Genomic DNA, 57671 nt, shown 5'->3' on the forward strand with positions numbered 1-57671 from the left:
AGGTCAAGGCCGGCGGCATGGGCGCGTACACCATCCACGGCGCGGGTGACATCACCGGCGACGGCACGTTCGACCTGCTGCTGCGTCAGAAGGCGGGCGACGGCAAGTTGATGCTTCGGCCCGGCAAGGCGCCCGCCGCCGGCACCGGTACCGATCTCGCGCGCCTCGGCGACTCCGGCGACGACACGGCGTACGGCGCCGGGGGCTGGCAGGCGTCCGCCATCGCCTGGATCACCGCGATCCCGGACGTCAACGCCGACGGCATCCCCGACCTGTGGGTCGGCGCCACCGACGGAAACCGCTACCTGTACCCGGGGGGCCGCACCGTGCACGGCCCTCGCAGCAACCTCGACGGTGACGCGTGGGACTACTGCGCGACGTTCCCGGGCGCGGCCGGCGGTACGCAGAAGCTGTGCGGACCGATCCTCGACAAGTACCTCGCGCTCGGCGGTCCCGGATGGGCACTGCCGTCCACGAGCACCACCGCCACCCCGGTCAAGCCCGGCAAGTACGTGCACTTCCGGTGGCCGGGCGGGAGCATCGACACAGCCTCGATCTACTGGAGCCCGGAGACCGGTGCCCACGAGATTCACGGCGGTATCCGGGGCGAATGGGAGGCGCGGAACTGGGAGAACAGTTACCTCGGGTTCCCGACGTCGGACGAGTACGACGTCTCGAACGGTCGGCGAAGCGATCTTCAGGGCGGCTACATCCGCTGGAACAAGGCCAACGGCTTCAGTACGGCCTACACCTACGGCGGTGAGACCCCGACGACGCACAACACGCTCGGAGGCGACTTCAACGGCGACGGCAAGGCCGACATCGCCACGATCGTCGACTACGTCAACTGCGCCGCGGGCCTGTGGACCCACGTGGGCAACGCGTCCGGCGGCTTCGAGGCCCCCTTCGAGTCGTGGACGAACCCCACGGGCTGGTGGTGCGTCGACTCCGCGAAATACGCGACGGGCGACTTCAACGCAGACGGCCGCGACGACATCGGCGCGCTGTACCGGTACGGCGACGGGCGAGTCGCGCTGCACACCAAGCTCGGGCGCCCGGACGGCGGGTTCGTCGACGGGCCGATGAGCTGGGAACAGGCGTCCGGTTTCGACTGGGATCGCACCACGTTGCTGGCCGGCGACGCGAACGGCGACCATCGCGACGAACTCCTCGCCGTGTACGGCTACGCCGACGGACGCATCGCCTACCTCACCTTCCCGTCGCGGGTCGACGGCGGATTCGACGCCCCGGTCAAGGGCTTCGAAATCGTCAACCCCGGCTGGTGGTGGTACGAGAGCGCGCGTTACACGGCGGGCGACTTCAACGGCGACGGGCGCACCGACATCGGCGCCGTCTACATGTACGACAACGGCGACGTGTCCGCCATGACCGCGCTCGCCAACCCGAACGGTACGTTCGCCGCCCCCACCGCGGGGTGGGGGGCTGCCGGCGCCGGCTGGAATCGGTCGGCCGTGCAGCTCACCGCGGGCGACGTCAACGGCGACGGGCGCGCCGAGATGGCAATGATGTACGGGCACCCCGTCGACAGGATGAGTCTCTACACCTTCACCACCGCACCGAACGGCCTGTTCGGCGCCCCGGTGATGAGCACCGACACGGGACCGAACAACTGGAACACCAACAACTCGGCCGCCTTGATGGGTGACGTCAACGGGGACGGGCGCGCGGACATGTACACCATCTACAACTACCGCTCGACCCGTTGGACGGCCTTCACCTTCCTCGGCCAACCGACCGCCGGGTTCGACAGCGGATCCGTCGGCTGGTCCGTGCCTTGGGGGAAGTGGTAACCGCGACGGCCGACCCATTTCCGTGCCCCCGGCCCGCTTCGCGCGGCCGGGGGCACGGCCCTGTCGACGTCGAGGTACACGGGCACGGCGACGACGAGGGCGAAGACGGGCACGAGGCTCCGGAACACGACGGCGACCGCGGCGAGGATCGCTAGCCGCGATAAAGGTCCCGCGCCGTTCTGGATTCGGCGGCCCAGTGGTGCGCGTTCCAGGTCTCGGCGATCTCGGCGGCCCGGTCGAAGTGCTCGGTCGCCTCCTGCTCGCGGCCCAGGAAGCGGGCGAGTTCACCCAACGTGTGGGCGGGCGGACGGATCGCCAGGGACACTCCCGCGCAGCCCGGCGCGGCGTCGTGCAGGGGCGACAGGGTCGGGTAGAGCGCGGCGGCCTCGTCGTGTTCGGCCAGCGCGACCACCGCCGCCGCCCGGAAGGTGGACATCAGGGTGTCGAAGAAGTCCGCGCGGATCGGCTCGACGGACGCGCGCATCGCCCGGGCCTGTTCGATCCGGCCGTCGGCGGCCACCACGAGGGCGCACAGGTCGGCCAGGAACGGGCCGAAGCCGGCCAGGATCTCCGGTGCCTGCGGGGCCAGTTCGGCAAGTCGGCCCTGGCTGAGCCGAATCGTGGCCAGGGCCAGCCAACGCAACCCGAGCGCGTGCAGCGAACCCTGCGCGATCATCGACTCGGTGGCCCGGACGTAGCGTTCCTCGGCCTCCTCGAGGCGGCCCTCGACGTGTGCGAGGGCGGCGAGCGCGCACGCGCCGACGCCGATCGCCTCCGGCATGCGGTACGCGTCGGCGATCGCCACGCTCTCGTCCACCAACCGACGGGTGGTCTTCGGGTCGTTCAGGTCGGCGGCGGCGGTGGCCAGGCTGAATCGGGCGTACCAGCGGTGCGCCGGTAGGTCGAACGTGTCCGCGAGGCCCATCAGTTCGCCGGCCGACGCGGCTCGTGCCGGCGCGTCCGCGCGACCGGCCAGGTTGCCGATCAGGGTGGCCAGCGTAAGCGTGCGCAGATCGGGATCGCCCAGGTCGGCGGCCAGCGCGACGGCCTCCTTGGCCAGCACGCGCGGGTCCGGATCGATCCGCTCGCCGACCAGTTCCCCGGCGTAGCCGTTCAGCAGCCGGCACCGGGTCTCCGGGGCGAGGTCGGTCCGCGCGATCAGCCGGCGCAGCGCCGCCACCACGCCGAGGTCCAGCACCCCGTACGGCCGGCTCTGCCACGGCGTGGGCACCGTCCAGGCGGTGAACGCGGCGATCGTCAGGTCGTCGCGGTGCGCCGACTCGGCGGCGTCGAACGCCCGTTGCCGGGTCTGCCGGGCCGCCGCCACGTCGCCCGCGCGCACCTGCGCGCGCAGCAGCCGGCCGAACAGGTCGGCGCGCTGCGCGTCCCGGTCGCCCGGGGTGTCCGCCGGGATCCGGTCCAGGCACTCCAGCGCGCGGGTGAGCAGGGCGACCGCGGTGTCGTGGGCGAAGCGGCGCTCGGCCAACTCGGCCGCGGCGATGCCCGTCTCGACAGCCCGGGCGGCGGTGGCCGCCGTGGCGGCGCTGCCGTAGTGGTGGGCCAGCGCCGAGACGTCGCGGGTACCCAGGCGTTCCAGCGCGGCGGCGATCCGGGTGTGCATCCGGGTCCGGCGCAGCCCGCTCAGGTCCGCGGCCATCGTGTCCCGCACGAGCGCGTGCACGAACCGGATCCGGCCGGGGGCCGGTTCGGTGAGCAGGCCGGCGATCAGGCCGGCGTCCAGCGCGTCCACGACGCCGCCCTCGTCGACCTCGGCCGACTCCACCAGCACGTCCACGTCGACCTCGCGGCCCGCGACCGAGGCCAGGCGCAGGACGGCGACGGCGGGTTCGGGCAGCCGGGCCAGCCGGCGGCGCAGCACGTCGCGCACGCCCTCGGGCACGTCGGAGAGCGCGACCAGGGCGCCCTCGCTGTCCAGCAGGCGGGCGCTCTCCCGGACGTAGAACGGGTTGCCGCCGGTGCGTTCGGCCAGCGCGGTGATCGTCGCGGCGTCGACGGGGGTCTGTGACACGGCGTCCACGACCCGGGCCACGGCGGCCTCCGGCAGGCCGGCCAGCGCCAGGCGCACGGGTGAGCGGCGGGCCAGGCCGGCCAGCGTCTCGGTGAGGCGTCCGTCCACCTCGTCCGGGCGGTACGCGGCCACCACGAACAGCGGCGCGCCCGCGGCGTCGCCGTCGGCGCCGGCGGCGAGCAGGGCCAGGGTCTCGGCGTCGGCCCGATGCACGTCGTCCAGCAGGATCGCCAACGGTTGCCGTCGGGCGGCGGCGGCCAGCCAGGACCAGACCGCGCGGTGCAACCGGAACCGGCCCGCCGAGGTGTCCTGCCCGGGGCCGTCGCCCTCGTCGTCGCCGAGCAGCGGGGCGAGCGCGGCGGCGGCCTCGGGCGGCGGCGGGACGATCGCGGCGATCGCGCGCAGCGCCTCCACCCACGCCCACGCGGGCGGCGCGCCGTCCACCTCGGGACAGCGCCCGGTGGCCACGAGCAGTCCGGCCTGTTCGAGTCCGGCGCCGAGCCGACCCAGCAGCGCGGACTTCCCGAGCCCGGCCTCGCCGGTGACCAGCGCGACGCGCAGGCCGGCCGACGCGACTTGATCGGCCTCGCCCAGGAGCGCGGCGAGTTCGCCGTCCCGGCCGACGAAGAGTTCACCGGTGACGCCGGAATGGGGGTCGACGCCGGGTCGCGGGTTCATGGCGGCGGCGATCGCGTCGGATGGCCGGCCTGCGGTCGGTGCGGCCGGATGGTCACCGGACGCGTCCTCGGCGCTGTGGGCGCTGTCGGCGCCGGTGACGGTGCGGTCGGCGCGGGCGCCCCGAGCGGGGTCCTCGACCTGGCTCCCGCTCCGGCCGCCCGCGGGATCGGCCGCACCGATCGCGGCGGGCCCGGCCTCGGGGCCGCTCGGGGCCCGGCCGACGCCCGGGCCCTCGACCGCCGCCTCCGCCCGCCCCGTCGCCGCGCGCAGGACGTGCATTCGTCGGCCCAGGATCGCCGCCTCGACCTCGGTGAGCGCGGGGCCCGGGTCCAGGCCGACGTCGGCCGCCAGTACCGCGCGGGCCCGGCGCAGGGTGGCCAGCGCGTCGGCCTGGCGGTTGCCCGCCCACAGCGCGAGGGCGTGCAGCCGCCAGGCCTCCTCGCGCAGCGGGGCGTCCCGGGTGAGTCGCTCGGCGTCCGCCGCCGCGGCTGCCGCGGCGCCCGATCGCAGCCCGGCGGCGATGTGCAACTCCCTTGCGTTCAGGTGCAGTTCGCTCAGTCGCGCGGCCTCGGCCAGGGCCCACGGCTCATCCGAGGCGGCGGCGAACGCCGGTCCGCGCCACAGCGCCAACGCCGTCTCGACCACGGTCCGGGCCTCGACCGGTGCGGCGTCGAGTCGCTCGCGTGCGGCCCGGAGCAGGCGTTCGAAGCGCCACGCGTCCACCGCGTCGTCCGGGAGCCGCAGCGCGTATCCGGGCGCCGCGCTGACCAGGACCGTGGCCGGCGCCCGCCGGGCCCGGCCCGGTTCGAGCAGGCGACGCAGGTTGGACACGTACGCCTGGAGCGAGGTGACGGCCTGCGCGGGCGGTTCGCCGCGCCACAAGTCCTCGATCATCCGGTCGATCGACACGACCCGTCCACGCGCGGCCACCAGGAGCGCGAGTACGGCACGCTGGCGCGGACCCCCCAGCGGGACGGTCACATCGTCCACGTCGGCCTCGAACGGGCCGAGCACGCGCAGGTACACCATTTCTCCCCCATCCCGGTCCCTCGGCACGTTCGGCAGCGGGCCGGGCGTCGAACAACCCCGCCGGACGGCTCCATGTTCCTTCCAGGATTCCTCCAAGACGGCCGGACCAGGCTATGGGCATGCCCAACGGCAACCGCGCCGAGGGCCCATCGAAGGGATCCACCATGACCGCCTCGCCCGTCGCCCCCGCGTCCGCCGGCTTCGACACCCGGGACATGGTGATCGTCCACCGCGGGCTGCGCCGCGAATCGCGCCTGCTGGTCGAGTTGGTCGGCGCCGTCGAGCCGGGCGACACCGCCCGGGCCAAGGTGCTCGCCGACCACTTCGACCTCTACCGGCTGGGCCTGCACGGCCACCACACCGGCGAGGACGAACTGCTGTGGCCGCCGCTGCTGGCCCGGGTCGACCTCGAGGCCGAGCTGGTCCTGCGGATGGAGGCCCAGCACGAGCGGGTGGCCGGCTCGCTGACCGCCGCCGAGGAACTGGTCCGGGCGTGGGCGGCGAACCCCGGCGTCACCGAGCGGGACGCCCTGGTCGCGGCGCTCGCCGAGCACCGCGCGGCGTTGATCGAGCACCTCGACGAGGAGGAGTCCGAACTGCTCCCGCTCGCCCAGCGGCTGCTCACCGCAAGCGAGTGGCACGCGATGGGCGAGCACTTCGTCGAGACCACGCCCAAGCCGCAGATCCTGCTCCTGCTCGGCGTGGTGCTGGAGGACGCCGAGCCCGCGGAGCGGGCGACCATGCTCGGCGGGCTCCCGCTGCCGGCTCGGCTGATCTGGCACCTGGTCGGCCGCCGCATGTACGCGCGCACCGTCCGTCGGGTCCGCGGCTGAATCGGTGCGCGCCGCCGATACACCCGGACGGCGTGCCCGTCCCGGCCGCCGGGCCTTGCTGCCCGGGCCGCCCGGCGCGCGGCCCGCGTGCGGCCTCCGGCGCACGGTGTCCGACGCGCGACGATCGGCGGCTCGCGGGACCCGGCCTCGGGCGCGCGATCGCGGCCGATTGGGTTGGATGGGTCCCATGACCACCGCTCTCGCCCTTCACCCCGCCCTGACCCACCCCGAGTTGCTCGCCGACCCGGTGGCCGGCGCCCTGGCCGATTGGCCCGCCGAGTCCGCCGGGTTGGTCGAGGTCGCCGCGATCGACCCCGAACTGGCCGACACCGCCACGTTCTGCGCCCGCTACGACGTGGCCCCGGCCGACAGCGCGAACTGCGTGGTGATCGCGGCCAAGCGCGGCGGCACGGTCACCTACGCCGCGTGCCTGATCACCGCCACCACGCGAGCCGACGTGAACGGCCTGGTCCGTCGGCACCTGGACGCGCGCAAGGCGTCGTTCGCGCCCGTGGAGGCCGTACTGGCCGCGACCGGCATGGAGTACGGCGGGATCACCCCGATCGGCCTGCCCGCGGACTGGCCGATCCTGATCGACGCCGCCGTCGCCGCGCATCCGCGCGTCGTGGTCGGCTCCGGGATCCGCGGCTCCAAGCTGTGGGTGCCGGGCCGGCTGCTGGCCGACCTGCCGGGCGCGCAGGTCCTTCCCGACCTCGGTGTGCCCCTGGCCTGAGCGCCGGGTCGCCTGCCCGCACCGGGTCGGCGGGCAGGCGACCCCGACGTCAGCAGTGGTGCGTGAACAGGCTCAGTCCGACCCCCTCCGGCACCGGCACCGGCACCGGCACCGTGTCGACCCTCGGGTAGACCGTTCGGCCCGCCTTGATCGTCTCCTCGATGACGATATCCAGGAGCGCCTCCCCCGGCACCGTCACCGGATTCGCGCTCAGGATCACCAGGTCGGCCAGCTTGCCCACTTCGATGCTGCCCTTCTCCGCCTCCTCGCCGTACTGGTAGGCCGCGTTGATCGTGATCGACTTCACCGCGTCCGCCCCGGACACGCACTGATGCTTGCCCAGGGTGATGCCGGATCGGGTCTTCCTGGTGACCTGACCGGACAGGATCGCGAGCGAACTCGGCCGGGCCACGGGTGCGTCGTGATGCGACGTGTAGACCATGCCCCGGGCCAGGGCCCATTGCGCGGGCGAGATGTCGACCGCGCGCGACTCGCCCAGCACGGTCTCGACGTACCAGTCGCCCCAGTAGAACGTGTGCATCGAGAAGAACGACGGGATGATGCCCAAGCGGCGGAACTCCCCGATCTGGTCCTCGCCCGCCGTCTGACAGTGGATGCCCGTCGTACGCCGATCGGCCGGCTCGGACTCCTCGGTCGCGATCCGCACACAGCGGATGAACTGGGCGATCGCCTCGTCGCCGTTCACATGCGCGATCACCTGCCAGCCGTGCGCGAAGCCGGCCCGGACCTGCTCCAGGGCGACCTCCTCCTCCAGCGTCGGGTAACCGCAGTAGTCGTCGCCCTCGTCCGCGGGCGGAGTCTTGTACGGCTCGCGCAACCAGGCCGTCCTGCCCTGCGGCGAGCCGTCCAGGTTGAGCTTGATCCCGGCGGCCCGGAGGCCGTTCACATACTCCCCGCTCGCGTCGACCAGGTGCGGGGTCTTGATCGCGTCGGCCGCCTTCACGTAGACGACGACGTCCAGGGGCAGCGGCTCGGCCGCCGCCAGTGCGCGCAGGTCCCCCAGTACGGCCAGCTCGGCGGCACCTTCCTGCACCGTGGTGAAGCCGTAACTCGCCGCCGCCTTCAGGCCCTTGTCCAGGAACAGGGCCCGGTCACGCTCGTCGATGCCCATGATCGCGCGACCGGAGGCGGGAGTGAACGCGGTCTCCTCCAAGACCCCGTTCGGCTCGCCGAAGGGCAGCACCGACTCGTCGCCGCGCCGAATCACCCCGCCCTTCGGGTTCTCGGTGGCGGCGCTGTAGTTCAACACCTCGAGCCCCTTGCTGTTCACCGCGCCCAGGTGGAAGGACTGGTGGATGGCCAGCACCGGACGCTCGATGGAGACCCTGTCCAGGTCCTCCCGGGTGGGGTGCGACTCGCCGTCGAGCAACGCGTCGTCGTAACCGAACCCGACGATCCACGCGGAGCGCCGGCCGACCTCGCTGTCGCCGAACTCGCGCAGCTTGCGCACGATCGTCTCGATGTCACCGACATCGCCGTCCGGTTCGCCGAGCAGGTCGGCGACGGTCTCCTGGAGGCCGGTGCCGACCACGTGGCCGTGCGGATCGATGAATCCGGGGAGCAGCGCCCGGCCGTCCAGGTCACGCACTTCCGTCGTCGTGCCCCGCCATCGCGCGAGTGCCTCGTCGAGACCACCGACGAAGACGATGCGGCCGTCCTTGACGGCGACCGCCTCCGGCCGCGCACCGTCCTCCGCCACGACCCTCTTGGGACCGGGCCCGTCCGCCACCGTCTCGATTTCGCCGCCGTGGAAGATCACATCGGCCTCGCCGGAACCCGTCCCGGCACCCTCACGTCCTTCGGACATCACCACTCACCCTCACCTTCATCCCTCGCCGCCTCGTGTCGCTACGAAGTCTGTCGGCGACACACCGTAACAACGAAGAAGAATTCCGGACATCCTTCCCTCACCACGCACACCGAACAGCCCACGCCGCGGGCGCGAGGGTGGCGGGCGAAGGGGTGGCGCGGGTCGAGGGGCAATCGGGCCGTGGAGCGAGGGTGGGGACGCGGGGCGTCGGAGTGGGGTGCGTCAGTGGGTTGGGGTGGGGCCTCGGTTGGCTTGGAGGAGTTGGGCCAGGCCCTGGCGGGTTGTCGCCAGGACCACTCGGTCGGTGGGGCGTAGCAGGTATCCCGGGTGGAGCTCCCACTGGAGGTCGCGCTGTGGGGCCGCGTCCCGGCCGAGGTCGGCGCGGCGTTCCGCCGGATCGGCCACGTCCAGCGCGAGCACCCGCCACAGTCCGGCCCGAAACGCTTCCGCGACCGTCTGCCCCTGCAACTCCGGATGGCCGGCCACGTCGATCGCCGCGAACAGCAACACCTCGCGCTCCACCGGGATCGCGCCCAGGATCTGCCGCCCCATCACGGCCCCCGCGAAGGCCGGCGCGGACAACGAGGAGACGCTGCGGCTGCGGGTCAGCGCGTTCGGGTAGGACTCGCGCAGCGTGCGGTTCACCATCTTGGCGAAGTCGTCGTCGAACAGCCGCATCGCCACCCGCAGTTCGGGATCGACCTCGCGGGCGTACAGGGCCGCCTCGAGGTTGATCGCGTCGTTGCTGGTCAGCGCGAGCAGCACCCGGCTGGTGCCGATGTGCGCGGCCTCCAGCACGCCTTCGCGGGTGACGTCGCCGATCACCACCGGCACCCGACGCGCGTGCGCGGTCGCGATGCCCAGCGCCTGCGGGTCGCGCTCCACGCACACCACCGGGATGCCCAGGTCGCACAGCCGATCCAGCACACGCGTACCGATCTTGCCCAGGCCCAGCAGCACCACATGGTTGGCGATCGCGCGCGGCGGCGGGCGCTGGGTGGTCGCGGTGCGGAACGTGCCCAGGCTCTCCAGCACCACCGCGAACAGCACCGGCATCAGGGCCATCCCGGCGAGCCCGGACAACACCTGCAAAACCTGCCGACCGGTGCCCTCGCCGATCGCCGGATCGCCCATCCCGAACACGTCCAGGATCGAGCGGTAGGCGGCGCGCAGCGGCGGATCCCCGGTGACCCACCAGGTCAGGCCCGCGAACACGAAGAGCAGTGTGACCAGGCCGAAGATCGCGTACCGCAGCCGGGGCGGGAACAGCGTGGCCACCGGCAGTCCCTGGGGCAGCCGGGGCCGGTTGACCGGTGCGCCGCCCTCCTCCAGGGTGATCGTCTCCAGCACGGTCCGCCCCCGCGTCCGTCCCGCCGCGGCCACCGTGCCGTCGTCCGGCAGCAACTCCGGGCTGCCGCCCACCCCGTCGGAGGCGAGCGCGAGCGTGTACAGGTACGGCGCGGGGTCACGCTCGTCGGCGGGCCGCTCGGCCGCCCGCAACAGCAGCCCGTCCGCCTGAACGACCTTGCCCGCGCCGGAGATCGCCGCCGCGACCAGGGCCGGGGTGGCGGTGTCCGCGTCGGAGAGCACGGTCGTGGTCACGTCCCGGGCCGAGAGGTCCCCGATCCGGGCCACGACCGCGCGGTCGAGCAGTTCCTCCAGGTGTCGGCCGAGCTTGCGGTTGTACAGCCGCACCACGAGTCGGATGTTCGGGTTGATCCGCCGGGCCCGTAACGCCGCGTGGATGTTGGCCCGGTCGTCCCGGTAGACCAGGGCGAGCGCCATCGCGCCCGGCACGCCCGCCGAGCGCAACGCGTCGTCGTCGGGCTCGGCCGCCTCCACCACCGACACCGACAACCCCCCGCCGCGCGCGAGGTCGTCGATCTGCGGGCCGTGGTTGCGGTGCACCGAGGGCAGCAGCACGGTCACGTGCTCGCCGTAGACGTGCGCGAGTTCGTAGGACAGCCGTTGCGCGAGCGCGTCGTCGCCGCACACCACGAGGTGGCCGGCCCGAGGCGGAGGAGTCAGGTGATGCGCGGGAGTCGACACACCCCCACCCTGCCTCCCGATCCCTCCCCCGTCAGCCCCTTTCCGCACCACCGAACACATCGAACACATCGAACACATCGAACGGTCGCGCGCACACGAACACGCCTCGCACGCCGATCACATCGAAAGGATCGCGTACAACGAACAAGCCGAGAAGACCGAGCACGACCGATGACGGCCGGACCCGGCCCACCCCGTCAGGTCCCCGTGGTGTCCGAGATCAGCAGATCCAGCACGCCCGGCAGACCCCCGGCCACGAATGCCTCACGCTGCCGATCGGCCCCCGTACCCTGCAGGATCAGTCGGTCCACGAGCGAGAACACCTGGGCGGTGTCCCCGAATTCGTCCAGCACCGGGGTCACGTGCTCGAGCAGCTCGCAGACCAGGTCCCCCGCCTGGATCCGGCGGGCCGTACCCGCCGGTCCCACCGGCCCGAACAGATCGCCCTCCAATCCGTCCCGAGCCGCCAACCAACACGCGGCCCGCAGCAGTTCCGGCTCCGGTGCGGCATACGGCGCCTTCTCGTCGTGCTGGTGCAGCGCGGTCACCACCAGCGCCCGCACCAGACCCGCGAGCATCACCGCGTCGTCCGCCCGCAACTGCACGTCCGGGCATCGGATCTCGACGGTCGGGAACCGCTCGGAAAGCCGCACCTGCCAGTACACCTGACCCCGGTCGAGCATCACGCCCACCGCGAGCAGCGCGTCCACCCGCCGTTCGTACTCCTCCAGGTCGGCGAACAGCGGCGGTTGCCCCTCCACCGGCCAGCGTGCGTAATGGATCGTGCGCCAGCTCGCGAAACCGGTGTCCAGCCCCTGCCACAGCGGTGAGTTGGCGCCCATCGCGACCAACACCGGCAACCACGGCCGGATCCGGTTGACCACTTGCACGCCGGTCTCCCGATCGGGCACCGCCACATGCACGTGCATCCCGTGGATGAGCTGCACGTCGGCCAATCGCCGGGCGTTCGCCCGGATCGCCAGGTAGCGCGGATGCTCGCTCACCTCCATCAGCTTCCCGTCACCGGCGGGCGCGGTCCCGCAGGCGACCATCCGGCAGCCGATCCGCTCGGCCGCGGCCGACAGCTCGCGGCGCATCCGGGACAGATGCCCGTTTATCTCGTCGAGCGAGGAGCACACCGGCGTCGCCACCTCCAACTGCGCCTTCAGTAATTCCGGCTGCACGTCGCCGAGGTCGATCCCGGGCCGCAGGCTCGCCTCGGCCCGGACCCGCTCGGCCGCCGGTACCGGCAGTCCGCTGACCGGGTCCACGAGCAGATACTCCTCCTCGACACCCAGAGTGGTCATCACCGAACCGTCCTTTCGAGCGGGCGAACCCGCCGGGCAGGGCCTCCACCTGGACATGACCATCCGTAGCCGGTGCACGTCACGACCCGTGCCCGCACCCTGAGGCCCCGGGACGACCCCGGACCCCACCAGGTGCGACATCGCGACCCGCGACGCGCTCGACCATGATCCGGACAGGCCGTACTACTTGGGAGGACTCGATCGGTTGTACCCGTAATCACCGCAGGTCGACACGTCGACCCGAATGCGCGTCCGAACCAATCGCCACCGCGGCGGGGCCGGCGCGCCCGATGTCCGCGCGTTGTGATGGGGTGGAACCCGAAAGTGGGACAGGCGAGTGCGGGGGCGAGTGGTGGCACGGGTACAGATCACGAACAAGGCCGTTCTGGTCGGATTGTTGTTCGAGGGAGCGGTTGTCGGCGACCTCGGGCGGGTCCGCCATCGGATCGGCGACGACGTGGTCGGCGCGCTGCTGGGCGATCCGAAACTCGCTCCGAGTCTGCGTTCGCTCGCCGCGCGGGACCCCGACCCGTGGGTGCGCCGCGCCCTCGCGCACAACGTGGCGGTGCTCACCGCGGCGGATCTGGCCGCGCTGCTGGAGCAGCCGGACCCGGTCGTGGACAGGATCGTGTACGCGCACCCCGAGGCCGGCGCGTGGATGCGCCGGATCGTGCTCGCGCCCGGCCGGCACGCCGGCACCCCGCACCCGCTGACCGCGCTGCACGAGGAGTTGCTCGCACAGCCCGCCGAGGGCGAGCCGCCGCGCCGACTGGGCGCCGCGGTGGTCGCCGATCGACCGGATCTGGTCGCGCACGCGCTGCGGGCGTGTGCCGGGGGCCTGACCGCCGCCGAGGAACTGCGCGGCCTGCTGTCGCTGAGCCGGCACGGCGGCACCGACCTGCTCGCCGAGGCGTCGCGCCACGTGCGGCCCGAAGTGGCCGCGACCGCCCTGGCGGTCGGTGAAGTGGTCACCGCGCGTCCCGAACTGGCCGACGCGGTGGCCGAGGCCGAGGGCAGTGCCGGGCTGATCGCCGAACTGCGCGCCGGCCTGCCGCCGTTGACATGGCGTCGGGAGATCGACTGGGTCGCCGTGCGCGACGAGCAGCGCCGCGAACCGCTGCCCGAGGCGATCGCCGCGCTGCTGGCCGCCGACCCGGACTGCCCCGACGACCTGCTCGTCGCGCTGTACACCGCACACCCGACGGTGGTGGGCCCGGTCGCCAGGCCGACGCTCGCGGTGTTGCGCGCGGCGATCGGCACCCCCAAACACCCGGCCCTGGCCCGGATCGCCGCGCTCACCCGCGACCTGGCCGAACCCGCCGACCTGGCCCGAGTGGTGCACGAGGTGACCCCGGCCCGAACCGCCGTCGCCACCCTGGTCGAACTGCCCGAATGCGCCGAGCTGCGCGACCTGTTGCACCGGCACCTGGGCGCCCACGCCGACCGCTGGACCACGCTGCGGGCCGTACTGCCGCGCCGACGCGAAGCGTTGCCCGCCCTGTTGGCCGGCATCGAGGCGGGCACCGTGACCGCGCCGCCGGAGCCGGCCGGCGGCCCGCCGCCGACGCTGACCAAGCCCTACCGGCACCTGCTCACCGCGGCCGACCCCGACGACCTGCGCGCCCTGCTGCCCGACCTGCCCGACTCGCTGGTGCGCGATCTGCTCTCCAGCGGCTCGCTCCCGCGACATGTGCACGAGGCGGCGATCACCTCGACCGACCCACGCGTGTGGGAGGCGATCGCCCGCAACGTCGGCCTGGACATCCGCGAACTGGCCCGGCTGGTGGCCAAACAGGTCCCGGCCGTGGACGCCGCCGCCTACCTGAGCCTGCGCTCGACGCCATCGCTGCGCCGCACCATCGCCGCCCGCACGCCGTTGGCCCCCGGCCTGCGCGCCGAACTGCTCGCCCACGGCGACCGTCGCACCCTGTTGCCGCTGGTGGCCAGTGGTGATCCCGAACTCGCGGCCCGCGCACTGTGGTTCGGCTGCCGCAAGATCGCCCAGCAGTACGCCTACGTCAAGGTCTGGGAACGGCACGGCCCGGCCGGCGTACGCACTTTGCTGGACAGCAGCGGCACCGGCACCGCGGCGCAGATCCGCAAGCGGGTGGAGGCCGCGCTCAAGGCCGAGGACGGCCTGACCGACCTGCGCGAGAGCGGCGAACCGTACGAGGACCCGGCCACGCTGCCGCACCGCTTGCAGACCCGCACCAGTCGCACCACCGTGCGCGACCTGGTGCACGAGCCGTACGCGCACGACTTCGCGCTGTTGATGGCGGCCGAGCGGGAGGAGCCGTTCGCCTACGAGGCCGTCGACGATCTGATCCGCCACGAGGACGCCACCGACGAGGACCGCGCGCGGCTGCGCCTGGTGCTGATCAACGCGCAACGCAACTACGCGCGCCGGACGAACGACACCCTGCCGGAGGAATGGCTGCGCACCGAGCCGTTCGACGGGAACGAGAACTGGGTGAACGAGGCGGTGGAGTACGACCTGCTCGATCCCGCCCGCCTGATCGACGTGGCCCATCCGGCGCAGGCGGTGGTGACGGCCGCGCGCCGGGTGAACCCGACGACCGTGCTGGCCCCGATGCGGGCCCGGCTGGCCGAGCTGACCCGGGAGCATCTCGCGGGCCACACCGAGGCGTTGGCCATCGCGGTCGGTCTGATCGACGGCTTCAACGCGTCGCTCGCCGAGTTGGTCACCGTGGCCGGTCAGGCCGCCGGTCCGCGGCCGGGAGCCGAGGAGTTGGCCCGGGCGGACGCCGCCACGCTGGCCGCCGCGCGGCGCGACGCGGCCGAGACGGCGAACAGCACACCGGTGCCCGCCACCGCGCCGGCATCGACCACCAGGCGTGGCGGCACGATCCGGGCCGCCGATCCCGATCGCAGGTCCCGGCTGGTCGCGGCGCACTTCCTGCGCGACGTCGCGGCCGGTTTGCATCCCGTGCCCGTCCCGGTGCCGGTGCCGGAGGATCCGGCCGTGCTCGCGGCGCTGGCCTCGGTGTCGACGGTCGACGCGCCGGGCTACGAGTACCCGAGTTGGCTCTACGAGGCGTGTTTCGGCAGCGACTCGGTGCAACCGCGGGTGGCCCTGGGACGCCGGGTGTTCGACGAGTCGGTCGCCAACGACCTGATCGACCTCGGCGAGCCCGAGGTGCTGAAGTCGATGGCCGAGAACAAGGGCCTGGAGGAGCCGACGAAGGACCGCGTCACCGCGCTCCTGGCCGGTAACCCCGCCGAGCGCCCCGAGCAGTACCCGACCAGGGACACCTGGCCGGGCCCGACCAAGCCGAGTTCGTACCTGCGCTGGATCCGCGAGTACTACGACGAGACGCGTGGCGGCGGCGACTTCCTGGCCGAGGGCGCGTATCGGCACGGCATCGTCGGCCCCACCGACGTGCTCGGCGTGCTCCCCACCCAGGCCCTGACCCCGCTGCCCAGGAAGTGGCGCGCGCTGACCTTGGCCGGTCCGCTGAACCGGGCAATCGAGGCGCTGGTCGCCGAGCGACTGGGCGTGGACCCGGAGCGGTGGTTGCGCGCGCTCGTCGCGATGGACACCGCGGGGGATCTCCCGTTGCCCGAAGTCCTGGACGTGAAATCGGAGTCCGCTCCCGACGAGACGTTCGAGTGGGGGCGGCTCGAGTCGCCGATCACCGTCGAGTTCGACACGGTGCGTCGGAGCGCCCATCGGGTGCGCCGCGCTTGGCGGTGGCCGGCCGGCAACCTGCTCCTGCGCGCGTCCGCCGAGGCGCTCGCGGTGCTGCTGCCGCGGCTGGGCGAGCACGCCTACCCCACGCTGTGGGCCTACGCGGACTACGTCGAGCACCGCGCGCCCGCGCTCGACGAATACCCCTTCATCACCCAGGATCGAACCGCGCTGCGGATCCTGGCCACGCACAGTCGTGACAGCGCGATCCGGGCTCGGCTCACGCGCCTGGACGACCCGGTGCTGAACGCCGACCTGTACGGCTCACCGCTGGTCCGCGGCAACGTCGTGGTGCGCCGCGCGGTGCTCTCCCGCGTGCCGCAGGGGCGTTCGGCTGTCGGGTCGCCGGCTGTGCTGCCGCTGGATCCGGAGCTGCGCGAACGACTCCTGGCCGACGACAAGGCGACCGCGTCGGTGTTGCCGGCGCTGCGGTTGCGGGTCGAGGCGGCCGACCCCGAGGTGATCGAGCACACGCTGCGCCGACTGGGCAAGAAGGCCGCGCTGCTGGACCGACTCCTGGGCGTGCGGGGTCTGTTGCGGTACGGCGGCGCGAATCGTGTCGGCGAACTGGTCGAACAGGGCGTGCTCGGCGCGACCGCCGGCCGGATGGTGGCCAAGGCCCTGGCGGCGGCCGATCCCGACGCGGCGCTCACCGAGCGGATCGACCGCGAACGCGCCGGCGACAAGCTGGTCGCCAAGCTGCGCAGGTGCACGCGGGGCTCCGAGACGGACGAGGTGCTCGACCTGCCGTACCTGCGCGACTGGGATCTGATCGTGGCCGAGCACGAGCGGGAGCCGTTCCCGGCGGACGTGCTGAACCGGCTCGTGATCCAACCGGACTCGCCCGCACGGCTGCTCGAACTCGGGCCCGTGCACTTCCGGATCGCCCGCACGGCCGCGACGCTGGACGCGGAGCACGCGCGTGCCTCGGTCGCCTTCGGCCGGGAACTGCTCGGCGACACCGCATGGCACATCCACCTGGACCTCCTGGTCACCACCGGCCTGCTGACCGGCCACGACCTGGTCCACCGCGCCCGCGGCGCGGCCTCCGTGCTGCGCTGGATCGCCGAGGCGGCCGTCCGGATCGAGGCCGATCCCGCGCTCCGCGCCGCCGCCGACGAGGCCCGCACCGAGATCGCCGCCCTGATCGAAACCCACCTGGGCGACGACACGACCAAGTGGTCCCGCGCCTTCGCCGCCCTCGCCGGCTGCGATCCCACCTGGAGCCCGGAGGCCCCCGGCTCGACGATCACGGCCCTGCTGACCCGCTGACCGGACGACGACGCACCCGAACGAGTCTCGGCCCGAAGCACCGGACGGACACCCACTCCGTCCCGACCCGGCGCTCCGGGCCGGGGTTCGGAGCCGGGGCTCGGGTCCGCTCGGCGGCGACGGCGGGACCGAGCCGACCCCGCCGTCGCCGGGACGTGGGCCCGAACCGATCAGTCGGCCCGGACGGCCCCATCGCCCGATCGCCCGATCGGCCCGGTCCGCGCTCACGGCGGGCGAAAAGCCGCGTCGAGAACCCCCGAGACCCGCCCCGGGCGAGGCCGATCGGCCGGACCCGCTTGCGCGTCCTCGAACCCGTGCGCCAGCCTCGGGAGATGCCCTCGGATACCCGTGTCCACGACATCGTCCTGTTCGGCGCGACCGGGTTCACCGGCGAACTGACCGCCGCCTACCTTGCCCGCGCCGCCCCGCCCACGACCCGCTGGGCCCTGGCGGGCCGCGACGCGCGGAAGTTGCGCGCGCTCCGGGACCGCCTCGCCGTGATCGACCCGCGCCACGCCGACCTCCCCCTGCTGTGCGTGCGCGCCGACGACACCGCCGCCCTGGCCGAACTCGCCGCCTCGACCCGCGTGGTGGCCACCACCGTCGGGCCCTACCTCCGGCACGGCGGCCCGCTCGTCGCCGCGTGTGCGGCGGCCGGCACCGACTACGTCGACCTGTGCGGCGAGGCGGAGTTCGTCGACCGGGTCTACCTGGACCAGCACGCCACCGCGGTCGCGACCGGGGCGCGACTCGTGCACGCGTGCGGCTTCGACTCGATCCCGCACGACCTGGGCGTGCTGTACACCGTGGGCCTGCTGCCCCGGGACGTACCGATCCGGGTGGACGGCTTCGTCCGGGCGAGCGGCACCTTCTCCGGCGGCACCTTCCACTCCGCGATGAACGCGTTCACCCGACTCCGCGAGGCCGACCGCGCGCACCGGGCCCGCCGCGCCGCCGAGCCCGCGCCACTCGGCCGCCGGGTCCGGATCGGCACCGGCCCGCCCCGGCTGGACCGCACCACCGGGATGTGGGCGATCCCGCTGCCCACGATCGACCCGCACGTGGTGGTCCGCTCCGCCGCCGCGCTGCCCGACTACGGCCCCGACTTCGGCTACCGGCACTACGCGGCCGTCAAGCACCTCCCGGTCGCGCTGGCCGGCGCCGTCGGCCTGGGCACCCTGGTCGGCCTGGCCCGGATCGGCCCGGTCCGCGAACGCCTGCTCGCCCGCCGCGCGGCCGGCACCGGCCCCTCCGCCGCCGCCCGCGACAGGTCCTGGTTCCGGGTGCTGTTCGTCGCCGACGCGGGCGACCGCCGGCTGATCACCGAGGTGGCCGGCGGCGACCCCGGCTACACCGAGACCGCCAAGATGTTGGCCGAGTCCGCGCTGTCCCTGGCCCACGACCGACTCCCGGAGACCGCGGGCCAGACGACGCCGGCCGCCGCCCTCGGCGACGCCCTGATCACCCGGCTGCGCTCCGCCGGCATCTCCTTCCGCGTGCTCCGCGACGAGAAGCGCCCCTGACCGGCGCCGCCCGCCCGCCGCCGATCGGTCGTGCCGCCGGCGGGCGGCACCGACACGCCCCTGGGCCGTCCGGGGGACCGTGTGTGTAGCCGACCGCCGTCGCGACCAGGCTCACCCCATGGCCGATCTGCCGGTGTATCCGCCCATGCTCGCCACCTCGGGATCGTTGCCGCCGGCCGTCGAGGACGATCGTTGGGCGTACGAGACGAAGCTGGACGGTCAGCGGTGTCTGGGCTATCTCCCGGGGGACGGCACGGTGCTGCTGCGGGCGCGTTCGGGGGCCGACATCACCGGCGCCTACCCGGAGCTGCGCGCGCTGCGCACCGCGTTGGGCACCCGGTCGGCGGTGCTGGACGGCGAGGTGGTCGCGCTGGACGAGCGTGGGCACAGCGACTTCGAACGCCTTCAGTCCCGGATGGGGTTGGCCGACCACCCCGCCGAGGCGGCCCGGATGCGCGATCGGGTGCCCGCCCGGCTGCTGCTGTTCGACGTGTTGCTGCTGTCCGGCCGACCACTGATCGATCGTCCCTACGCGGAGCGGCGTCGGGTGCTGGAGGGGCTCGAACTGAACGGACCGCACTGGTCGACGCCGGCGGCGCTGATCGGGCACGGCGAGACCGCGCTCACGGCGACCCGCGCGGAGGGCCTGGAGGGGTTGGTCTGCAAGCGGCTGGACTCGGTGTACACCCCGGGCGAGCGCTCGCGGCACTGGGTGAAGATCCGGCACGTGCACACCCTGGACGTGATCGTGGGCGGCTGGGTGCCCGGTCGCGGCCGGCTCACCGGTCTGCCCGGCGCGCTGCTGGTCGGTGTGCGCGAGGGTGGTGTGCTGCGTTACGTCGGCGCGGTGGGCACCGGCTTCGGTGACCGGGACCGGGCCGTACTGGGCGAATTGTTGCGGGTGTCCGCGATCGACGCGTGCCCGTTCACGCCGGAGCCGGAGGTGGCCGACGCGCGCTGGGTGCTGCCCCGGCTGATCGGCGAGGTCCGGTACGCGACACTCACTCGCGCGGGACTGTTGCGCCACCCGTCCTGGCATCGCCTGCGCCCGGATCTGGCCGAGGACTGATCCGGGCCGATGCCTACGGGGCGTGTCCTACGGCAGTCGGCCGGTGGTGCTCGCGGCCAGCAGTGGCGCGAAGACGTCGCCGTCGCGCGTCACCCGTTCGAGGACTTGGGCCGGGTCGAACACCAGCTCGGCGTCCGATTCGACCTCGGCCCAGGACACCGGCGTGGACACGGTCGGCTCGGGCTGCGCGCGCAGGGTGTACGGCGCGGCGGTGGTCTTGGCACTGGCGTTTTGGCTCCAGTCCACGAACACGTGTCCCGCCCGCAGATTCTTGGCCATCCGGTGCACGACCAGGTCGGGCCGATCCCGCTCCAGGCGCACCGCGAGCGCTTTGGCGTACGCCCCGACCGCGGCCTCCGGGGTCGGCTCCAGGGCCGCGTACAGGTGCAGCCCCTTGCTGCCCGAGGTCTTGGCCACGCAGGTCAACCCGTCCGCCGCGAGCAGGTCGCGGGCCAGCAGCGCGACCTCGCGGCATTCGGCCATGCCCGCCCCCGGCCCGGGGTCCAGGTCCAACACCAGCCGGTCGTGGCCGTCGGGGTCGGCGCCCCACTGCGGCACGTGCAGCTCGATCGCGGCCAGGTTGGCCGCCCACATCAGGGTGGCCAGCGAGTCGACGTCGACCTGCTGCCTGCTCTCGTCCCGGCCGACGACCTCGATCGTGCTCACCCAGTCGGGCGCACCCGGCGGCACATGCTTGTTGTAGAAGCGGCTCCCGCCGTCCACCCCGTGCGGAAAGCGGATGAACGTGGCCGGGCGCCCGGTCAGGTGCGGGAGCAGGACCGGGGCGACCTTGGCGTAGTAGTCCAGTGCCTGGCCCTTGGTGTATCCGGTCTCGGGCCACCACACCTTGTCCAGGTGGGTGAGCGTCAGCGAACGTCCGTCGACTGTCGTGGCGATGCGGTCCGGCATACGGTAAAGGTCCCCTTGTGTCCAGATATCGATGCATAATCCGCGAAAGTGGAGAGCCGATGCGCAGCAGTTGGAAAGGTGCGATCACGTTCGGGCTGGTGAGCATCCCGGTCCAACTCTTCCCCGCCACCGAGGAACACAACGTGCCCCTGCATCAGGTGCACGAGAAGGACGGCGGCCGGATCCGCCTCAAGCGCTACTGCGAGTTGGAGGAGCGCGAGGTCCCGTACAAGGAGATCGCCAAGGCGTACGAAGCGCCCGACGGCCGGCAGGCGGTGCTCACCGATCAGGACATGGCGGAGTTGCCGCTGCCCAGCAAGAAGGTCATCGACGTGCTCGCGTTCGTGGACGTGGACGAGATCGATCCGCTGATGTTGTCCAAGGCGTACTACCTCCAGACCGCGACCCCCGCCGCCGCCAAGCCGTACGTACTGCTGCGCGAGGCGCTGAACAAGGCGGGCAAGTCCGCGGTCACCAAGATCACCCTGCGCACCCGGGAGAGCCTGGCCCTGCTGCGCGTGCACGACGACATCCTGATCCTGCAGACCATGCTCTGGCCGGACGAGGTGCGCACGTCCGAGGGGCTGGCCCCCGAGGGCCGGTTCGACATCCGGCCGCAGGAGTTGAAGATGGCCACGTCGTTGATGGACACGCTGAGCGAGGACTTCGACTTCCAGGCGCTGCACGACGACTACAAGGAGGCGCTCGACTCGCTGGTCGTCGCGCGCCTGGAGGGCACCGCCCCGGCCGCCGCCGAGGAAGAGCGGGCCGAGACGCCGGACAACGTGGTCGACCTGATGGCCGCGCTCACCGCGAGCGTCGAGGCGGCGAACAAGGGCCACGGCCGGGCCGCGTCGGGCCGGAAGAGTGCCGCGCGCAAGCCGGCGGCGAAGACCTCCGCGAAGACCTCGACGAAGGACTCGTCGGGGAGCAAGTCCTCGGCCGAGTCCTCGGCGAAGTCGAGCACGAAGAAGAGCGCGGCGAAGAAGACCACGCGCAAGCGCACCAGCGCCTGAGCACCGGGCCGGTCGCCGGAGGCCGGTCGGCGGCGGTCGGCCGCCGGCGGTCATTCGGTCGGGAAGGCCGCCACCCGCTGGTCCAGCGGCACCGGCTCCTCGGCGATACCGTCCGCCGAACCGCTCGCGAACCGCGCGCACACGCCGCGGCAGGCGAAGGTCTGCCGTTCCTCCACATGCCCGACCGGCACCGCGTCGTGCGCGGGTCGGTCCGCTGCGGCCCGCAGGTCGCGGCCGCACATCGTGCAGGCCAGGCCGTAGGTCATCTCGACCGTGGTCTCCGGTCGAGAGCTTCGGCGGTGTCCCGCGATCGAGTGCTGTGAGTACATGGGTTCGAATCCTCTGGTCGGTCTGGTGCGCGGATGTCCGGATCGCCGCAGACGACGCCGCCATGGGTGACGGCATACGAGGTGCCCTCGGTCTCCCCAAAGTACTCCTCCCGTTCCGCCGCCCAGACCCCCTCGCGGAATCGTTTCGACACCGGATCGCGTCGCTCGCACCGATCCTCGGCGACCGATCCCGGACATGGCCGCGGGGCCCGTCGCTTCGACAGGCCCCGCGTCCGGCGGTTCGACGACGTGTCGACTACCAGCGATACCAACGCCCACGACGGCCACCCGCACCGGCGCTGCGGAACACGAACCCGAGGGCCCAGAGCACCAGCACGATCACGGCTATCCACCAGAGGGCTTTCAGGGCGAATCCTGCACCGAACAGGATCAATGCGAGCAAAAGCACGACAAGCAGCGGAATCATCTTGAACCACCTCCGCCCGACGTCTGCCCCGAATGATTCGCTTCACGCGGTGCGATCGCAGACTTGTTCGGAGATCTATGCCGGGGGCTCCGCGCGCAGGTCCGCGGCCACCCGCGCGCCGATCTCCCGGACCACGTCCGCGAGCAGTTCGACATCCGCCTCGGTGCTTCGCCAGTTCACGATCGCCGGGCGCAGTGCGACCCGGCCCCGGTAGACGGTGGTGCCCGCGTACACCCGACCGTCCTCGTTGAGTTCGGCGCCGAGTCGGCGGTTGAGCTCGTCCAGTTCGGCCTCCCCGGTCGGCCCGGTCGGGCGGTAGCGAAAGCACACGACGCACAGCCGCACCGGGGCCAGTAACTCCAGGTCGGGGGCCTGCTCGACCAGCGCGCCGAGGTGGTTCGCGAGGTCGTTGTGCCGCTCGATCATCGCCCGGTATCCGGAGCGGCCGTACGCGCGCAGCGTGGCCCAGATCGGCAGTGACCGGGCCCGGCGTGAGGATTCCGGCCCGAGCGAGCCGTAGTTGAGGTGGGTGTCGCCGGCGCCGGGCAGATACGGGGCGTTCCACGCGCCGAACGCCCTGCCCATCACCGCGGCGTCGCGGACGAACACGAATCCGCTCTCGTACGGCACGTTGAGCCATTTGTGCCCGTCGGACGCCACCGAGTGCGCGCGCTCGACGCCTTTGACCAGATGCCGCAACCGCGGCGAGACGCCGGCGAACAGGCCGAACGCGCCGTCCACGTGCAGCCACGCGCCGTAGCGTCGGGCCAGGTCGGCGAGCGCGTCGATCGGGTCGAAGTCACCGGTGTCCACCTCGCCGGCGGTGGCGATGAGTACGGCGGGCCCGTCGATCTCGATCAGCGCGCGCTCCATCGCGTCGATGTCCACCCGACCCGCGTCGTCGCGCGCGCACACCCGGAGCGTGTCCCGCCCGCAGCCCAGGATCTGCAGGGCCTTGCGATTGCTGGGATGCACGTAGCCGCTGGTGAGCACCGGCATGGTCGGCAGTCCGGCCAGCCCGTCGGCGGTGACGTCCACGCCGTGTTGCGCGGCCCACCAGTACCGCGCGCAGGTGAGCGCCGTGAGATTGGCGAACGTCGCACTCGGCGTGAGCACCGCGCCGTACGAGTCGGGCAGCCCGAACAGGTCCTTGAGCCAACCGAGCACCACCGTCTCGGTCTCGGTCGCCAGCGGCGACGCGGCCCACAGTCCGGCCACCTGGTCGAGCAGCCCGGTGATCCAGTCGCCGGCCTGGGCGGCCGGGGTGGCTCCGCCGACGACGAAGTGGAAGAACCGGGGACCCGAGGACTGCGTCGCGGCGCGGGTGCCCACGTCGAGCAGTTCCTCGATGCTGGCCAACGTGCCGTCGCCACGCTCGGGCAGCGGTCCGCCCAGCCGGTCGAAGAGCACGTCGGCGGCCGGGATCCGCACCGGCAGCCCGGGCAGCGCCTCCAGGTAGGGCCCGGCGGCCTTGGCCACCAGGTCGAGGGCGGGCCGGGCGAGGTCACGTTCGTGGAGGGGGTCAGCCATCCTTGCAGGGGACCACGCGAAGCCCGGCCGCGTCGAGTATTTCCGTGTCACGCAAGGCTGTTGACGGATCATCAGACCCGCCGCGCGTGGGCCGAGGCGGGAGTGGGGAGGATCCCGTGCCGGGGGGCCGATGACCTCGACCTGGAGGAAGCGTGGCAACCGACATCGCGCGGACCCATCACCGGGGCGGTGACCTCGACGAGATCGGGCGGGTGCTGCTCGACATCTACGCCGAGGTCTACGCGGCGGATCTGGACCGACCCTTCCACTCGGTGCCGACCTTCGCGGAGCGGTTGGCGCGTTACGCCGCGGCGCCCGGCTTCGAGTGCGTCGTGGGGTGGAGCCGCGACATCCCGGTCGGCTACGCCTTCGGGTACACGCTCCAGGCCGGCGCGCGCTGGTGGACCGGACTCACCGAGCCGGTGCCGGCGGCGGACATCGAGGAGGACGGACGGCGTACGTTCGCGCTCAACGAGCTGATGGTCCGCGAACCGTGGCGCGGTTCCGGCGCGGCCCGCACCATCCACGACACGCTCCTCGCGGCCCGCACCGAACAGCGGGTGACCCTGCTGGTGGATCCGACCCACCCCAGGGTCCTCGCGCTGTATCTGCGCTGGGGCTATCGCGTGCTCGGCGACCTGCGTCCGGCCTGGCCGGACGCGCCGCTGCTCACCGCGCTGCTCCTGGATCGCACCTGACCGGCGTCGGTCGCCTGCGGGCCGCTCGGGTCGTGGTTGGCGGACCTGAGCGCCCGACCGGGCCATCCCCCGCCGAGAAGCTTGCCTCTGTTTAGTTTCGGCGCGCGTGCGTAGGGTGCGCGCCATGAGTGACGCGACCGCGAACAAGCGGCTGATCGAGCAGTTCTGGCAGGACCTGTACGCCCGCGACTTCGCCAAGGTCGCGGCCTACTTCGCCGCCGACGGCCACTACACGGACGTCGCCGCGCCCGGGCCCGGCGCGACCGGACCGGCGGCCGTGGAGGCCCGGCTGCGGCTGGGCCTGGAGATGCTCTCCGGCTACATCCACCACCACAAGAGCACCGTCGCCGAGGGCGACCTGGTGGTGACCGAGCACGCCGAGGAGTGGCACTGGGAGAGCGGCGAGCAGGTGGTGCTGCCGTTCGTGTCGATCCACGAGTTCCGCGACGGCGAGATCGTGCGCTGGCACGACTACTGGGACTTCGGCACGTTGATGAACGCCGCACCGCAGTGGTGGTTGGAGCACGTCGCCAAGGGCTACGCGCAGGACGCCTGACCGGCCGACCGCTCGACGCCGGGTGCTCCGGCCGACCGCCCACGACTTCGGCCGTGGGCGGTTCTCGGGTCGGCGGGAGTATCCGCCCGCCCCGGAGCGGGCGCTTCCCCGGGGCACCCGATCGGGACGGTCAGCTGCGCGGTTCGATGCGTTCGACCACCGTGTCCGCGATCTGCGCCAGCATCGCGATCTGTTCCTCGGTGAGCAGGTCGATCAGGTTCCGCCGGACCGAGGCGACGTGGTGCGGCGCGGCCTCCTCGATCACCCGCAGCCCCTCGGCGGTCAGCACGACCTCGGCGCCGCGGCCGTCGCCCGCGCACTCCTCGCGTCGGACCAGGCCGCGCTGCTGCATACGTTTGACGTGGTGCGACATCCGGCTCTGCGACCACAACATGCGCTCGGCCAACTCGCCCAGTCGGCGGCGATGGCCGGTCGCCTCGGACAGCTCGGACAACACGTCGTAGTCGGGGTCCGACAGCCCCGAGTCGACGGCCAGATCACGGGCCACCCGGGTATCCACGAGCAGTCGCAACCGCCGATACCCCCGCCACGCGCGCTGCTGCCCGGGGTCCAGCCAGGGCGTCTCCTCGATGCGGGCCATGGCCACCAATCTAGCAGCTACTTGACATGTCATGTACTTGGTCGGGACGATCTACATGACACATCAACTACTTCGCCGACCCCGACGAGCGCCGGGCGTGCGGCCAGGAAGGCGGATGCCTCGTGAGCACCCCCGTTCGCCTGCCGAATCGGCTGATCCGCCTGTTCCTCGGCCTGGCCCTGTTCGGCGTCGGCATCGCGCTGATGGTGCGCGCCCGACTCGGCCTGGACGCGTGGAACGTGCTGCACGAGGGCGTCGCGGAGCGGACCGGGCTGCCGTTCGGGCAGGTCGTGATCGGCACCGCCGTCCTGGTCCTGCTGCTGTGGATCCCGCTGCGGCAGCGCCCCGGGTTCGGCACGATCGCCAACGTCGTGGTCGTCGGCCTGGTCGTGGACGGCGTGTTGTGGCTGCTGCCCGCACCGGAGAACCTGCCGCTGCGGGCGGCGCTGTTGGCCGCCGCGATCGTGCTCACCGCGCTCGCCACCGGCTTGTACATCGGCGCCGGACTCGGCCCGGGCCCGCGCGACGGGCTGATGACCGGTTGGGCCGCTCGCGGTCACTCGATCCGGCTGGGCCGCACCGTGATCGAGGTGACCGTCCTGGGCACGGGCGTCCTGCTCGGCGGCACGGTCGGCGTCGGCACGATCGTCTTCACCCTCGCCATCGGGCCACTGGCCCACTGGTTCCTGCCTCGACTGACACCGAAGCCCGCATCGAAAGCGAGTCGCCCACGATGGACACGAAACTCCTCGGCACCGACCGACGCGGCGTCCTCACCACGCTCAAGCGGGACGGCCGCCCCCAACTCTCCCCGGTCTCCTACCTGTGGGAGCCGGACCGCCGGTTGATCCGGATCTCGGCCACCGTCGACCGCGCCAAGACCCGCAACCTGGCCCGCGACCCGCGCGCGAGCTTCCTGGTCACCGCTCCCGACTACGACGCCTACCTGGTCGCCGAGGGCCACGCCGAGATCAGTGCCGCGTGCCAGTCGCCCGACGACCCGATCGCCGACGAACTCGTCGAGGTATACCGCCTGATCGTCGGCGAGCACCCGGACTGGGCCGAATACCGCGACGTGATGGCGACGGAACACCGCGTGGTCATCCGGATCACCGTCGAGCGCACCTACGGCTGGTCCCGCACCTGAGCGGACCGCCCCGAATACGTCGCGTTCCCGGGCCGCGGGGTTGCCCGGGAACGCGACCCCGCCCTACCGCCCGCGCACCGGCGCCGGCCGCCGGTCCCGACCGACGGCCGGGCCGACACCGCGGCCGTCCGTGATGTGCGCCGACCGTCCCGCGCCGCCCTCGGGCCGAGCACGCGAGAATTGGTCCAGGTCTCGGCACGACGTAGAGTTCCGCCGGGGTTTTGTGGCGGCGGCGAGCACAGGAAACGGCAACGGCGATGACAGCGAGTAGTGGGATTCAGGCGGACACGGGCGTGGCGGAGGGCATCGATCCCGCGCGTATGGAGTTGTGCCTGAGCGTGCTCGCCGAGGTCGAGGAACTGGACGTCGAGCACCCGGACGCGGTCCGGATCCGGCGGGCCACGGCCGGGATCTACAAGAGCGTCAAGGAGCGCCGCCGCAAGGAGCGCCGGGACCGGGTGATCGCCAACGACGAGGCGGTCACCGCCGCCACCGCGACCGGCGCGCCGGGCCGGATCGACGACGAGACCCTCGGCATCGCGCTGACCACGGTCACCACGACCGAGATCGCCGGCGTCCTGGAACGCGCCCGGGCCTGCTACATCTGCAAAAAGCGCTACCGCGAGGTGGACGCGTTCTACCACCAGCTCTGTCCCGAGTGCGCCGCCGAGAACCGGGCCCGCCGCGACCAGCGCACCGACCTGACCGGGCGCCGCGCCCTGCTCACCGGCGGCCGGGCCAAGATCGGCATGTACATCGCGCTGCGCCTGCTCCGCGACGGCGCGCACACCACGATCACCACTCGCTTCCCCAACGACGCGATCCGCCGCTTCGCCGCGATGCCGGACAGCGCGGACTGGCTGCACCGGCTCAAGATCGCCGGGATAGACCTGCGCGACCCGGCCCAGGTGGTCGCGCTGGCCGACTCGGTGGCCGAGGCCGGACCGCTGGACATCCTGATCAACAACGCCGCACAGACGGTGCGCCGGACCCCGCAGGCGTACGCGGCACTGGCCGCCGCCGAGGCCGCGCCGCTGCCGGCCGGCGAACTGCCGGAGATGGTCTCGTTCGGACACATCGGCGGCAGCGGCCACGTACTGCTGCCCGGGCAGTCCCGCGCGGAGGAGCAGGCGCTGACCCCGCAGGCACTCACCGCGCTCGCCCTGACCAGCGGTTCGGCCTCGCCCGCCCGGATCGAGACCGGCACCGCGATCGACGCGGGCGGCCTGGTCCCAGACCTGGATCCGGTCAACAGCTGGACGCAACGCGTGCACGAGGTGGACCCGGTCGAGTTGCTCGAAGTGCAACTGTGCAATGTGACCGCTCCGTTCGTCCTGGTCAGCCGACTGCGTCCGGCGATGGCCGCGGCCAAGGCCCGGCGCAAGTACGTGGTCAACGTGTCCGCGATGGAGGGCCAGTTCAGCCGCGGCTACAAGGGCCCCGGCCACCCGCACACGAACATGGCCAAGGCCGCGCTGAACATGCTGACCCGCACCAGTGCCGAGGAGATGCTCTCCGACGGCATCCTGATGACGGCCGTGGACACCGGCTGGATCACCGACGAGCGCCCGCACCCGCAGAAGATGCGGCTCGCCGACGAGGGCTTCCACGCGCCGCTCGACCTGGTCGACGGCGCGGCCCGGGTGTACGACCCGATCGTGCGCGGCGAGGCCGGCGAGGACCTGTACGGCTGCTTCCTCAAGGACTACGCGCCGGCCGCCTGGTAGGCCCCCGACCTGCGTGTTCCGGCCCCGGCGGAGGTTCCCGCCGGGGCCGGTTCGGGTTCGGTCGGGATTCGCCAAAAAAAACATTCGCCGACGCTGAACCCTTTCCGACCCCTCCCCCGTACTGCTGGATGTCGACGCGCAACGACCGGCACGCGAACCGGTCGACTCGGGAACGGAACCCAAAATCCGTCTCCCGTACCGCCGTTCGGCAAACCATCAATCACACTCCGGGGGTTCACCATGTCTGTTTTCAGCACCCGCAGCCTCGCCGCCGTCGCCATCGCCGGTGCGCTCGGTCTCGGACTGTCCGCGTGCGGCAGTGACTCGAAGGACGACGGCAAGGCCGCCGGCACCGCGACGCAGCCCACCGGGCAGCAGTCCCAGCCCGCGCCGAACACGCCCGGCACGCCCGCCGCGCCCGCTCAGAGTGCGAACGGTACGGCGGGCAAGGCCGTGTTGAAGGCGGGCACGGACGCCAAGCTCGGCCCGATCGTCGCCGACGGCGCCGGCTTCACGCTGTACCGCTTCGACAAGGACACCGCCAAGCCGTCCAAGTCGAACTGCGAGGGCGACTGCCTCGCGAAGTGGCCCGCCGTCACCACCACCGGCGGCGTCACCCTCAACGGCGTCGACCAGTCCGTCGTCGGCAGCGTGACCCGCGGCGACGGCAGCACCCAGGTCACCATCGGCGGCTGGCCGGTGTACCGGTTCGCGGCCGACACCAAGCCCGGCGAGACCAAGGGCCAGGGTGTGGGCGGCACTTGGTTCGCGGTGACCCCCGACGGCAAGAAGGCCGGCGTGACCGCGACCACGGCGCCGCCGAGCGACAAGCCCTCGACCGGCGGCTACGGCTACTGATCGCACCCGGCGCCGGCGCGGCCTCGGCTCGCCACCGGCCGACTCCCAAGCGGCACAAGCCGATTGGCCATCCATAGGCACCACGGCAACAACACGACGGCAACGACGCCGCGGTAACGACACCGCGGCGGTGACTCCGGCCCGCGCGCCCCCGCGCCACGCACGCGGACGAGGCCCGGCCGGACAACCCACGCGCATTCCACGACCCATGTCTTCGGGGAGACTCGTCATGTCCGCACGCAAGTACACGCTGCCCACCGTCGCCTTGTCCGCCACGCTCGCGCTCGCGGTCACCGGATGCTCGTCCTCGGACACCAAGTCCGCTGCCACGAAGAACGATTCGACCAACGTGTCCGCGGCCAAGGCGGGCAACGACCCCGGCTCGCCCGGTGGCGAACACGGCGGCGAGCACGGCTCCGAACACGGCGGAGCGGTTCCCGCCTCCGACCGGACCACCACCGGCGCGGCCGAACCCGCGACCGGCGAGGAGACCTTCTTCGCCGCGGGCCTGTCCGGCGCGAACGAGGTCCCCGGCGGCAACGCGGCGGTGGGCGACAAGGACGGCAAGGGCACCGCGCTGGTCCGGATCAAGGGCGACCAGGTCAGCTTCGGGATCCGTTGGGAGGGCACCGGCGCGCCGACCGCGGCCCACCTGCACCTGGGCGGCAAGGGCAGGAACGGCGAGGTCAAGGTGCCGTTCTTCGCGACCGCGCTGCCCGACACCGCGAACGCGGTGACCGGAAGCGTCAAGGTCACCGACGCCGCGCTGCTGGAGAAGATCAAGAGCGACCCGGCGAGCCTGTACTTCAACATGCACACCGGCGAGTTCCCCGGCGGCGCGATCCGCGGCCAGTTGGTCGCGCTCGCCGGCCCGGTCGACATGAACAGCGTGCTCAAGAACGGCACGTTGCCCGCCGAGGCGACCGGGAAGCAGGAGGTGCAGAACGCCGAGGGCAAGAAGACCGGCGACCCGGACGGCCGTGCGGACACCTCGGTCCGCCCGTGGGGCAACTGCATCGACTGGTCGTTTTCCTGGACGGGTGTCGCCCCGCCCACGCTGGGCCACCTGCACAAGGCCGCGGCGGGCGCCAACGGTGACGTGGTCGCGCCGCTGTTCGACGCGAAGGGCGGACTGCCGCAGTCGGTGACCGGCCTGGCCGGCACCGTGGAGGGCATCGACCCGGCGGTCGTCGAGCGGATCAACGCGACGCCGGCGAACTACTACACCAACCTGCACACGGGCGAGTTCCCGGGCGGCGCGGTGCGCGGACAGCTCGACCGCAAGGTGGCCCCGAAGTCGCCGGCGCTGAACCTGTCGGTGCTCACCGGCAAGCAGATCTACCAGTGCACGACCAAGGACGGCGCGAGCTCCTTCACCCAGCTCGACGTGGCGGCCAAGCTCCAGGGCGACCTCAAGCACAGCTTCGTGAACCCGGCCGCCGGTCCGCCGCAGTGGATCGCCCCGGACGGCAGCGCGGTGACCGGCGCGGTGGCGACCAAGCTGCCGAACGGGGATGGCAACATCCCCGAGCTGGTGCTGAAGGCGACCCAGACCGGCAAGCCGGGCCTGCTGCTCTCCGCGACCACCCAGGTGCTGCGACTGAACACCCGGGGCGGTGTGGCTCCGGCCGGCACGTGTGACCCGGCGACCCGGCCCACCGCCGAAGTGCCGTACCAGGCCGACTACCTGTTCATCGGCTGACCGAAATCCCGCTCCCCCGAGCCGGATCGTCCCCGGAAAGACCCCGAAGGGCCGCGCGTCCAACCCCCACGCGCGGCCCTTCGGCATGTCCGCTCCCGCGACCGGGCCCGGGTCTCACTCCGGCAGGGCGACGACCATCTTCCCGGTGTTCTCCCCGCGCAGCATGCCCAGCAGCGCGTCGAGGTTGTTCTCGATCCCCTCGACGACCGTCTCGCGGTACTTGAGCTTGCCCTCCTTGACCCAACCGCCGACCTCGGCGAGGAACTCGTCGCGCCTGCCGAAGTGGTCGATGACGATGAAGCCCTGGAGCCGCAGCCGCTTGCCGATCGACAACGCCAGGTTGCGCGGCGCCGGGGTCGGCTCGGTGGCGTTGTATTGCGCGATGGCGCCGCACATCGCGACCCGGCCGTGCGTGTGCAGCGCGCCGATCGCTGCCTCCAGGTGCTCGCCGCCGACGTTGTCGAAGTACACGTCGATACCGTCCGGAGCGGCCTTGGCGAGCTGCCCGGCCACCGGCCCGTCCTTGTAGTCGAACGCGGCGTCGAAGCCGTACTCGTCCACCAGCAGCTTGACCTTGTCCGCCGAGCCGGCACTGCCGATCACCCGCGAGGCGCCCTTGATCCGGGCGATCTGGCCGACCTGGCTGCCCACCGCGCCGGCCGCGCCGGAGACGAACACCGCGTCGCCGGGCTTGAAGGACGCGACGTCGAGCAGGCCCGCCCACGCGGTCATGCCCGGCATGCCCAGGACACCCAGGTAGGCGGACAGCGGCGCGAGGTCGGGGTCGACCTTGACGGCGCCGGCGCCCTTGCCGGCGACCACCGAGTACTCGCGCCAGCCGAGCCAGTGCTGCACCGCGTCGCCCACCTCGAAGCCGGCCGCCTTGGACGCGACGACCCGGCCGACCGCACCACCCTCCATGGCCTCGTTCAACTTGAACGGCGGGGTGTACGACTTGACGTCGTTCATCCGACCGCGCATCGCGGGGTCGACCGACAGGAACAGGTTGCGGATCAGCATCTGCCCGTCGGCGAGCTCCGGGATCTCGACCTCGCGCAGGGCGAAGTCCTCCTCCTTGGGCCAGCCCTTGGGGCGGGCCAGGAGGTGCCATTCGCGGCTGGTGGTGGGTGTCATCGGGCGTGGCCTTTCTCGGCGGTGCGGAGTGGGTCGGGAGACGGGGGTCGGTACGGGTGCCGGTCCGGCGACGCGTCCCGTGCGGTGGTTCGGCCGTCAGGCGTCCACGGACTCCTGGGTCCGCGGCACGGACACGGCGACCGGCTCGGCCCTTGCGGGTACCCGCTTGAGGCCGAGCAACGCCACCGCGACGACCAGCACGAGCATCACCCCGGCGATCACGAAGCTCAGCGTGAACCGGCTCTCGGCCGGAATCGGCGGGAAGCCCGCGGGCAGGCCGGCGACCGACTTGGACGCGAGCAGCGAGGTGATCACGGCGCTGGCGATCGAGCTGCCGACGCTGCGCGAAATGGAGTTGATCCCGTTCGCGATGCCGGTCTGGTGGTGCGGCACGTTGGCCACGATCAGCGCGGGCATCGCCGCGTACCCGAACGAGATCGAGATGCCGGTGAGCATGCCCGCGAGGATCACCGACGCCGAGGCGCCGTGCCCGAACGCCAGCCACGCGAAGCCGGCGATGCCCACCAGCGAGCCGATCACCAGGGTCATCCGGGCGCCGATCCTGCCGACCAGGAGGCCGCCCAGCGGTGCCGCGAGCAGCGAGATCAGCGCGCCCGGGAGCAGGTATTCGACCGAGGCCCGCAGCACCGACGCGGTGAATCCGTACCCGGCCACCCGCTCCGGCATCTGGACCAGGTAGGAGATCCCGATGAACTGGCTGAACGCGGCGAAGCCGACGAACAGGCCGGCCAGGTTGGTGAGCAGGACCGGACGGTGCACGAACATCCGCAGGTCCACCAGCGGGTCGGCGACCCGGCGCTCGACCTGGACCCACACACCCGCCATCAGCACGGCGCCGACGAACGAGCCGACCGTCCGGCCGGAGGCCCAGCCCCATTCGTGCCCCTGCGAGATGCCCAGGAGCAGCAGCACCAGGAACAGGCCGAGGGTCGCCGCGCCGAGCAGGTCGATCCGGCCGCCCGCCTTGGTACGGCCGGCCGGTACCCGGAGGATCACCGCGAGCAGGGCGACGGCGGACAGGATCGCGGAGAACCAGAAGACCAGGTGGTAGTTCGGGTCGTCACCGCGGGTGAGCAGTCCGGTGGCCACCAGCGAGAGTCCGCTGCCGAACGCGAGCGTTCCGCTGATCAGCGACATCGCGCCGGGCAGCTTCTCCACCGGCAGTTCCTCGCGGATGATCGACAGCGCGAGCGGGAAGATCGCGGTGGCCGCGCCCTGGAGCACCCGCCCCAGGATCAACAGCGGCAGCGAGGACGTCACCGCCGCCAGCACCGAGCCGGCGATCATCACGCCCAGTACGCCGATCAGCGTCGGCTTCTTGCCGTGCTGGTCACCGAAGCGGCCGAGCAGCGGGGTGAACACCGCCGCGGACAGCAGCGTCGCGGTGGTCACCCAGCCGACCCCGGCGGGCGTGGTGCCCAACTCCTGCTGGAGCAGTCCGAGGATCGGGATGACCTGGGTCTGCGCCATCGCGACGACCATGGCGGCCAGTCCGAGCGCGAGGATCAGCGGGGCACCGGATCCTCGCTTGTCGGCGGTGGCGGCAGCGGTGCCGGTGCCGGTGCCGGTGCCGGTGCCGGGCGGGGTGGGACTCACGGAGACGCTCTTTCTTCGGGGAGTCGGGTTCGGGACGTCTTTTCGGGACGCCGAGGCGAAGCTTTGCAGCCTCGATGGTTGAAGTCTTCAAGCAATAGAGCCGACCGTAGACACCCGCAAATTGCTACGTCAAGTTCAAAGGTTGAAGTCCTCAACCTTTTTGCGTTAACTTGGATCCATGAGCAGCGCCACGGACACCGACGTCGATCCCAGCACCCCGAGCACGGCCGAGATCATGGACGCCATGGCCGCCGTGGGCACCGCGTACTTCCACGACTTCGCCGCGGTGGTCAGCCGGCACGGCCTGACCTCGGTGCAGGCCAAGACGCTCTCCCTGCTCCGCCGCCCGCTGCCGATGCGCGGGCTCGCCGACCGCCTGGTGTGCGACGCCTCCAACGTCACCGGCATCGTGGACCGGCTCGAATCGCGCGGCCTGGTGCGCCGCGAGCCCAATCCCAACGACCGCCGGGTCAAGAACGTGGTGGCCACCGAAGAGGGCCACGCCACGATCCGCCGCATCCGCGGCGAGATGCACACCACCCGCGCGGCACTGGACGGCCTCACCACCGACGAGCGCCTCGCGCTGTACACCCTCCTGGGCCGGCTCCGCCCGGCCATGGAGACCGCGCACCCCTGACCCGGAACCCGAGTCGGCGCGGCCGATCCTGCCGAGATCGGCACCGCGGCCGGGAGCAACGGCATGATGCGCCGGCTCGGCAGCGTGTTCGGCATCGCCGTCGCCGTCGCGATCTCCGCCGGCGCGGGCAGCCCCGCCTCGCCGGCCACCTTCGCCGACGGCTTCGTCCCGGTCTCGGCGCTCGGCGCGAGCCTGTCCCGCGCGGGCGCGGCGACCGGCCTGCTCCTACCCGCGCGCCGCCGGCCGGGTCGCCGGGTACGCCCACCCGGACCGACGCGGCGTCGGTGGGGTGAGCCCGGGGCCGGCAACGGCCCGGCCACTGGGCGTGGTGGGGCGGCGCTCCGGGTGCGCGTGGGGCGGAATCGGTTGCCGAGGCGGGCGTGTGCCGCGCATGCTCGATCGGTGATCGACCTTCCCGCCGCAGCGACCGCAACCGAGTACCGGGCGATCGCCCGGGCGACAATGCGGCCCGCCGAATGACCCCGGATCCCGCCCCGGACGGCGGCGTCTTCGAGTCCGACACCGGCTTCGAGCCGGTTTCGCTGGAATCGGGGGACCCCGCCTGGGTGTTCCCCGCCGTCGGCGGTGCCGAGGCCGAGGCCGTCCGGCGCGCTCTCGACGAGGCCGACGCGCACGTGCGCGCGCTCGGCGTGCACGTCGGCGTCTCGGCGTCCGTGCGCTACGAGTGCCAACGCCTGACGGACGTGACCCTGGCGAGCGTGCAGGGCGTACTCGAACTCCCCGGCGGCGTCATCTTTCTCGCCGCGCTCTACTTCCCTCGCCGCTGCGGGTTCGACCTGCGCTGGGGCCCACCATGGGTCGTCGACGCCGACATCACCCGGTACTGCCCGGCACCGGCCGACTGCGCCGGCCACCCTGTCGCCGACTCGTCCAGCGAACACGACACCCCCCTCGCCGCCGCCCGGGCCTTCGCCGACATCACCCGATGGCTCCGCGACCGGGCATTCACCCGCACCCGACCCGAGTGGCTCTCCGCCACGCCGACACCCGCGTGTCCGCCCTTCCCGCCACCATCGGCGCCCGCCGCCGGCTGAGGTGCCGGCGGCGGGTCAGGGGCGGGGGTGCCGGCCGCGGATGAAGACGTCCAGACCGAACTCGACGCGGTCCATCCCGTCCGCCGCTGGTCATGTGCCGCTTGAGCGCGGTCAGGGTCGGGAAGCGGTCCCGGGGCAACACGAGCCCGGTTCCGCGTCCGGCGTACTGAACGCCACCGGCAACTCGGCACGACGCTGGGCGTGGCGATCCTCGGCACGCTGTTCGATGTCGCCGCCGATCCGGACGCCGCGCGTCGGGCGGGTGCGTACATCCGCGCGCTGGAGCGGACCCTGTGGGCGGTCGTGGCCGCACTCCGGGCCCCGCACTCGGATGTGCCGATCCGGAGGTCGCTCGGTGTGCCGTGCCGTGTCGAGCGTGCGCGCCGGCCTCACCCCCGTCACCGGCACCGCGTCCGCCGGGCCGGTCGACCCCGGTCGGCCCGGTCAGCCCGGTCCGCCCGGTCGGCCCTACGCCGGATCCGTCGGCGAGTCCCGCTGGGGATTCGGAGGGTGCGGGGGTGCGGTTCCCGCCGGGATCGTGCCGCCGAGGGCGCGCCAGAGGAGGGACGCGGTGCGGTACGGCCAGTTCGGCGGGATCGGGGCGCCCGCGAGTTCGCGGGCGTACCAGGCGCCGGTGCACATGGTCAGCGCGATCTCCAGGTCCGCGTCGGCGGCGAGGTGGCCCTGTCGGCGGGCCGACTCCAGCGCGGACAACAGGCGGGCCCGCCGCGGCGCGATCACCCGGGCCCGGTAGCGGGCACGCAGGTCCGGGTCGGTGGTGTCCTGGAGCATCGTGCCGACCAGCGAGAGCCGGCCGGACTTCGAGACCCCCCGCTGGAAGTCGGTCAGCTCGGCCACCAGCGTGGTGAACGGATTGTCCGCGGCGACGTCGGTGCGGTCCTCCTCGGCCAGCGCGGCGACCACCGCCGCGGCTAGCTCGGCCTTGCCGGGCCAGCGGCGATACAGCGCCTGGCGGGTGGTACCCGCCTCCTGGGCGACGGCCGCGAGCGACATCCCGGCGTACCCGTCCCGGGCCAGATGGCGTCCCGCCACGGCCAGGATCCGGGCGTCGATCGCGCTGTCCCGGGCGCGACCGGAACCGCGACTGGCACTTTCCATTTCAATACACTCCTGTATTGTATTGAATCAGCACCGCACCGAGACAGGGGTAGCGAGCGTGACCATCGTGTTCAACCGTCCCATCATCCCGTCGGGCCGACGCATCGGTTGCACGCCGTGACCGGCGCGCCGACCCAGGCCCGGCTGCGGTCGCTGCTGATCCGGGCACGTGTCCTCGACCGCGAACTCACCCGGCGGATGACCGACGCCGACGCGGGCGACCCGCTGCGCGACACCGTGCTCCGGCCGATGACCGAGGCGCTGATCGAGATGGGCGGGGATACCGCCGGACCTCAGCCGAGCGAGCCGCGCGCCGCCGGCGCTCCCGCCGACACCGACTGGGATCCGGTCGGCCCGGTCCGGGAACTCGCCTCGGAAGTGACCCGGTTGCGCGCACAGATCAGCCCCGAACCGCCCACCGGCCTGGTCGAGGCCGCGGCGGCGCTGCAACACCTGGCCTGGCTGTTCACCGACGGTGACGCCGAACGGGCCGCCCTGGTCGCCGAGTTCGCCGAGATCCAGGGCGAACTGCCGACCCGCATCCAGGTCGCGCCGGACGGACCGTATCTGGTCACCAATGCGACCCACGTCACCGACCGGCTCGGCGAACCGATCCCGGTGCTGCCGCAGACCGCGCTGTGCCGCTGCGGCGAGTCGGCGACCAAGCCGCTGTGCGACGGCAGCCACGCCCGAATCGGCTTCAGCGGTGCCAAGGATCCGGGCCGGGTGCCCGACGAGCGCCGCACCCACCCGGGCAACCCGGTCGAAGTGACCGACAACCGGGGCCTGTGCGCGCACTCGGGCCTGTGCACCGACCGGCTCTCCTCGGTGTTCCGGCAGAAGGAGGAGCCGTTCGTGGCGCCGTCCGGCGGCCGGATGGACGAGATCGTGCGGACCGTCCGGGCCTGCCCGTCCGGCGCCCTGGACTACCTGCTCGACGGGCACGAACCGCCGTCGCAGCAGCGCGAACCGGCGATCGAGGTATCGCTGAACGGCCCGTACCGGGTCACCGGCGGCATCCCGTTGGTCGGCGCCGACGGCGAACCGGAGCCGCGCGGCCCGGGCGCGCCGACCGAGCGCTACAGCCTGTGCCGGTGCGGCCATTCGCGCAACAAGCCGTTCTGCAGCGGAATGCACTGGTACGTCGACTTCGCCGACCCGCCGCCCTCCGCCGAACCCACGCTCTACGAATGGGCCGGCGGGCTGCCCGCGCTGACCCGGATGACGCACATCTTCTACGACAAGTACGTCCCGCAAGACCCCCTGCTGGCACCGCTGTTCGCCCGGATGGCGCCGGATCACCCGGAACGGGTGGCGGCCTGGCTGGTCGAGACCTTCGGCGGTCCCAAGCTGTACAGCGAGCGCTACGGCGGCTACGACCACATGGTCGGCGAGCACGCCGGCAAGGCGCTCAAGGAGGAATGGCGAGCCCGCTGGGCGCAGTTGATCAGTCTCGCGGCGAACGACGCGGGCCTGCCCACCGACGCCGAGTTCCGCGCCGCGTTCGCCGGCTACGTCGAGTGGGGTTCGCGGATCGCGGTGGAGAACTCCCAACCCGGCGCCCGCCCGCCGGCCCACATGCCCGTACCGCGCTGGTGGTGGGTCTGCGGCGCCACCCCGGGCGCCCGGGTGTCGGCACTGGCACCACCCCCGAAACAGGAGACGACCGACATGTCCCTGCCGACCGCGGATCAACCGATCGGCTTCGACGAGCACATCAGGCCCTTGTTCCGGGAGATGGACCGCAAGTCGATGAGTTTCATGTTCGACCTGTGGGCACACGCCGACGTCAGCACGCACGCCGAGGCGATCCTGGCCCGGCTGCGCCAGGGCACGATGCCGTGTGACGGCGCCTGGCCGGCGGAGCGGGTGGAGGCGTTCGCCCGCTGGGTCGCCGAGGGCAAGCCCGAGTAGTTCGGCGGACATCGGCCGGCGGTCCGCGTCACGGCGCGGACCGCCGGCACCGACCCGATTCCCGGTACGAGCCGGTCGGTTGTCCGACGACTTCGGATGTGTACCGATTCCTCGACAGCCCTACGTCGCCGGCCCAAACCACGAATGCCCCCAGTACAGTCGGCGAACGTAGGGAATCGGTACTGCGGAGGCAGGCGGACGTGACATCCATACCGGCGGGGAACGCGGGGGACGGCGACGAGAAGGCCTGGCGGTTGCCTCGACTCGACGAGGTGGAGAGTCGGCTGCCGGCTCGGATCGACACGAGCATCCCGCACACCGCCCGGATCTACGACTATCTGCTGGGCGGCAAGAACAACTTCGCGGTCGACCGCGCGACGGCGGACGCGATCGTCGCCGCGATCCCCGATCTGCCGGTCACCCTGCAACTCAACCGGCTCTTCCTGCGCCGCGCGGTGCGCTACGCGGCACGCCGCGGCATCCGCCAATTCCTGGACATCGGCACCGGCATCCCCACGGCCGGCAACACCCACGAGGCGGCCCACGAGATCGCCCCGGACGCCCGGGTCGCCTACGTGGACAACGATCCGATCGTGCTGGTGCACGGACGGGCGTTGATGACCGACGCCGGCCCGGGCCGGATCACCTTCACCCAGGCCGATCTGCGCGCGCCCGAGGACATCCTGACCGCGCCCGAGGTGCTGGAGGTGATCGACTTCGGCGAGCCGGTCGCGCTGATGCTGGTCGCCATCCTGCACTTCATCCGGGACGACGAGAAGCCGCACGAGATCGTCGCCCGGCTGCGCGACGCCCTGCCCGCCGGCAGCATGCTCCTGCTCTCGCACGCGTCCTTCGACGCCAACCCGAACCAGGGCCGCAAGGGCGCCGACGGGTGGAAGAACGCCTCCGCCGAGATGACCATGCGCCGATACGACGACATCCTGGCCATGTTCGCCGGGTTCGACCTGGTCGAACCCGGCCTGCGCACCCACTGGAACCCCGACGCCGAACCGGACCACCCCCTCGACACGGTCGAGAACGTCTGGGGCTACGGCGCGGTCGGCATCAAGCCCCAAGGCGTGTCCTAGCCGCCACCGTCCGACCGACCCGGGGCCGGCCCCGGGCACGAGCGGCCCGCCGGCGGTGCCGACGGGCCGCTCGTCGGGTGGAGGGGTCACCCGGTCTCCCCGGCGACCACCGACGGAAGTGGCGGTTCCGGTTCCGGCTCGGGGCGCCGGCTCATGATGGATTCGGCGATCTCACCGCTGCGGACCGCGATGTTCGACAGCAGTGACGACGTCAGCCCGTGGGTGTGTTCGGTGCCGCCCTGGAGGTAGATGCCACAGGCCAGTTCGGGCGTGGTGACCAGCCGGTAGTCCCGAGTCACCCGGTATCGGCCGGTCTCGTCGCGCAGGCAGTGCCGGTCCAGGTCGCCGAGCAGCGTGGTCGGCTCCATGGCGTCGTAGCCGGTGGCGAACACGATCGCGTCCACGTCCAGTTCCCGGGACTCGTCGGCCGGCAGCGACAGCAGCGACACCCGCGTCTCGTCACCGGCCCGCTTGACCTGGTCGACCCGGGTCAGGTTGAGGAAGTGCAACCGCCGGAGGCCACGCACCTCTTCGTCGTACGAACGCCGGTACAGGTCACGGATCACCTCGTCGTCGACCACCGAGTAGTTGGTGTTCCGGTGGTAGTGCCAGAACGCCTCTCTGGAGCGGTCCGTCCCGAAGTAGTAGGTGTCCACCGCGCCCGGGTCGAAGATCTGGTTCGCGAAGGGGGTGTCGTCCGCGACGCAGTAGCCGTAGGACGGGATGATCGAGAACACCTGCGCGTCCGGCAGCTCGTCGTAGAGGAACCGGGTGATCTCGGCCGCGCTCTGCCCCGCGCCGACCACCGCCACCGACCTCAGGTCGGACGGCTTCATCCGGCTGTACTTTTCCAGGAACTCCGAGCTGTGCCAGACCCGTTCGTCGCGCAGCACGCCCTTGGGCATGCGCGGTACCAGGCCGGTCGAGATGGCCACGTTGCGCGCGTCGACCACCCTGGTCGCGGAGCCGCTGCGGATCTCGAGTTGCACATGGTCGGCCGCGGCCCCGGCCTTCGCCGCCGCCGGCACCCGGATCCCGGTGACCTCCGAGCCGTAGCGAACCCGGTCGGTGAAGCCGGTCGCGGCCCATTCCAGGTACTGGTGGAACTCCTGGCGGGTCGGAAAGAAATCCTGATTGTTGACGAACTGTGCGAGCCGGTCCGAGGCGTGCAGATACGACACGAAGCTGAATCGCGACACCGGATTGCGGAAGGTCGCCAGATCCTTCATGAAGGAGATCTGCATGGTCGTCGCGGGCAACAGCATATTGCGGTGCCAGCCGAACGCGGGCTGTCGCTCGAAGAACATCGCCGCCGGCTCGGCCCGATCACCCGGTGCCTCGGCTCGATACTCGTCCAAGGCAATGGCCAGCGACAGATTGGACGGGCCGAATCCGATGCCCACCACGTCGTAGATTTCGCGTGCAAAAGTGCCCATAGAAAACTCTCCCGCTAGCGTGGCGGCGACAGGGACTTCCGTATCTTCGACGAGTCGTCACGGAACCGGTAGAAAACGCCGGTCGTGGATTCGGGATGGAATTCGTCGAACGTGCCCTATGATCCCATATCTCTCGACCGGCCGTCCGGGAGAAACGCATTCGGTATTGCGCCGGGGGGCACCGCAGCTTCAACTTAAGGGGGCCGGGCACGCCTTTCAAGGGCTCGGTCCGCAATACAGCCGGGTACGCCGTCCTGCCGACGGGACAACACTTCGGTCCGACCGTCGACGCGACCGTGCCCGCGCGCGCCCGGACCGCCGGCTTCCTCGCGTGGAGCCGTGCGCCGCACCAGGTCACCGAAAGGGTGAGTTCCGCATGTTCGTTCCCAAGCAGTATCGCGAACCGGACGGTTCGTGGATGGTCGAGCTGATCCGCAGAAATCCATTGGCACTCCTGGTGCTGAACGGCACCGCCACGGACGGCCCTTTCGCCACGCATCTGCCGATCATTCCCGACCCGGAGATGACCGACGAATGGACCGATGACCTGTCCGGCGCGACATTGCTGGGCCACATGAACCGGGCGAATCCGCATTGGGGCGCGCTGACCACCGGCGACACCGTGCTGCTGACCTTCACCGGCCCGCACGCGTACGTCTCGCCGACCGTGTACGAGACCACCCCGGCCGCGCCCACCTGGAATTTCACCTCCGTGCACGTCCGCGGCACGGTAGACAAGATCGATTCGCTGGAGGAGACCCTCGGCGTCGTGCAATCCACCGTGCGGGCCTTCGAGGACGAGTTCGGCAACGCGTGGGACATGTCCGAGTCGGTCGACTACTTCCGCAAGATCGTGCCCGCCGTGGGCGCGTTCCGGATCCGGGTCTCCCGGGCCGACGGCATGTTCAAGCTCAGCCAGGAGCAACCGGCCGAGATACGCGACCGGGTGCTGCGCTCGTTCGACGGGCGCGAGTGCACCCGGCATCGCGAGACGGCCGCGATGATGAGCCGGTTGCCCTGACCCGGGCGAAACCACGCCGATGGGCCCGCGCTCGGTCGTGAGCACGGGCCCCGAGGTCGCCACCGACCGAGTCGCCCCGAGCCACTCGGATCCTGCGATGTCGCCCTACCGCACGCCGATACCGGCGTACTCCCTACCGCCCTACCGCCTCACCGCTTCGGCACCGCCGAAGCGTCACACGCTCACACCGGCCTGCTCCTGGACGTCCTCCAGGACCCGCTCGGCGGCGTGGTCGAGCGTGGCGAGCACCCATTGCTCGAAGTCGATCCCCGATTGTTCCGCGGCCTTGTGCCACCAGCGGATGCGATCACCGGGCACCGCGAGCCGGCGCGTCACCTCGGTTTGACGACCGTCGCGCACTTCGTCCGCCCGCGCATCTCGGATAGCGTTGCGCAACTGCTTGGTGGTCCACTTCATCTGTTCGGCACGGTCCAGCCACAGTTCCTGTTCGGCAACGGGAAGCGAGGCCAACTCCGCATGATGCTGAAAACTCAGAGCCGACCGCCTGCGATCGAATTCGAATCGTCGCGATACCCACGCATAATTCCTTAGCGTCTGATAGCTTAATCCCGCGGCCCGTATCCCTCGTTGATACAGGTCTGTGTAATGGTCCTTTCCATACACAAGCCAGTCGCCGAGCCACCACGAAGAGGAATCCAAGATTCCGGAAAGCTTGCGTCCGGCCTGCTCCCAGTCCTCGAAGGTGATATCTGCAGGTATTTGCAGACCCACTTTCGTCGTGAGCAGACGGCCGCAATGCGGATTCTCTCCGGCGACCCTTCGCGGTCGGGCCACAATCCCGGGACCCGAACGAAGTTGTGTATCCCTTGCACTTTCGTGACTTCTGGTTTGATTCGCCACCATGCCTCCATGTGAGTGCACGCTCGAACAAGCGAATTTTGCGCCATTCGCTGCTGCTACTGCGCAGCTCGTTGCCACGGGGGTATGCCAGACATATCCGATATGCATTCGATCGTCCACCGTGCCCGCACGGCCGACTCCGCCGATCTCCCTCGGATCACTCCCGGTCGGGCGATCGGCGACACGGACTTCGGAAGCGCGCGGCGATACCGCACGACCATCGCGGTCGCACAGCCGGACAAGGTCGACATATGTACGAATGTGCGCATCAACGACTCGCCCCGTTCGCCTCTTTACAGATCCCCGTTGGCGTTGCGGCTGTCGGCGTCACACCCTGCCGACACCTGAAGATCCACATTCAAAGTGGTTCTCTTCGAAGGCCTACCCGAGTAGATCCCAGCAACTGCCGGAAATCAAGGAATCGGCCGCTAATTGTTTCGGAGCGACACCGAGCGCAACCGCTCGGTAGTCGGCCCCGCCATTCCGACACCGGCGAGAAATAACCGTCCAACCATGTCGTGCCCTCGACCGGCCACGGAAAAGAGCCTACACACCGGCGGTGTCGGTCCCTGTTCCGGTCGGGGTTCGAGTCGGCCGGGTTTCACGGGGGCGGTCACTATAGAGGTATTCATCTGTTCCGGCTCGGCTACTCACGCGTCTTGACGCCGTCCTAACGGCATGGATAGCCGGAAGCCACCGCGCATTCATAGCGAAGCCGGGCTCGGAATACCTCCGGCCATCCGGATGGATTTCACCAGGACCCGCTCTGCGCCCGGATCGGCAACCCGTCGCGGCGCGGCGAGCGCTGCGATTCGGCCACGCGGGATCGGGGTGGATGGGTGCTCCGGAGCAGGGTCGAGAGCCGGCGGTTCGATGCTGTGAGGTTGAGTCCGACTACGTTCCGGCATCCTTCTCGGCGGGTTCGGGGGCGGCGGGCGGTTCGTGCGGGTGGCCCGTTCGCCGGAGTCGCCCGGCCGCCGGCGGCGCGTGCGCCACGCGATCGAACATCCGATGCGCCGGCGTGGGCACCACCGAGCCGGGTCGATCCCGCGCAGCCTCGACTCCCCCGATCCCGGGGCCGGTTCGCGGGCTGCCCCGGCGACGGCCGCGGGCAGCACTCGAGCCGTCGCGGTCGGAGACCGGCGGCGGCGCGAGGCGATCGGCCGACGCGGGTACCTCCCCGCCCCTCCACCCCGGCGGCCGGCGCGAGCTCATACCTCGGGTGGTCGATTTGCCGCGTGGGTTCGATCCCGCGATGCTCGCCGGGCAATTGCATCCGCGCCGGGCATCGGAATCGTTGGCATTACGCGGGACCGGCGCACCGGAAATTGCGATTATCGATCGCCAGTGATGAATATTTATGGCGCTCTCGTGGCACCGGGCGGTCGGCGCTGCTGTCCCGTCGACGGGACGAGACGCGCCCACACCTCGTGCTAGCTTCGGTCGGCGGCAATCCCGCTCGTTGTCGGCCTGCGCGCATCATGCGCACGCCGTTTTTCGCCCGGTGGAACGCACCGTTTCGCACCGGAATTGATTTCGCCCCGGACACAATCACGGAGAACAAGGGAATCAAGGTGGCCCAGACAAACGTTGAACAAATCTCGAACAACAACCGTACGGCTCGGTCGCGACGTTTCCTGATGTGCCGGCCGACCTATTTCGACGTCACCTATTCGATCAATCCGTGGATGGATCCGAGTGTGCCCACCTCGGCGGACACCGGCCTGGCCCAGTGGAAGCAGCTCCACGACGCCTACGTGGCACTCGGACACGACGTCGCGCTGATCGAGCCGGTGCCCGGACTGCCCGACATGGTGTTCGCGGCCAACGGCGCGACCGTCATCGACGGCAAGGTGCTCGTCGCGCGATTCCGCCACGCGCAGCGCGCCGACGAAGCCCCGGCATACCTCGACTGGTTCCGCACCGCCGGCTGGTCGCAGGTGCACCAGGCCGAGTACATCAACGAGGGCGAGGGCGACTTCCTGTACACCGGAAGCGAAATCCTGGCCGGCTGCGGCTTCCGCAGCGACCTGCGCGCGCACGACGAGGCCCGCGAGTTCTTCGGCATCCCGGTGGTCGGCCTGACCCTGGTCGACCCGCGCTTCTACCACCTGGACACCGCGCTCGCGGTGCTCGGACCGGGCGAGATCATGTACTACCCCGAGGCGTTCGCCCCGGACAGCCAACGCCTGCTGGCCGAGCGATTCCCGGACGCGATCCAGGCCGACGAACCCACCGCCGCCGTCTTCGGGCTCAACGCGCTGTCCGACGGGCGACACGTACTCATGCCGGAGCGGGCCGTCGAGCTCGCCGGCTCGCAACTGCGCGAGCGCGGCTTCGTCCCGATCGGAATCGACCTCACCGAACTGCTCAAGGCCGGCGGCAACGCCAAGTGCTGCACGCTCGAACTGCGCGGCTGAGCAAGCCGGCGGCGCGCGGGCGCGGTGCCGGTGCCGCGGGGTCGCCGCGCGGGAACTGCGCACGCCCGGCGGACGGTTCGTCCGGGTTGAGTCCCGTCGACGGGACACCCTTCGTCGGTGCCGGTACCGACGGGCCGCCCGGCCGGGCATCGTCGCGAAGGCACCTGTGCCCGGCTTTCCGCGATTCGCCGAATTCCCCGCGAGGAGGCGCACCCACGACGCCGGGCTCCCGTTCACCGTTCACCGTATTCCAGGCGGAGGGTATGCTCGGGCTCGGTCGAAAACGGCTACCCGGGACGCGGATCGAGAACTCGATCGGCGCCCGACCCGGCCCGATCCGCGCACGGGTCCACCGAATACCCGTATCGGCGCCCGGGCGAAGCCGATTGCCGGTCCCCATCCATGGACCGCCACCGCAAGAATCCCGCACGCGCGTGCGTCCTCCCGGCTTCGGCGCGGAGAACCTCCGTCGAGGAAACGTCGGCATCGGGAAACCGAGCACTCCGGGAATCCCCGGAATGCCGCCCCCCGAATGTCGCGCACCGGAATCCTGGGACCCCCGGAATCCGAGGCTCACAGAATCCGACGGTGGTGGGATCCGCCACCCGGATCAACCACGCCGCACCGATACCCGACTTATGACGGGCACGGACGACCCTGGTCACGTCCGGCTGCCGCGCGTGATCGCCCTTGCCACTCTCCGCGGACCCTCGGCATCCGAGCGGCCCGCCACGCCAGGTGGGCTCACCGAACCGGCGGGCCCACCCAGGGCATGTCCCTCAGTCCCCACCGCATCCGAAATCTCATCCAACACGTTGGATGGAGGAATTGACTCCATCCTGTCCCCGCGAGCAGGCGAACAGTGCGAAATCGGTGCCGACCGGACCCACACCGACCACCCGGTCCCCGGTCCGGGCCGAACGAGCCACACGAGCCCCCTAGGGTGTTGCCTGTTTCGGGATACGGATCTCGTCTACGGGGTGAGGAGGCCGGTCGGGGTGTCCGATGTGGACGTACCGGGTTCGAGCCCGTCGGGTTCCGACCCGCCGGGCTCCGACGAGGAGACCAAGTTCGTCACGATGCTCTATCGCGAGTACTCGCGGCCGTTGCTCGCGGTCGTCTCGCGGCTGAACGGCGGCGATCGCCAGCGCGCCGAGGACAGTGTGCAGGAGGTGCTGGTCCGGGCCTGGCGCAACCGCGCGAAGCTGGATCCCGCCGCGCCGCTGCTGCCGTGGCTGGTCACCGTCGCCCGCCGACTCGTCATCGACGAACAGCGGGCCCGCGCGGCCCGACCGCCGGAGGTCGGCGACGAGCCGTTGGCCGCGCTGCCCACCGGCGACGAGGTCGATCGCCTGCTGCGTTCGGTGGTGGTCGGGGACGCGTTGGACGCCCTCTCCACATCGCACCGGGAAATTTTGATCGAAACGTTCTTCCGCGACCGTACTGTCAATCAGGCGGCCGACGTACTCGGCATCCCGGCGGGTACGGCGAAGTCGCGCGTGTACTACGCGCTGCGCGCCCTGCGGGTCGTCCTGGAGGAGAGGGGGGTGTCGGCATGAGCGTCCAACCCGAACACGCGGATATCGCCGCGTATGCCCTCGGCCTGCTGGAGCCGGCGGACCGGGACGCGTTCGAGGAGCACCTGGCCACGTGCGACCGGTGTCTCGACGAGCTGGCCGACTTCTCCGGCATGGCCACGCTGCTGACCGAGCTGCGCGACGAGGGTGTGTACGAACTACCGGAGCCGCGCGATCGGCCCGAACCGTCCGCGCCGGCCGCGGCCGCACCGCCGGCGCACGCCGCGCGGGCACCCGGACCGGTCCTGACGCCGGTTTCGGAACCGACCGGTAGTCCGGTGACGGCTCCGCCTGCGGCACCCACCGCCGCGCCGACCGTCGCTCCGGCCGCCGGGTCCGGCCCCGTGGACGAATTGGCCGCGCGTCGAGCCGCCCGGCGCGGACCCCGATGGTCCCTGCTGGTCGCCGCGTGCGTCGCCCTGCTCGTGATCGGCCTGGGCGCGGGCGTGCTCACCGGGCGGACCTGGCTCAAGGACGACTCGTCCACCTCGGCACAGGAGCTGCCGTTCGACCCGATCAAGGCCATCACCAAGAACGGCACGAGCGTTCGGGCGAGCGATCCGACCACCGGCGCGGCCGCACAGGTCGCGCTGGAGGGCAAGGCCTGGGGCACCAACCTCGCGCTCGAACTGCGGAACGTGCGCGGTCCGCTGCGGTGTTCGCTGATCGCGGTGGACAAGAACGGCAAGGAGCAGCAGATCTCGAGCTGGAGCGTACCGGCCAAGGGCTACGGCGTGCCGGGCTCGGAGGCGCCGCTGGTGGTGCAGACCGGCACCTGGACGCCCAAGGAGCAACTCGCCCGTTTCGACGTGCGCACCTCGGACGGCGGGACGTTGGTCAGCGTGCCCGTGTAGTTCGGGCGGCACGTGCGGGACGTGCGGGAGCACAAGCGGTGGGCGCGCCCGGGTGACCGGGTGAGCCGGAACGAACCCCGGTCCTGATGCCTCGTCGAATCCGACGAGACATCAGGACCGTTCGGTTCGGGGCGGGTTACGCGAAGCGGCCTTGCAGCAGCCAGACCCCGGGGGCACCGGGGTCGGCGACCGGGTCGCCGAGCAGGCCCCAGAATCGCTCCACCACCGCGGCACGCGGCACGTCGGCCACGTCCATTCCTTCCGGGAAGACCGAGCTGAGCGCCTCGAGCACTTCGCCGATGCGTTTGCGGCGCATGCCGATCAGCCGGGTGATGTCCGGCAGTTGGGTCTTCCAGCGGCCCACCACGGCCTCGGCGAGCAGGGTCTCCAGTTCCGGGCCCACCCCGGACACCTCGGCGAGGTCGCGCATCGACAGGCCGAGCGCGCGGACCAGGAAGCCGGTCCGCTCCTCGTCGGCCCGCCACTTGTTCGCCCGTTCGAGTCGGGTGTAGCCGAGCTCCTTCATCCGGACCCGCTTGGCGAGCTCGGCGCGGGTGAGGCCGGCCGCGATCCGGTGGTCCTGGAGGTTGGTCGGTCGGCCGCCCATGAGTTGGCTCACGGGAACGACCAAGGACTTGGCGAGGGCGAGCAGTTCGGCTTCGTTCGGGCGCTCCGTACCGGCTTCCCACTGGGCCACGGTCGACGGCAGTACCCGCAGCTCGTACGAAGCCAATGTCGCGGCCACACGCTCGCAGGTTAGCGCCATCACCCCCCGGGCAGAGGCGGCTGCGGACGGCGAGAACGCCGGTCGGACATCGAGGTCATTGGGGTCGGTCACGCGGCAAGCATAGAAACCCCCGGCGGCGGCGTGACGCCGACGTCGATGTGGAATCGGGCGAAGTGGCCCACATCCGACGGACATCGGAGCCGCTCGCGGTCCCCACCGGTCGGACAGTCGGCCACACCGGGTCCGCACCCGATCGACACCGATCGGCAACCGGTCGGCAACCGGTGATTAACGGTGCGGTCGCAGCTTCGTCACGTGTCGCGGCAGCGCCGGCGCGATCGACCACAACACCTCGGCCTCGATCTCGCCCGGATTCGTCCATCCGTGTTCCAGCCGCGCGGAGAACGTGGTCGAGTCGCCCGCTCCCAGGTGTCGCACGGTGCCGTCGACGGTCAGTTCCAGGCTGCCGCGGACCATGTACGCGAACACCGTCTCGGCCTCCAGCGTGTACGCGCCGCCGGAACCGCCGCCAGGGCTCAGCACGGTACGCATCACCTGCACATGGGTCTCGTCCGCCGGGGTCAGCAGGAACTCCTCGATCCCGATGCCGCCCATCTCCAGCGGTGCACCGATGCCGCTGCGCACCACGTCCTGGTCGGGATAGTCGAACAGGGCGGCGATGCTCGTGCCGACCGCGTCGCAGATGCGCAGCAGGGTCGGTACCGACACCGATGCCTTGCCGCGCTCGGCCAGGCTCAGGAAGCCCTTGGTCACGCCGGCGGCGCCGGCCACCTGGACCAGGGTCAGCCCCTGTGCCAGGCGCAGTTCGCGCAGCCGCGGGCCGACCCGGGACATCCGGCTGGAGGTGTCCCTGCCGGTCTCCTTGGCGGTGTCACCGCCGGCATCGCCGGAAGTGTCCCCGGGGGTGGCCGGCGCGGGCTCGGCTTCGGGCTCGGAGCCGGGCGGGCGGCTCGGGTCTTCACCGCGATGTTCACCGGGCTCTTCTCCGGAATGTGCTGGCACGCGCGACACGCTACCCGCCCTCCCCCGCTTCCTCGCACCGATCGCGGCCCGCCGGGCGGTCCATAAAGGTTCGGATTCACCCCGCTCGGGGGTCTTTACGCCGAGAGTTTACTCCTGTAAAACCTTGACGAAAGTTTAGCGCCACTAAACGCGATCCCGTCCAGCCTGGAGCAGTCATGCGCACCATCCCCTCGCCGGCACCCGCCGACCGCGTCCGCGGCGTGGTCCTGCGCCCCGGCAACGACCTCACCATGACCGACCTCGTCCTGGCCCCGCCCGGCTCGGGCGAGGTCGAGGTCGCGGTGGTCGCGGCCGGCGTGTGCCACTCGGATCTGCACGTGGTGCGCGGCGAGTGGGACGTGCCGATGCCGGTCGTGCTGGGTCACGAGGGTTCCGGTGTGGTGACCGCGCTCGGTCCGGACACCGAGGACTCGGGCCTGGCCGTCGGCGACCACGTGGTGCTGTCCTGGGTGCCCGCCTGCGGCGCCTGCCGGTACTGCCTCGCCGGTCGCCCCGCCGCGTGCTCCCTGGTCGCGGAAGTGGTCGCGCCCCGGGGCGTCCTGTACGACGGCACCAGTCGGCTGAGCTCGACCGACGGCGAAGAACTGCACCACTACCTCGGCGTGTCCTCGTTCGCCGATCGCGTGGTGGTCCCGGTCTCCGGCGCGATCAAGGTCCGCAAGGACGCGCCGCTGGACGCGCTGGCCCTGGTCGGCTGCGCCATCGCGACCGGCGTGGGCGCGGTCCGCAACACCGCGGGCGTCGAGGCCGGCGCGACGGTCGCGGTGATCGGCTGCGGCGGTGTGGGCCTGTCCTGCGTCCAGGGCGCCCGACTCTCCGGCGCGGGCCGGATCGTCGCGGTGGACGTGGTCGCGGACAAGCTCGACCTGGCCCGCAAGCTGGGCGCGACCGACACGATCGACGCGAGCGCGGTCGACCCGGTGGCGGCGCTGCGCGCGTTGGTCCCCGAGGGCTTGGACTACGTGTTCGACGCGATCGGCAAGATCGCCACCACCGAGCAGGCCATCGCCGCACTCGGCCAGGGCGGCGCGGCGGTGATCGTCGGCCTCCCGCCGACCGGCAGCACCGCCCGGTTCGACCCGCTCGCACTGGCCGAGGCCGATCAGCGCATCCTCGGCTCGAACTACGGCTCGGTGGTCCCCCATCGCGACATCCCGATCCTGGTCGACCTCGTGGTCGGCGGCTTTCTGGACGTCGAGTCGATGATCTCCGCGCGGCGCCCGCTGGAGGAGGCCGGGGACGCGCTCGCGGAGCTCAACGAGGGCCGCGCGCTTCGCCAACTGTTGCTCACCGGCCACCGACCGACGGCGTACGAACCGGGCGAACCGGGCGTAGCCGCCGTCGAATCGGCCGCCTACGACTCGGCCGCATACGACGCGTACACGGCGTACACCGCGCCCCGGTCCGGCTCCGGACCGGGCACCCACACCCCGTCCGCGTACGACCCCACCAAGCGCGAGGGCTGACCGATGACTACTCTCACCCCAGGCAATTCGGCCGGAAAGTCCGGAAAGGCAGCAAGCGTGCCCACATCCGCAGCCTCGTCCGGCGCCCCCTCCTCCGGTGCCGCGGCCCCCGGCGGGGCCGACAGCGGCCTGGCCCGACGCAGTGTGACCAGCTTCGAGGTGGGCGCGCAGAGCGTGGCCAACGTCGCGCCGAGCGCGGTCATCGCGTTCGCCCCCGCGAGCATGGCCGCGTCCGCCGGCAACGGCGCGTGGTTCTCCTTCTTCCTGGCCATGGCCGCGGTGCTGGCGATCGCGTACTGCATCTGCGTGTTCGCCCGCCGCCGGGCAGGCACCGGCTCGCTGTACGCGTTCACCCGGCTCTCGCTCGGACCGTCCGGCGCGTTCGTGACCGGCTGGGCGCTGTTGATCGGCGCGGTGTGCATCGGCTCCGGCTCGCTGGCCGGCGCCGGCTACTACACCGGTCGCGCGCTCGACGGGATCGGTGTGGGCGCGTTCACGGGTGTGGCCGGTCAGGTACTACTGGACGTGCTCCTCGCCGCGATCGCGGTCCGGCTGACCATCGCGAGCGTGCGCACCGCCGCGCGCGTGGCGGCGACGCTGGAGGTGGTCTCGATCGTGCTGATCGTGGTCGTGCTCCTCGCGGTGTTCTTCAAGAGCGGCAACGACCTGTTCGACACCGATCAACTCACCCTGAGCGGCAGCACGCTCGACGGCGTGGTGTTCGCGGTGGTCCTGGGCGTGCTCGGCTTCGTCGGCTTCGAGGGCGCGGCCTCGCTGGGCGCGGAGGCGACCGACCCGTACAAGGCGATCCCACGCGCGGTGATGGGCAGCGCGCTGCTGGCCGGGCTGTTGTACATGTTCGCCACCTACGCCCAGGTGGTCGGCTTCGGCGGTCCGGACGGCCTGGTGGCCAGTGCCGACCCGATGGACGAACTGGCCGAACTCTCCGGGCTCGGCTTCCTGAAGTTCTTCCTGCACGCGGGCTTCGCGGCCTCGTTCCTGGCGGTGGTGATGGCCTGTGTCACGGTCGCGGCCCGGCTGCTGTTCGGCATGGCCAGGGAGGGTGTCGTCCCGGCGCGCCTGGGCCGGGCGCACCCGACCCACAAGACCCCGTCCGCCGCGATCCGGGTGGTCACGCCGTTCGTCGCGATCCCGACCGTGGCGGTGATCCTGGCCGGCACCGACGGCCTGGACGCGACCACCTACATCGACACGATCGGCGTCTTCGGCTACATGCTGTCGTACGTGCTGGTCTGCCTCGCCGCACCGCTGTTCGTCCGCAAGACCGGCGCCCGAGCCTTGGCGATCACCTGGGTCCTGGGCCTGATCGGCGCGGCGGCGATGGTCTACGTCTTCTACCGCAACCTGTGGCCGGTCCCGGAGTCCCCGCTCAACGTGCTGCCGTACGTCTTCGTCGGCGCGCTGGTGGTGGGCATCGCCGGCTACGCGATCCTGCGCCGGCGAGACCCGCAACGCGCCGCCCACGCAGGCACCTTCGCCGACGACGCGACCTGACCCCGCCCCAACCGCCCGCCGCCTCCCCGCACCGGGGAGTCGGCGGCTTCGCGTCTCTCGCGGCGCGCACCGGCCTCGGGTCGAGCCGGCGTCGCCCGCCGGAGTCGGCGTGCCACCGGCCGCCCTCATCCGGCATCGAATCCGGCAAATGGCGAGAAATGGTTTTTCGCGGTATCGCGGTGGGTCGGGTGAATTTCGATTTGTGGGCGGATTTCCCCGGACGTGAATTGACTAAACTTCGGGTTACCACGATTCTTGCGTTCGGCGGCCCAGGGGTGGGGACCCCGGTGACAGACCCGGGCAGCGGGGGCCGCCTTTCATGAGGAGTCGTTTCTTTCATGTTCAGGACCCAGCGGGGTATATCCCGCGTGGCTTCGGCGTTCGCCGCCACAGGTATGGCCGCGGTCGCGGTCGTCGGCCTGGCGCCTTCCGCGCACGCCGACACCGACAGCACCAAGCTCCGATTCCGGGGCCACGTGGACGACACGGAGGGCTCGGTGCGCCTGAAGGGCCACCCCTTCGGCGTGCAGACCGAGTTGATGATTCTCAGCCAGGAGCGCCGGGGGACGCCCGAGGTCCTGGTCTACTGCATCGACCTGGACACCACGGTCCGCGACGACGCCGAGTACCGCGAGGGCACCTGGGGGGAGTCCTGGCTCAACGACACGGCCAAGGTCGCGAAGATCAACTGGGTGCTGAACAACTCGTACCCGAAGACGTCCGACCTCAACGCGCTGGCCAAGACCGCGGGTCTGCCGCTGCACGAGCGCAAGGGCAAGAAGTTCTACGACCTCGACGCCGCGGAGGCCGTCGCGGCCACCCAGGCGGCGATCTGGCACTACAGCAACGGTGTCGACGCGAGCAGCAGCAACGGCGAGGACGTCAACGCGCTCTACGCGTACCTGACCGGCCCGGCCAACAAGGGTGAGTCCGCCGAGCCCGGTGCCTCGCTCGAGCTGTCGCCGACCACCAGGTCCGGCAACGACAGCGACACTCCGGGCGTCGGCCCGATCACCGTCAAGACGTCCGGGACCGACCCGGTCGCGGTCAAGCTCGACGGCACCGTCCCGGCCGGCGCCTCGCTGGTGGGCAAGGACGGCAAGCCGATCGACTCGGCCGCCAACGGCACCGAGCTCTACGTCAAGGCGCCCAAGACGCCGGGCGAGGCCAAGATCTCGGCAACCACCAAGGCCGGCATCAACATCGGCCGGGTCTTCCTGGGCAAGAACCGCAAGCACACCCAGACCCTGATCACCGCGGGCTCGCAGCCGTTCTCGGCCAGTGCCTCGGCCCAGGTCAAGTGGAGCCACAAGCCGGTTCCGGTCCCCTCGTCGACGTACAAGGAGGACTGCGTCCAGGGCGGCGTCACGGTCACGCTGAAGAACACCGGTGACGGACCGGCCGACTTCAAGGTCAACGGCACGACGGTGACCGTGCCGCCGAGCTCGACCAGGACGCAGTTCGTCAAGGTCGCCGAGGACACGGCCTACACGATCACGGTGTCCGGCCCGGGCAACTACGCGGCGACGTACACGGGCAAGCTCGACTGCGTCGAGACGCCGACCGTCCCGCCGACGACCGCGCCGCCGACGACCCTGCCGCCGGTCGCCACCACGACGCCGAGCACGCCCAAGCCGCCGACCTCGAGCGCGCCGGCGACGTCCGCCGCGCCGACCACCTCGGCGCCGGCGACCACGTCCGCCCCGCCGACGACTTCGGCGCCGGCCACCAGTTCGGCCCCGACCACCCCGTCCGCTCCCGCGAGCCCGTCCGCCCCCGCGACCACCTCGGCGCCCCCGGCCACCAGCGCGCAGCCGACCGGCAGTGCGCAGCCGACCGGCAGTGCGGGGCCGACCAAGCCGATCGTCGAGCCCGGCACCGACGACCCGGCGGTTGTCGTGCCCTGGCTCCCGGTCGCTCCCGCGGGCAATGGGAAGGACCTCGCCAAGACCGGTGGCGACGACTCCTACACCGGCATGATCGCCGGCGCGGCCGCCGCGCTGCTGCTGGCCGGCGGAGGTGCGATCTACTTCAACCGTCGCCGCGCTCGCCACGAGGTCTGACGCCGTCGAGGCGGACCACCGCACGAACGCCGAACCGGGTGGGATCACCGAGTGATCCCACCCGACCACGAGGGCCCCGCCGCATGGCGGGGCCCTCGCCGTTTCCATCCGCGATTCCCGTGCGTATTTCCGCGAATGCAATCCGTGCTTTGTCGACAGCACGATTCATTTCCCTGACCGCACCGGGGCGGCCCGATAATCCGAGAGAACTCGACCGGTACACGCTGTGACGATTCCCTGTCGCCGTTGCCGTAATGCCCGGATATCGCCGGGCCGCCGGATCGCCCGGTCTGCGGCATGGGCAAAAGGCCGGGCCGCGAAACCCGGGTCGGCGGCCCGTCGCGAGGTTGGCACCGCCGGTGCGGTCGATCACCGTGCCGGTCATGAAGCCGTTGCCGACGAACAGCCGCATCACGGCCGCGACTTCGTCGCCCCGGCCGACTCGACCGACCGGCGTGGCGGCGCCGACGTCGGTGAAGAGCTCGGCGCCGGCCTCGCTCGGTATCGCCCCCCACCACGGGGTTGGGCCGTTCCCCGGACGCGGATGGGGAACATCCGGTTCGCGGCGCCGCACCGATGATCGAGACGTCCTTCGGGAATGATCAGCCGCGTCGACGACCTGTACTCGACGACCGTTCGCTTCGGAGGGACCCCGACCATGTCACACCGCATCATCAACCCCGACGGCCTGCACGACCCGGTGCACTTCGGCTACAGCCATGTGGCCGTGGCATCCGGGGAACTCGTCTTCGTCGCCGGGCAGTACGCGTCGGACGCCGACGGCCATGTGACCACCGACGACTTCGCCGAGCAGGTCGAGGAGTCGTTCGCCAATCTGCGCACGGCGCTGGCGGCCGTCGGCCTGGACCTGAGCCACATCGTCCAGCTGCGCACGCATATCGTCGACCACGATTCCGACAAGCTGGCCATTCTGGGCAAGGCGATCGGCGAGATCTGGGGCTCCGTCCCGCCGACCCAGACGCTCAGCGGCGTCGCCGCGCTGGCCCTGCCCGAGATGTTGTTCGAGGTCGACGCGGTCGCCGTACGCCACTGACCGCCGCCACGCCCCGAGGCGCCGGCCGGGCGGACCCGACCCGGCCGGCGCGAGCGGCCCGCTCTCGGCGACCGCCGTCCGTCGGACCTGTGCCGTCTGCCGGACGTGCGCCGTCCGGCAGACCCGGGCCCTCCGTCAGGCCTGCACCAGGTGCGACCGCTGCCGCCCCAGCCGGTCGATCTCCATCTCCATCACATCGCCCTCCGCCAGGTACGGGAAGCGCCCGGACAGCGCGACGCCCTGCGGCGTCCCGGTGTTGACGATGTCGCCCGGTTCCAGCACGAGGTACTGCGACAGGTGGTGGATCAGGTACGCGACGCCGAAGATCATGTCGGCCGTCGTCGAGTCCTGCCGGCTCTCGCCGCCGACCCACGAACGCAGTCCGAGCGTCTGCGGGTCGGGAACCTCGTCGGTGGTCACCAGCCACGGGCCGAGCGGGTTGAACGTCTCGCAGTTCTTGCCCTTGGACCACTGTCCGCCGGACTGCTCCAACTGGAAGGCGCGTTCGGACACGTCGTTGCTGATCGTGTAGCCCGCGACGTGCGCCAACGCGTCCTTCGGCGACGCGAGGTATCGCGCCTGCCGCCCGATCACGACGGCGAGTTCGACCTCCCAGTCGGTCTTGACCGCGCCGCGCGGGATCAACACGTCGTCGTAGGGCCCGGTCAGGGTGTGCGGCGTCTTGTAGAACAGGATCGGCGTGCTCGGCGGCTCGGCGCCGGATTCGGCCGCGTGTGCCGCGTAGTTCTGGCCGATGCACAGGATCGCGCCGGGGGCGGCCACCGGCGCGCCGACCCGCAGGCCCGCGACGTCGATCTCCGGCAGCGTGCCCGCCGCCGCGGCCTCACGGACCCGCTCGACGCCGTCGGAGGCGAAGAACGCCCCGTCGATGTCGACGGTCAGCCGGCTCAGGTCGAAGTGGCGGCCGTCGGCGGCGAACAGCACGGGGCGTTCGTTGCCGGGTTCGCCTACGCGCATCAGGCGCACGGTGATCTCTCCAGGTACGTGAAGGTGTCGATGGTGGAACTGCGAAGGAGGTTCAACCGACGCGGGTGAGCGCTTCGGGGCCGACCTCGTGGGCGAGCGGACGGCCCGTCAGATAGCGCTCCACCTCGTCGAGGACGATGTCGCCCTGGCGTCGGCGACACTCGACCGTACCGGCGGCCCGATGCGGCGTCAGCAGCACATTGGGCAGCGCCCGGAACGCGTGGTCCACGGGCAGCGGCTCCGCGTCGTAGACGTCCAGCGCGGCCTCGATCCGGCCGGTGCGCAACTCCGCGAGCAGGGCCCGCTCGTCGACCAGCCACGAGCGCGCGGTGTTCACCAGGCCCGCACCGTCCGCGAGCAGGGCCAACTCGCGGGCCCCGATCAGGTGCCGCGTCGCCGGCAGCGACGGGGCGTGCAGCGCGACGATGCGACTGGTGGTCAGGAGCCGGTCCAGCTCGACGAGTTCGACTCCCAGATCGGCCGCGTCGGCGGCGCTCAGGGTGGGGTCGGCGACCTGGACCCGGGCGCCGAGCGCCCGAGTCACCTCGATGTACGCGCGACCGGTCCGGGACGCGCCGACCACGCCGATCCGGGCGCCGAGCACCTCGTGCCGGGCCGGTGCGATCGAGGCCGTCTCCCACTCGCGTCCACCGCGCAACGCGTGGTCGTAACGATGGGTTTGATGCAGCAGCGCGAGGGTGAAGGCCAG

At 71.6% G+C, this 57671-nt stretch carries 45 protein-coding genes (2 of these 45 only partly in view); 27 read left to right on the forward strand and 18 right to left on the reverse strand.

What is annotated here, in order from left to right; genetic code table 11:
* On the forward strand, positions 1 to 1811 hold the 3' portion of the coding sequence (locus ACIRL2_RS17770) for an FG-GAP-like repeat-containing protein (protein WP_402233064.1). Its footprint begins 2887 nt before the window's first position; 1811 of the gene's 4698 nt are visible here — the last part of the coding sequence; its start codon lies beyond the left edge, outside the window; the stop codon is at positions 1809 to 1811.
* A 151-nt stretch (positions 1812 to 1962) separates the two neighbouring features.
* Here ACIRL2_RS17770 and ACIRL2_RS17775 read toward each other — a convergent pair whose 3' ends face one another.
* Positions 1963 to 5547: a BTAD domain-containing putative transcriptional regulator gene (locus tag ACIRL2_RS17775; protein ID WP_402233067.1), complete on the reverse strand. Its 3585-nt coding sequence runs from the start codon at positions 5545 to 5547 to the stop codon at positions 1963 to 1965.
* Between the two features lie 164 nt (positions 5548 to 5711).
* On the opposite strand from ACIRL2_RS17775, the gene ACIRL2_RS17780 reads away from it, so the two are divergent.
* On the forward strand, positions 5712 to 6380 hold the full coding sequence (locus tag ACIRL2_RS17780) for a hemerythrin domain-containing protein (protein WP_395863752.1): 669 nt from the start codon (positions 5712 to 5714) through the stop codon (positions 6378 to 6380).
* A 187-nt stretch (positions 6381 to 6567) separates the two neighbouring features.
* Positions 6568 to 7113 (forward strand): YbaK/EbsC family protein, encoded by a 546-nt coding sequence (locus ACIRL2_RS17785; RefSeq protein ID WP_395863750.1) that lies wholly within the window; start codon positions 6568 to 6570, stop codon positions 7111 to 7113.
* A 49-nt stretch (positions 7114 to 7162) separates the two neighbouring features.
* Here ACIRL2_RS17785 and ACIRL2_RS17790 read toward each other — a convergent pair whose 3' ends face one another.
* The 3 genes from ACIRL2_RS17790 to ACIRL2_RS17800 form a co-directional block, all read right to left on the reverse strand.
* Positions 7163 to 8941 carry an amidohydrolase gene (locus ACIRL2_RS17790; RefSeq protein WP_402233071.1) on the reverse strand — a complete coding sequence of 593 codons (1779 nt, stop codon included), beginning with the start codon at positions 8939 to 8941 and terminating at the stop codon, positions 7163 to 7165.
* Positions 8942 to 9166: 225 nt separating this feature from the next.
* Positions 9167 to 11053 (reverse strand): NAD-binding protein, encoded by a 1887-nt coding sequence (locus ACIRL2_RS17795; RefSeq protein ID WP_402233074.1) that lies wholly within the window; start codon positions 11051 to 11053, stop codon positions 9167 to 9169.
* 137 nt (positions 11054 to 11190) lie between these two features.
* Positions 11191 to 12300 (reverse strand): glutamate--cysteine ligase, encoded by a 1110-nt coding sequence (locus tag ACIRL2_RS17800; protein ID WP_402233077.1) that lies wholly within the window; start codon positions 12298 to 12300, stop codon positions 11191 to 11193.
* Between the two features lie 352 nt (positions 12301 to 12652).
* On the opposite strand from ACIRL2_RS17800, the gene ACIRL2_RS17805 reads away from it, so the two are divergent.
* The 3 genes from ACIRL2_RS17805 (at position 12653) to ligD (ACIRL2_RS17815) (ending at position 19873) form a co-directional block, all read left to right on the forward strand.
* Positions 12653 to 17281, forward strand: coding sequence for a hypothetical protein (locus ACIRL2_RS17805; protein WP_402233080.1), 4629 nt, complete (start codon positions 12653 to 12655; stop codon positions 17279 to 17281).
* A gap of 332 nt (positions 17282 to 17613) precedes the next feature.
* A complete protein-coding gene (locus ACIRL2_RS17810) occupies positions 17614 to 18804 on the forward strand; it encodes a saccharopine dehydrogenase family protein (RefSeq protein WP_395863740.1) in 1191 nt (396 codons plus the stop codon).
* Positions 18805 to 18922: 118 nt separating this feature from the next.
* Positions 18923 to 19873: a non-homologous end-joining DNA ligase gene (ligD, locus tag ACIRL2_RS17815; protein ID WP_402233083.1), complete on the forward strand. Its 951-nt coding sequence runs from the start codon at positions 18923 to 18925 to the stop codon at positions 19871 to 19873.
* Between the two features lie 27 nt (positions 19874 to 19900).
* Here the strand turns inward: ligD (ACIRL2_RS17815) and ligD (ACIRL2_RS17820) are convergent, their stop codons facing one another.
* Entirely contained in the window at positions 19901 to 20782 is an 882-nt protein-coding gene (ligD, locus tag ACIRL2_RS17820; protein ID WP_402233086.1) for a non-homologous end-joining DNA ligase, read from the reverse strand.
* A 59-nt stretch (positions 20783 to 20841) separates the two neighbouring features.
* Between ligD (ACIRL2_RS17820) and ACIRL2_RS17825 the strand changes: the two genes are divergently transcribed.
* Positions 20842 to 21798, forward strand: a complete 957-nt coding sequence (locus ACIRL2_RS17825; RefSeq protein ID WP_402233088.1) for a Ku protein — start codon at positions 20842 to 20844, stop codon at positions 21796 to 21798.
* Between the two features lie 50 nt (positions 21799 to 21848).
* Here ACIRL2_RS17825 and ACIRL2_RS17830 read toward each other — a convergent pair whose 3' ends face one another.
* The 3 genes from ACIRL2_RS17830 to ACIRL2_RS17840 all read right to left on the reverse strand — a co-directional run bounded on the left by ACIRL2_RS17830 (position 21849) and on the right by ACIRL2_RS17840 (position 24084).
* Positions 21849 to 22127: a hypothetical protein gene (locus ACIRL2_RS17830; RefSeq protein ID WP_395863732.1), complete on the reverse strand. Its 279-nt coding sequence runs from the start codon at positions 22125 to 22127 to the stop codon at positions 21849 to 21851.
* A gap of 256 nt (positions 22128 to 22383) precedes the next feature.
* Entirely contained in the window at positions 22384 to 22554 is a 171-nt protein-coding gene (locus ACIRL2_RS17835) for a DUF5670 family protein (protein ID WP_355537031.1), read from the reverse strand.
* Positions 22555 to 22629: 75 nt separating this feature from the next.
* Positions 22630 to 24084: a pyridoxal phosphate-dependent decarboxylase family protein gene (locus tag ACIRL2_RS17840; protein ID WP_395863730.1), complete on the reverse strand. Its 1455-nt coding sequence runs from the start codon at positions 24082 to 24084 to the stop codon at positions 22630 to 22632.
* Positions 24085 to 24236: 152 nt separating this feature from the next.
* On the opposite strand from ACIRL2_RS17840, the gene ACIRL2_RS17845 reads away from it, so the two are divergent.
* Both ACIRL2_RS17845 and ACIRL2_RS17850 read left to right on the forward strand, forming a co-directional pair.
* Positions 24237 to 24782, forward strand: a complete 546-nt coding sequence (locus tag ACIRL2_RS17845) for a GNAT family N-acetyltransferase (protein ID WP_395863728.1) — start codon at positions 24237 to 24239, stop codon at positions 24780 to 24782.
* A gap of 124 nt (positions 24783 to 24906) precedes the next feature.
* Complete coding sequence (locus ACIRL2_RS17850; protein ID WP_402233091.1) at positions 24907 to 25338, forward strand: nuclear transport factor 2 family protein; 432 nt, start codon at positions 24907 to 24909, stop codon at positions 25336 to 25338.
* A gap of 130 nt (positions 25339 to 25468) precedes the next feature.
* On the opposite strand, the gene ACIRL2_RS17855 is transcribed toward ACIRL2_RS17850, so the two are convergent.
* A complete protein-coding gene (locus tag ACIRL2_RS17855) occupies positions 25469 to 25939 on the reverse strand; it encodes a MarR family winged helix-turn-helix transcriptional regulator (RefSeq protein ID WP_395863724.1) in 471 nt (156 codons plus the stop codon).
* Between the two features lie 122 nt (positions 25940 to 26061).
* On the opposite strand from ACIRL2_RS17855, the gene ACIRL2_RS17860 reads away from it, so the two are divergent.
* From ACIRL2_RS17860 to ACIRL2_RS17880, 5 genes are all read left to right on the forward strand, one after another.
* Complete coding sequence (locus tag ACIRL2_RS17860; RefSeq protein WP_402233095.1) at positions 26062 to 26787, forward strand: YitT family protein; 726 nt, start codon at positions 26062 to 26064, stop codon at positions 26785 to 26787.
* Positions 26673 to 27086, forward strand: coding sequence for a PPOX class F420-dependent oxidoreductase (locus ACIRL2_RS17865; RefSeq protein ID WP_395863720.1), 414 nt, complete (start codon positions 26673 to 26675; stop codon positions 27084 to 27086). Before ACIRL2_RS17860 ends, ACIRL2_RS17865 begins: the two co-directional genes overlap by 115 nt.
* Positions 27087 to 27343: 257 nt before the next feature.
* On the forward strand, positions 27344 to 28813 hold the full coding sequence (locus tag ACIRL2_RS17870) for an SDR family NAD(P)-dependent oxidoreductase (protein WP_395863718.1): 1470 nt from the start codon (positions 27344 to 27346) through the stop codon (positions 28811 to 28813).
* Positions 28814 to 29053: 240 nt separating this feature from the next.
* The gene (locus tag ACIRL2_RS17875; RefSeq protein WP_395863716.1) at positions 29054 to 29671 is read left to right on the forward strand and encodes a hypothetical protein; all 618 of its coding nucleotides are present in this window, start codon (positions 29054 to 29056) and stop codon (positions 29669 to 29671) included.
* 229 nt (positions 29672 to 29900) lie between these two features.
* Positions 29901 to 31373, forward strand: coding sequence for a CHRD domain-containing protein (locus ACIRL2_RS17880; RefSeq protein WP_395863715.1), 1473 nt, complete (start codon positions 29901 to 29903; stop codon positions 31371 to 31373).
* A 114-nt stretch (positions 31374 to 31487) separates the two neighbouring features.
* Here the strand turns inward: ACIRL2_RS17880 and ACIRL2_RS17885 are convergent, their stop codons facing one another.
* Both ACIRL2_RS17885 and ACIRL2_RS17890 read right to left on the reverse strand, forming a co-directional pair.
* Complete coding sequence (locus ACIRL2_RS17885) at positions 31488 to 32507, reverse strand: NADP-dependent oxidoreductase (protein ID WP_395863713.1); 1020 nt, start codon at positions 32505 to 32507, stop codon at positions 31488 to 31490.
* Positions 32508 to 32603: 96 nt separating this feature from the next.
* On the reverse strand, positions 32604 to 34124 hold the full coding sequence (locus ACIRL2_RS17890; protein WP_402233100.1) for an MFS transporter: 1521 nt from the start codon (positions 34122 to 34124) through the stop codon (positions 32604 to 32606).
* A gap of 178 nt (positions 34125 to 34302) precedes the next feature.
* Here ACIRL2_RS17890 and ACIRL2_RS17895 point away from each other — a divergent pair, with 178 nt between their 5' ends.
* The 3 genes from ACIRL2_RS17895 (at position 34303) to ACIRL2_RS17905 (ending at position 35816) form a co-directional block, all read left to right on the forward strand.
* The gene (locus ACIRL2_RS17895) at positions 34303 to 34761 is read left to right on the forward strand and encodes a MarR family winged helix-turn-helix transcriptional regulator (RefSeq protein WP_395863709.1); all 459 of its coding nucleotides are present in this window, start codon (positions 34303 to 34305) and stop codon (positions 34759 to 34761) included.
* Between the two features lie 63 nt (positions 34762 to 34824).
* Entirely contained in the window at positions 34825 to 35241 is a 417-nt protein-coding gene (locus ACIRL2_RS17900) for a hypothetical protein (RefSeq protein ID WP_402233103.1), read from the forward strand.
* On the forward strand, positions 35238 to 35816 hold the full coding sequence (locus ACIRL2_RS17905) for a hypothetical protein (protein ID WP_402233105.1): 579 nt from the start codon (positions 35238 to 35240) through the stop codon (positions 35814 to 35816). Before ACIRL2_RS17900 ends, ACIRL2_RS17905 begins: the two co-directional genes overlap by 4 nt.
* A 468-nt stretch (positions 35817 to 36284) precedes the next feature.
* Here ACIRL2_RS17905 and ACIRL2_RS17910 read toward each other — a convergent pair whose 3' ends face one another.
* A complete protein-coding gene (locus tag ACIRL2_RS17910) occupies positions 36285 to 36935 on the reverse strand; it encodes a TetR/AcrR family transcriptional regulator (RefSeq protein ID WP_402233108.1) in 651 nt (216 codons plus the stop codon).
* Between the two features lie 117 nt (positions 36936 to 37052).
* On the opposite strand from ACIRL2_RS17910, the gene ACIRL2_RS17915 reads away from it, so the two are divergent.
* Positions 37053 to 38849 (forward strand): CDGSH iron-sulfur domain-containing protein, encoded by a 1797-nt coding sequence (locus tag ACIRL2_RS17915; protein WP_395863701.1) that lies wholly within the window; start codon positions 37053 to 37055, stop codon positions 38847 to 38849.
* Positions 38850 to 39049: 200 nt separating this feature from the next.
* The gene (locus ACIRL2_RS17920; protein ID WP_395863699.1) at positions 39050 to 39937 is read left to right on the forward strand and encodes an SAM-dependent methyltransferase; all 888 of its coding nucleotides are present in this window, start codon (positions 39050 to 39052) and stop codon (positions 39935 to 39937) included.
* An 86-nt stretch (positions 39938 to 40023) separates the two neighbouring features.
* On the opposite strand, the gene ACIRL2_RS17925 is transcribed toward ACIRL2_RS17920, so the two are convergent.
* Positions 40024 to 41373, reverse strand: a complete 1350-nt coding sequence (locus ACIRL2_RS17925) for a lysine N(6)-hydroxylase/L-ornithine N(5)-oxygenase family protein (protein ID WP_395863697.1) — start codon at positions 41371 to 41373, stop codon at positions 40024 to 40026.
* Between the two features lie 376 nt (positions 41374 to 41749).
* Between ACIRL2_RS17925 and ACIRL2_RS17930 the strand changes: the two genes are divergently transcribed.
* On the forward strand, positions 41750 to 42394 hold the full coding sequence (locus ACIRL2_RS17930) for an FMN-binding negative transcriptional regulator (RefSeq protein WP_395863695.1): 645 nt from the start codon (positions 41750 to 41752) through the stop codon (positions 42392 to 42394).
* Between the two features lie 174 nt (positions 42395 to 42568).
* Here the strand turns inward: ACIRL2_RS17930 and ACIRL2_RS17935 are convergent, their stop codons facing one another.
* On the reverse strand, positions 42569 to 43258 hold the full coding sequence (locus ACIRL2_RS17935) for an LmbU family transcriptional regulator (RefSeq protein WP_402233113.1): 690 nt from the start codon (positions 43256 to 43258) through the stop codon (positions 42569 to 42571).
* Between the two features lie 1571 nt (positions 43259 to 44829).
* On the opposite strand from ACIRL2_RS17935, the gene ddaH reads away from it, so the two are divergent.
* The 3 genes from ddaH (at position 44830) to ACIRL2_RS17950 (ending at position 48106) form a co-directional block, all read left to right on the forward strand.
* Positions 44830 to 45675 (forward strand): dimethylargininase, encoded by an 846-nt coding sequence (ddaH, locus tag ACIRL2_RS17940; protein ID WP_402233115.1) that lies wholly within the window; start codon positions 44830 to 44832, stop codon positions 45673 to 45675.
* Positions 45676 to 46673: 998 nt separating this feature from the next.
* Positions 46674 to 47234, forward strand: coding sequence for a sigma-70 family RNA polymerase sigma factor (locus ACIRL2_RS17945; protein WP_395863689.1), 561 nt, complete (start codon positions 46674 to 46676; stop codon positions 47232 to 47234).
* On the forward strand, positions 47231 to 48106 hold the full coding sequence (locus ACIRL2_RS17950; protein WP_402233117.1) for an anti-sigma factor family protein: 876 nt from the start codon (positions 47231 to 47233) through the stop codon (positions 48104 to 48106). The genes ACIRL2_RS17945 and ACIRL2_RS17950 overlap by 4 nt, the downstream gene beginning before the upstream one ends.
* Positions 48107 to 48242: 136 nt before the next feature.
* On the opposite strand, the gene ACIRL2_RS17955 is transcribed toward ACIRL2_RS17950, so the two are convergent.
* Together ACIRL2_RS17955 and ACIRL2_RS17960 are read right to left on the reverse strand one after the other, a co-directional pair.
* Positions 48243 to 48851 carry a hypothetical protein gene (locus ACIRL2_RS17955; protein WP_395863685.1) on the reverse strand — a complete coding sequence of 203 codons (609 nt, stop codon included), beginning with the start codon at positions 48849 to 48851 and terminating at the stop codon, positions 48243 to 48245.
* A 270-nt stretch (positions 48852 to 49121) separates the two neighbouring features.
* Positions 49122 to 49856 carry a helix-turn-helix domain-containing protein gene (locus tag ACIRL2_RS17960; RefSeq protein WP_395863683.1) on the reverse strand — a complete coding sequence of 245 codons (735 nt, stop codon included), beginning with the start codon at positions 49854 to 49856 and terminating at the stop codon, positions 49122 to 49124.
* A gap of 176 nt (positions 49857 to 50032) precedes the next feature.
* On the opposite strand from ACIRL2_RS17960, the gene ACIRL2_RS17965 reads away from it, so the two are divergent.
* The 4 genes from ACIRL2_RS17965 (at position 50033) to ACIRL2_RS17980 (ending at position 55975) form a co-directional block, all read left to right on the forward strand.
* A complete protein-coding gene (locus tag ACIRL2_RS17965) occupies positions 50033 to 51343 on the forward strand; it encodes a zinc-binding dehydrogenase (protein ID WP_402233119.1) in 1311 nt (436 codons plus the stop codon).
* Between the two features lie 57 nt (positions 51344 to 51400).
* Complete coding sequence (locus ACIRL2_RS17970) at positions 51401 to 52858, forward strand: APC family permease (protein WP_395863679.1); 1458 nt, start codon at positions 51401 to 51403, stop codon at positions 52856 to 52858.
* Positions 52859 to 53196: 338 nt separating this feature from the next.
* Positions 53197 to 54921 carry a Cys-Gln thioester bond-forming surface protein gene (locus ACIRL2_RS17975; RefSeq protein ID WP_395863677.1) on the forward strand — a complete coding sequence of 575 codons (1725 nt, stop codon included), beginning with the start codon at positions 53197 to 53199 and terminating at the stop codon, positions 54919 to 54921.
* Between the two features lie 658 nt (positions 54922 to 55579).
* Positions 55580 to 55975: a RidA family protein gene (locus ACIRL2_RS17980; RefSeq protein WP_402233123.1), complete on the forward strand. Its 396-nt coding sequence runs from the start codon at positions 55580 to 55582 to the stop codon at positions 55973 to 55975.
* Between the two features lie 135 nt (positions 55976 to 56110).
* On the opposite strand, the gene ACIRL2_RS17985 is transcribed toward ACIRL2_RS17980, so the two are convergent.
* Positions 56111 to 56962, reverse strand: a complete 852-nt coding sequence (locus ACIRL2_RS17985; protein WP_395863673.1) for a fumarylacetoacetate hydrolase family protein — start codon at positions 56960 to 56962, stop codon at positions 56111 to 56113.
* A 52-nt stretch (positions 56963 to 57014) separates the two neighbouring features.
* Positions 57015 to 57671, reverse strand: partial view of a hydroxyacid dehydrogenase gene (locus ACIRL2_RS17990; RefSeq protein ID WP_402233126.1) — the 3' portion only. 405 nt of this gene lie beyond the right edge of the window; 657 of the gene's 1062 nt are visible here — the last part of the coding sequence; its start codon lies off the right edge, out of view — the gene reads right to left on this strand; the stop codon is at positions 57015 to 57017.

It is taken from the genome of Embleya sp. NPDC127516, from assembly GCF_044765325.1.
Lineage (GTDB): Bacteria > Actinomycetota > Actinomycetes > Streptomycetales > Streptomycetaceae > Embleya.

What these genes read in the sequence shown, in the direction of transcription:
- ACIRL2_RS17775 (WP_402233067.1), bottom strand. Translation starts at nt 5,547, where the DNA reads ATGGTGTACCTGCGCGTGCTCGGCCCGTTCGAGGCCGACGTGGACGAT.
- ACIRL2_RS17780 (WP_395863752.1), top strand. Translation starts at nt 5,712, where the DNA reads ATGACCGCCTCGCCCGTCGCCCCCGCGTCCGCCGGCTTCGACACCCGG.
- ACIRL2_RS17785 (WP_395863750.1), top strand. Translation starts at nt 6,568, where the DNA reads ATGACCACCGCTCTCGCCCTTCACCCCGCCCTGACCCACCCCGAGTTG.
- ACIRL2_RS17790 (WP_402233071.1), bottom strand. Translation starts at nt 8,941, where the DNA reads ATGTCCGAAGGACGTGAGGGTGCCGGGACGGGTTCCGGCGAGGCCGAT.
- ACIRL2_RS17795 (WP_402233074.1), bottom strand. Translation starts at nt 11,053, where the DNA reads ATGTGTTCGGTGGTGCGGAAAGGGGCTGACGGGGGAGGGATCGGGAGG.
- ACIRL2_RS17800 (WP_402233077.1), bottom strand. Translation starts at nt 12,300, where the DNA reads ATGACCACTCTGGGTGTCGAGGAGGAGTATCTGCTCGTGGACCCGGTC.
- ACIRL2_RS17810 (WP_395863740.1), top strand. Translation starts at nt 17,614, where the DNA reads ATGCCCTCGGATACCCGTGTCCACGACATCGTCCTGTTCGGCGCGACC.
- ligD (WP_402233083.1), top strand. Translation starts at nt 18,923, where the DNA reads ATGGCCGATCTGCCGGTGTATCCGCCCATGCTCGCCACCTCGGGATCG.
- ligD (WP_402233086.1), bottom strand. Translation starts at nt 20,782, where the DNA reads ATGCCGGACCGCATCGCCACGACAGTCGACGGACGTTCGCTGACGCTC.
- ACIRL2_RS17825 (WP_402233088.1), top strand. Translation starts at nt 20,842, where the DNA reads ATGCGCAGCAGTTGGAAAGGTGCGATCACGTTCGGGCTGGTGAGCATC.
- ACIRL2_RS17830 (WP_395863732.1), bottom strand. Translation starts at nt 22,127, where the DNA reads ATGTACTCACAGCACTCGATCGCGGGACACCGCCGAAGCTCTCGACCG.
- ACIRL2_RS17835 (WP_355537031.1), bottom strand. Translation starts at nt 22,554, where the DNA reads ATGATTCCGCTGCTTGTCGTGCTTTTGCTCGCATTGATCCTGTTCGGT.
- ACIRL2_RS17840 (WP_395863730.1), bottom strand. Translation starts at nt 24,084, where the DNA reads ATGGCTGACCCCCTCCACGAACGTGACCTCGCCCGGCCCGCCCTCGAC.
- ACIRL2_RS17850 (WP_402233091.1), top strand. Translation starts at nt 24,907, where the DNA reads ATGAGTGACGCGACCGCGAACAAGCGGCTGATCGAGCAGTTCTGGCAG.
- ACIRL2_RS17855 (WP_395863724.1), bottom strand. Translation starts at nt 25,939, where the DNA reads ATGGCCCGCATCGAGGAGACGCCCTGGCTGGACCCCGGGCAGCAGCGC.
- ACIRL2_RS17865 (WP_395863720.1), top strand. Translation starts at nt 26,673, where the DNA reads ATGGACACGAAACTCCTCGGCACCGACCGACGCGGCGTCCTCACCACG.
- ACIRL2_RS17870 (WP_395863718.1), top strand. Translation starts at nt 27,344, where the DNA reads ATGACAGCGAGTAGTGGGATTCAGGCGGACACGGGCGTGGCGGAGGGC.
- ACIRL2_RS17875 (WP_395863716.1), top strand. Translation starts at nt 29,054, where the DNA reads ATGTCTGTTTTCAGCACCCGCAGCCTCGCCGCCGTCGCCATCGCCGGT.
- ACIRL2_RS17880 (WP_395863715.1), top strand. Translation starts at nt 29,901, where the DNA reads ATGTCCGCACGCAAGTACACGCTGCCCACCGTCGCCTTGTCCGCCACG.
- ACIRL2_RS17885 (WP_395863713.1), bottom strand. Translation starts at nt 32,507, where the DNA reads ATGACACCCACCACCAGCCGCGAATGGCACCTCCTGGCCCGCCCCAAG.
- ACIRL2_RS17895 (WP_395863709.1), top strand. Translation starts at nt 34,303, where the DNA reads ATGAGCAGCGCCACGGACACCGACGTCGATCCCAGCACCCCGAGCACG.
- ACIRL2_RS17900 (WP_402233103.1), top strand. Translation starts at nt 34,825, where the DNA reads ATGATGCGCCGGCTCGGCAGCGTGTTCGGCATCGCCGTCGCCGTCGCG.
- ACIRL2_RS17905 (WP_402233105.1), top strand. Translation starts at nt 35,238, where the DNA reads ATGACCCCGGATCCCGCCCCGGACGGCGGCGTCTTCGAGTCCGACACC.
- ACIRL2_RS17910 (WP_402233108.1), bottom strand. Translation starts at nt 36,935, where the DNA reads ATGGAAAGTGCCAGTCGCGGTTCCGGTCGCGCCCGGGACAGCGCGATC.
- ACIRL2_RS17925 (WP_395863697.1), bottom strand. Translation starts at nt 41,373, where the DNA reads ATGGGCACTTTTGCACGCGAAATCTACGACGTGGTGGGCATCGGATTC.
- ACIRL2_RS17930 (WP_395863695.1), top strand. Translation starts at nt 41,750, where the DNA reads ATGTTCGTTCCCAAGCAGTATCGCGAACCGGACGGTTCGTGGATGGTC.
- ACIRL2_RS17935 (WP_402233113.1), bottom strand. Translation starts at nt 43,258, where the DNA reads ATGGTGGCGAATCAAACCAGAAGTCACGAAAGTGCAAGGGATACACAA.
- ACIRL2_RS17950 (WP_402233117.1), top strand. Translation starts at nt 47,231, where the DNA reads ATGAGCGTCCAACCCGAACACGCGGATATCGCCGCGTATGCCCTCGGC.
- ACIRL2_RS17965 (WP_402233119.1), top strand. Translation starts at nt 50,033, where the DNA reads ATGCGCACCATCCCCTCGCCGGCACCCGCCGACCGCGTCCGCGGCGTG.
- ACIRL2_RS17975 (WP_395863677.1), top strand. Translation starts at nt 53,197, where the DNA reads ATGTTCAGGACCCAGCGGGGTATATCCCGCGTGGCTTCGGCGTTCGCC.
- ACIRL2_RS17980 (WP_402233123.1), top strand. Translation starts at nt 55,580, where the DNA reads ATGTCACACCGCATCATCAACCCCGACGGCCTGCACGACCCGGTGCAC.